This is a genomic window from Pseudoduganella lurida (genome assembly GCF_007830455.1).
GTDB classification, from domain to species: Bacteria; Pseudomonadota; Gammaproteobacteria; order Burkholderiales; family Burkholderiaceae_D; genus Rugamonas; species Rugamonas lurida.
Map to the genome: position 1 here is coordinate 1 of NZ_VLLB01000007.1, position 56,890 is coordinate 56,890.

The 56,890-nt window shown below is 65.0% G+C and carries 53 protein-coding genes (1 of these 53 cut by a window edge); 39 read left to right on the forward strand and 14 right to left on the reverse strand.

Going from position 1 to position 56,890, the window contains the following annotated elements; translation table 11 throughout:
* Nucleotides 1-135: 135 nt before the first annotated feature.
* On the reverse strand, nt 136-591 hold the full coding sequence (locus tag IP91_RS18555; RefSeq protein ID WP_130186877.1) for an Lrp/AsnC ligand binding domain-containing protein: 456 nt from the start codon (nt 589-591) through the stop codon (nt 136-138).
* Between the two features lie 246 nt (nt 592-837).
* Here IP91_RS18555 and putA point away from each other — a divergent pair, with 246 nt between their 5' ends.
* Nucleotides 838-4,470: a trifunctional transcriptional regulator/proline dehydrogenase/L-glutamate gamma-semialdehyde dehydrogenase gene (gene putA / locus IP91_RS18560; protein WP_145650591.1), complete on the forward strand. Its 3,633-nt coding sequence runs from the start codon at nt 838-840 to the stop codon at nt 4,468-4,470.
* Between the two features lie 135 nt (nt 4,471-4,605).
* Here putA and IP91_RS18565 read toward each other — a convergent pair whose 3' ends face one another.
* Nucleotides 4,606-5,349, reverse strand: a complete 744-nt coding sequence (locus IP91_RS18565) for a 5'-methylthioadenosine/adenosylhomocysteine nucleosidase (RefSeq protein WP_145650592.1) — start codon at nt 5,347-5,349, stop codon at nt 4,606-4,608.
* A 955-nt stretch (nt 5,350-6,304) separates the two neighbouring features.
* On the opposite strand from IP91_RS18565, the gene IP91_RS18570 reads away from it, so the two are divergent.
* The 22 genes from IP91_RS18570 to IP91_RS18675 all read left to right on the forward strand — a co-directional run bounded on the left by IP91_RS18570 (nt 6,305) and on the right by IP91_RS18675 (nt 28,537).
* Nucleotides 6,305-7,336, forward strand: a complete 1,032-nt coding sequence (locus IP91_RS18570; protein ID WP_145650593.1) for an NAD(P)H-dependent flavin oxidoreductase — start codon at nt 6,305-6,307, stop codon at nt 7,334-7,336.
* A gap of 261 nt (nt 7,337-7,597) precedes the next feature.
* A complete protein-coding gene (locus IP91_RS18575) occupies nt 7,598-8,371 on the forward strand; it encodes an ABC transporter ATP-binding protein (RefSeq protein WP_145650594.1) in 774 nt (257 codons plus the stop codon).
* Nucleotides 8,368-9,120 (forward strand): ABC transporter ATP-binding protein, encoded by a 753-nt coding sequence (locus tag IP91_RS18580; protein ID WP_145650595.1) that lies wholly within the window; start codon nt 8,368-8,370, stop codon nt 9,118-9,120. Before IP91_RS18575 ends, IP91_RS18580 begins: the two co-directional genes overlap by 4 nt.
* Before the next feature lie 99 nt (nt 9,121-9,219).
* Nucleotides 9,220-10,428: an ABC transporter substrate-binding protein gene (locus IP91_RS18585; RefSeq protein WP_145650596.1), complete on the forward strand. Its 1,209-nt coding sequence runs from the start codon at nt 9,220-9,222 to the stop codon at nt 10,426-10,428.
* Between the two features lie 33 nt (nt 10,429-10,461).
* The gene (locus tag IP91_RS18590) at nt 10,462-11,346 is read left to right on the forward strand and encodes a branched-chain amino acid ABC transporter permease (RefSeq protein WP_145650597.1); all 885 of its coding nucleotides are present in this window, start codon (nt 10,462-10,464) and stop codon (nt 11,344-11,346) included.
* A gap of 11 nt (nt 11,347-11,357) precedes the next feature.
* The gene (locus tag IP91_RS18595) at nt 11,358-12,332 is read left to right on the forward strand and encodes a branched-chain amino acid ABC transporter permease (protein ID WP_145650598.1); all 975 of its coding nucleotides are present in this window, start codon (nt 11,358-11,360) and stop codon (nt 12,330-12,332) included.
* Between the two features lie 108 nt (nt 12,333-12,440).
* Nucleotides 12,441-14,519, forward strand: coding sequence for a 3-hydroxybutyrate oligomer hydrolase family protein (locus IP91_RS18600; RefSeq protein WP_145650599.1), 2,079 nt, complete (start codon nt 12,441-12,443; stop codon nt 14,517-14,519).
* 205 nt (nt 14,520-14,724) lie between these two features.
* Nucleotides 14,725-15,489: a sulfite exporter TauE/SafE family protein gene (locus tag IP91_RS18605; protein WP_145650600.1), complete on the forward strand. Its 765-nt coding sequence runs from the start codon at nt 14,725-14,727 to the stop codon at nt 15,487-15,489.
* Nucleotides 15,490-15,687: 198 nt separating this feature from the next.
* The gene (gene mnmG, locus IP91_RS18610) at nt 15,688-17,616 is read left to right on the forward strand and encodes a tRNA uridine-5-carboxymethylaminomethyl(34) synthesis enzyme MnmG (protein WP_145650601.1); all 1,929 of its coding nucleotides are present in this window, start codon (nt 15,688-15,690) and stop codon (nt 17,614-17,616) included.
* The gene (gene rsmG, locus IP91_RS18615; protein WP_145650602.1) at nt 17,616-18,269 is read left to right on the forward strand and encodes a 16S rRNA (guanine(527)-N(7))-methyltransferase RsmG; all 654 of its coding nucleotides are present in this window, start codon (nt 17,616-17,618) and stop codon (nt 18,267-18,269) included. The genes mnmG and rsmG overlap by 1 nt, the downstream gene beginning before the upstream one ends.
* Before the next feature lie 100 nt (nt 18,270-18,369).
* Nucleotides 18,370-19,140 carry a ParA family protein gene (locus IP91_RS18620; protein WP_145650603.1) on the forward strand — a complete coding sequence of 257 codons (771 nt, stop codon included), beginning with the start codon at nt 18,370-18,372 and terminating at the stop codon, nt 19,138-19,140.
* 107 nt (nt 19,141-19,247) lie between these two features.
* A complete protein-coding gene (locus IP91_RS18625) occupies nt 19,248-20,138 on the forward strand; it encodes a ParB/RepB/Spo0J family partition protein (RefSeq protein WP_145650604.1) in 891 nt (296 codons plus the stop codon).
* 313 nt (nt 20,139-20,451) lie between these two features.
* Complete coding sequence (locus IP91_RS18630) at nt 20,452-20,820, forward strand: ATP synthase subunit I (protein ID WP_145650605.1); 369 nt, start codon at nt 20,452-20,454, stop codon at nt 20,818-20,820.
* Nucleotides 20,821-20,883: 63 nt separating this feature from the next.
* Nucleotides 20,884-21,684, forward strand: coding sequence for a F0F1 ATP synthase subunit A (atpB, locus tag IP91_RS18635; RefSeq protein WP_145650606.1), 801 nt, complete (start codon nt 20,884-20,886; stop codon nt 21,682-21,684).
* Between the two features lie 65 nt (nt 21,685-21,749).
* The gene (atpE, locus tag IP91_RS18640; protein ID WP_145650607.1) at nt 21,750-22,028 is read left to right on the forward strand and encodes a F0F1 ATP synthase subunit C; all 279 of its coding nucleotides are present in this window, start codon (nt 21,750-21,752) and stop codon (nt 22,026-22,028) included.
* Nucleotides 22,029-22,065: 37 nt separating this feature from the next.
* Nucleotides 22,066-22,536 carry a F0F1 ATP synthase subunit B gene (locus IP91_RS18645; protein WP_145650608.1) on the forward strand — a complete coding sequence of 157 codons (471 nt, stop codon included), beginning with the start codon at nt 22,066-22,068 and terminating at the stop codon, nt 22,534-22,536.
* 2 nt (nt 22,537-22,538) lie between these two features.
* Entirely contained in the window at nt 22,539-23,072 is a 534-nt protein-coding gene (locus IP91_RS18650; protein WP_145650609.1) for a F0F1 ATP synthase subunit delta, read from the forward strand.
* 75 nt (nt 23,073-23,147) lie between these two features.
* Nucleotides 23,148-24,689, forward strand: a complete 1,542-nt coding sequence (atpA, locus tag IP91_RS18655) for a F0F1 ATP synthase subunit alpha (RefSeq protein ID WP_145650610.1) — start codon at nt 23,148-23,150, stop codon at nt 24,687-24,689.
* Nucleotides 24,690-24,747: 58 nt separating this feature from the next.
* Nucleotides 24,748-25,623 carry a F0F1 ATP synthase subunit gamma gene (gene atpG, locus IP91_RS18660; protein ID WP_145650611.1) on the forward strand — a complete coding sequence of 292 codons (876 nt, stop codon included), beginning with the start codon at nt 24,748-24,750 and terminating at the stop codon, nt 25,621-25,623.
* 29 nt (nt 25,624-25,652) lie between these two features.
* Nucleotides 25,653-27,053, forward strand: coding sequence for a F0F1 ATP synthase subunit beta (atpD, locus tag IP91_RS18665; RefSeq protein ID WP_145650612.1), 1,401 nt, complete (start codon nt 25,653-25,655; stop codon nt 27,051-27,053).
* Between the two features lie 58 nt (nt 27,054-27,111).
* Nucleotides 27,112-27,540 carry a F0F1 ATP synthase subunit epsilon gene (locus tag IP91_RS18670; RefSeq protein WP_145650613.1) on the forward strand — a complete coding sequence of 143 codons (429 nt, stop codon included), beginning with the start codon at nt 27,112-27,114 and terminating at the stop codon, nt 27,538-27,540.
* A 58-nt stretch (nt 27,541-27,598) separates the two neighbouring features.
* Nucleotides 27,599-28,537 carry a hypothetical protein gene (locus IP91_RS18675; protein WP_145650614.1) on the forward strand — a complete coding sequence of 313 codons (939 nt, stop codon included), beginning with the start codon at nt 27,599-27,601 and terminating at the stop codon, nt 28,535-28,537.
* 117 nt (nt 28,538-28,654) lie between these two features.
* Here the strand turns inward: IP91_RS18675 and IP91_RS18680 are convergent, their stop codons facing one another.
* Nucleotides 28,655-29,212 (reverse strand): hypothetical protein, encoded by a 558-nt coding sequence (locus IP91_RS18680; RefSeq protein ID WP_229474653.1) that lies wholly within the window; start codon nt 29,210-29,212, stop codon nt 28,655-28,657.
* Nucleotides 29,213-29,444: 232 nt separating this feature from the next.
* On the opposite strand from IP91_RS18680, the gene IP91_RS18685 reads away from it, so the two are divergent.
* Entirely contained in the window at nt 29,445-29,834 is a 390-nt protein-coding gene (locus IP91_RS18685; RefSeq protein WP_145650615.1) for a VOC family protein, read from the forward strand.
* Between the two features lie 250 nt (nt 29,835-30,084).
* Here the strand turns inward: IP91_RS18685 and speD are convergent, their stop codons facing one another.
* The 5 genes from speD to IP91_RS18705 are packed head-to-tail and all read right to left on the reverse strand — an operon-like array spanning nt 30,085 to nt 33,596.
* Nucleotides 30,085-30,495, reverse strand: coding sequence for an adenosylmethionine decarboxylase (speD, locus tag IP91_RS18690; RefSeq protein WP_371860634.1), 411 nt, complete (start codon nt 30,493-30,495; stop codon nt 30,085-30,087).
* Nucleotides 30,492-30,656 (reverse strand): hypothetical protein, encoded by a 165-nt coding sequence (locus IP91_RS26270; RefSeq protein ID WP_199754653.1) that lies wholly within the window; start codon nt 30,654-30,656, stop codon nt 30,492-30,494. Before IP91_RS26270 ends, speD begins: the two co-directional genes overlap by 4 nt.
* Nucleotides 30,653-32,116, reverse strand: a complete 1,464-nt coding sequence (locus IP91_RS18695) for a DUF4178 domain-containing protein (protein WP_145650616.1) — start codon at nt 32,114-32,116, stop codon at nt 30,653-30,655. The genes IP91_RS26270 and IP91_RS18695 overlap by 4 nt, the downstream gene beginning before the upstream one ends.
* Nucleotides 32,117-32,163: 47 nt before the next feature.
* A complete protein-coding gene (locus tag IP91_RS18700) occupies nt 32,164-33,195 on the reverse strand; it encodes an SPFH domain-containing protein (RefSeq protein ID WP_145650617.1) in 1,032 nt (343 codons plus the stop codon).
* A 14-nt stretch (nt 33,196-33,209) separates the two neighbouring features.
* Entirely contained in the window at nt 33,210-33,596 is a 387-nt protein-coding gene (locus IP91_RS18705) for a DUF350 domain-containing protein (RefSeq protein WP_145650618.1), read from the reverse strand.
* A 52-nt stretch (nt 33,597-33,648) separates the two neighbouring features.
* On the opposite strand from IP91_RS18705, the gene IP91_RS18710 reads away from it, so the two are divergent.
* The 3 genes from IP91_RS18710 (at nt 33,649) to IP91_RS18720 (ending at nt 37,355) form a co-directional block, all read left to right on the forward strand.
* Entirely contained in the window at nt 33,649-35,160 is a 1,512-nt protein-coding gene (locus IP91_RS18710; protein ID WP_145650619.1) for a polyamine aminopropyltransferase, read from the forward strand.
* Nucleotides 35,161-35,190: 30 nt separating this feature from the next.
* Complete coding sequence (locus IP91_RS18715) at nt 35,191-36,825, forward strand: FAD-dependent oxidoreductase (protein WP_145650620.1); 1,635 nt, start codon at nt 35,191-35,193, stop codon at nt 36,823-36,825.
* A gap of 197 nt (nt 36,826-37,022) precedes the next feature.
* On the forward strand, nt 37,023-37,355 hold the full coding sequence (locus tag IP91_RS18720) for a helix-turn-helix domain-containing protein (protein ID WP_145650621.1): 333 nt from the start codon (nt 37,023-37,025) through the stop codon (nt 37,353-37,355).
* 150 nt (nt 37,356-37,505) lie between these two features.
* Here IP91_RS18720 and IP91_RS18725 read toward each other — a convergent pair whose 3' ends face one another.
* Entirely contained in the window at nt 37,506-37,847 is a 342-nt protein-coding gene (locus IP91_RS18725; RefSeq protein WP_199754655.1) for an ArsR/SmtB family transcription factor, read from the reverse strand.
* Nucleotides 37,844-38,323, reverse strand: coding sequence for an SRPBCC domain-containing protein (locus IP91_RS18730; protein ID WP_145650622.1), 480 nt, complete (start codon nt 38,321-38,323; stop codon nt 37,844-37,846). Before IP91_RS18730 ends, IP91_RS18725 begins: the two co-directional genes overlap by 4 nt.
* Nucleotides 38,324-38,504: 181 nt before the next feature.
* On the opposite strand from IP91_RS18730, the gene dgoD reads away from it, so the two are divergent.
* From dgoD to gabD, 9 genes are all read left to right on the forward strand, one after another.
* Nucleotides 38,505-39,653 (forward strand): galactonate dehydratase, encoded by a 1,149-nt coding sequence (dgoD, locus tag IP91_RS18735; RefSeq protein ID WP_145650623.1) that lies wholly within the window; start codon nt 38,505-38,507, stop codon nt 39,651-39,653.
* Nucleotides 39,653-40,609 carry a 2-dehydro-3-deoxygalactonokinase gene (locus IP91_RS18740; protein ID WP_199754657.1) on the forward strand — a complete coding sequence of 319 codons (957 nt, stop codon included), beginning with the start codon at nt 39,653-39,655 and terminating at the stop codon, nt 40,607-40,609. The genes dgoD and IP91_RS18740 overlap by 1 nt, the downstream gene beginning before the upstream one ends.
* Nucleotides 40,602-41,222 carry a 2-dehydro-3-deoxy-6-phosphogalactonate aldolase gene (locus tag IP91_RS18745; protein ID WP_145650624.1) on the forward strand — a complete coding sequence of 207 codons (621 nt, stop codon included), beginning with the start codon at nt 40,602-40,604 and terminating at the stop codon, nt 41,220-41,222. Before IP91_RS18740 ends, IP91_RS18745 begins: the two co-directional genes overlap by 8 nt.
* 73 nt (nt 41,223-41,295) lie before the next feature.
* The gene (locus IP91_RS18750; RefSeq protein WP_145650625.1) at nt 41,296-43,746 is read left to right on the forward strand and encodes a beta-galactosidase; all 2,451 of its coding nucleotides are present in this window, start codon (nt 41,296-41,298) and stop codon (nt 43,744-43,746) included.
* 33 nt (nt 43,747-43,779) lie between these two features.
* Nucleotides 43,780-46,455, forward strand: coding sequence for a TonB-dependent receptor (locus tag IP91_RS18755; protein ID WP_145650626.1), 2,676 nt, complete (start codon nt 43,780-43,782; stop codon nt 46,453-46,455).
* 74 nt (nt 46,456-46,529) lie between these two features.
* Entirely contained in the window at nt 46,530-47,297 is a 768-nt protein-coding gene (locus IP91_RS18760) for an SDR family oxidoreductase (protein WP_145650627.1), read from the forward strand.
* A gap of 17 nt (nt 47,298-47,314) precedes the next feature.
* Nucleotides 47,315-48,271 carry a LysR substrate-binding domain-containing protein gene (locus tag IP91_RS18765; RefSeq protein WP_145650628.1) on the forward strand — a complete coding sequence of 319 codons (957 nt, stop codon included), beginning with the start codon at nt 47,315-47,317 and terminating at the stop codon, nt 48,269-48,271.
* Nucleotides 48,268-49,074: a PPK2 family polyphosphate kinase gene (locus tag IP91_RS18770; protein ID WP_145650629.1), complete on the forward strand. Its 807-nt coding sequence runs from the start codon at nt 48,268-48,270 to the stop codon at nt 49,072-49,074. Before IP91_RS18765 ends, IP91_RS18770 begins: the two co-directional genes overlap by 4 nt.
* Before the next feature lie 381 nt (nt 49,075-49,455).
* Complete coding sequence (gene gabD / locus IP91_RS18775; protein WP_145650630.1) at nt 49,456-50,916, forward strand: NADP-dependent succinate-semialdehyde dehydrogenase; 1,461 nt, start codon at nt 49,456-49,458, stop codon at nt 50,914-50,916.
* A 4-nt stretch (nt 50,917-50,920) separates the two neighbouring features.
* Here gabD and IP91_RS18780 read toward each other — a convergent pair whose 3' ends face one another.
* Nucleotides 50,921-52,003 carry an extracellular catalytic domain type 2 short-chain-length polyhydroxyalkanoate depolymerase gene (locus tag IP91_RS18780; protein ID WP_229474655.1) on the reverse strand — a complete coding sequence of 361 codons (1,083 nt, stop codon included), beginning with the start codon at nt 52,001-52,003 and terminating at the stop codon, nt 50,921-50,923.
* A gap of 210 nt (nt 52,004-52,213) precedes the next feature.
* Between IP91_RS18780 and IP91_RS18785 the strand changes: the two genes are divergently transcribed.
* A complete protein-coding gene (locus IP91_RS18785) occupies nt 52,214-52,831 on the forward strand; it encodes a glutathione peroxidase (RefSeq protein ID WP_145650631.1) in 618 nt (205 codons plus the stop codon).
* Between the two features lie 90 nt (nt 52,832-52,921).
* Here IP91_RS18785 and IP91_RS18790 read toward each other — a convergent pair whose 3' ends face one another.
* On the reverse strand, nt 52,922-53,314 hold the full coding sequence (locus tag IP91_RS18790) for a rhodanese-like domain-containing protein (protein WP_145651189.1): 393 nt from the start codon (nt 53,312-53,314) through the stop codon (nt 52,922-52,924).
* A 92-nt stretch (nt 53,315-53,406) separates the two neighbouring features.
* Here IP91_RS18790 and ftrA point away from each other — a divergent pair, with 92 nt between their 5' ends.
* Nucleotides 53,407-54,375 carry a transcriptional regulator FtrA gene (gene ftrA, locus IP91_RS18795; RefSeq protein ID WP_145650632.1) on the forward strand — a complete coding sequence of 323 codons (969 nt, stop codon included), beginning with the start codon at nt 53,407-53,409 and terminating at the stop codon, nt 54,373-54,375.
* A gap of 56 nt (nt 54,376-54,431) precedes the next feature.
* The gene (locus IP91_RS18800) at nt 54,432-54,791 is read left to right on the forward strand and encodes a DUF1428 domain-containing protein (protein ID WP_145650633.1); all 360 of its coding nucleotides are present in this window, start codon (nt 54,432-54,434) and stop codon (nt 54,789-54,791) included.
* Nucleotides 54,792-54,799: 8 nt separating this feature from the next.
* Here IP91_RS18800 and IP91_RS18805 read toward each other — a convergent pair whose 3' ends face one another.
* Nucleotides 54,800-56,617, reverse strand: a complete 1,818-nt coding sequence (locus tag IP91_RS18805) for a chorismate-binding protein (protein WP_145650634.1) — start codon at nt 56,615-56,617, stop codon at nt 54,800-54,802.
* 16 nt (nt 56,618-56,633) lie between these two features.
* A protein-coding gene (gene slmA, locus IP91_RS18810; RefSeq protein WP_145650635.1) for a nucleoid occlusion factor SlmA crosses the window boundary here: on the reverse strand, nt 56,634-56,890 show its 3' portion. Its footprint extends 319 nt past the window's final position; the window shows 257 of its 576 coding nt (coding positions 320-576); its start codon lies beyond the right edge, outside the window; the stop codon is at nt 56,634-56,636.

The window sequence follows — 56,890 nt, forward strand, 5'->3', positions numbered from 1 at the left end:
TGTCGCTATAGGCTGACCCTCGGGCTCTTCAGGCCCCCAGACCCATCAAGCTGACATGCTCGCAAACACAATTTACGCCATCTTCAAGATATAAGACCCCGACATGGACACGGGCTCGGCCGTTCGCACTGACTGCTACTTGATCGGCAGCTTGCTGGTGTTCTTCACCTCTTCCATCACCGCATAGGTGTGCGTTTCGCGCACGCCTTTCTGCAGCAGCGTCTTGCCGAGGAATTCCCGGTAGGCGGCCATGTCCTTCACACGCGCCTTGACGAGGTAGTCGAAGCCGCCCGCCACCATATGGCATTCGAGCACCTCGGGGATCAGTTGTACGCTATGCTTGAACGCATCGAAGACTTCCGGGGTCGTGCGGTCCAGCACCACCTCGATGAAGACCAGCAGCGAGACATCCAGCAGCTGCGGATTGAGCTGGGCCGTGTAGCCCAGGATGTAGCCGGAATCGTGCAGCTTGCGCACCCGCTCGAGGCAGGCGGCGGGCGACAGGTTCACGCGGGCGGCCAGCTCCACGTTGCTGATGCGGCCATCGCTTTGCAGCTCCATCAGGATCTTCTTGCTGATCTTGTCCAGCATCATCACTCCCAGATCGATTTATTTTGCGCCGCCTCCAAGGGGAGGCGTCGATAATTAATTTTATTTGGTCAAATTCTCTCACCAAAAATGTTGTATTGCTAGCCCTATGGATTACCAGAATTAATCCAGAAGAAAGACGCATACAATCGAATCATTGGCAACAGCCATATTGCACGCTCCGCAGCCCGTCGCTGCCGGGCGTGTTTTGTTAGGTGTTGCGCCACAACCTTGATTAAAGATCATCCCATGAATGCCCCCGTTCCCTTCAGCACCCTGCAGGCGGAAATCCTGCGCGATCCGACCCCGTTGCGCGCCGCCATCACCGCGGCCTATCGACGTGACGAACAGGAGGCCGTCCAGTGGCTGCTGTCCCAGGTGCGCGAACGTGGTGCCGAGACCACGCAGGCCGCCCAGGACCTGGCGCGCCGCCTGGTGACGGCCGTGCGCGAAAAGCGTACCCGGGCCTCCGGCGTGGATGCGCTGATGCACCAGTTCTCGCTGTCGTCGGAAGAAGGCGTGGCATTGATGTGCCTGGCCGAAGCGCTGCTGCGCATTCCCGACAAGGCCACGGCCGACCGCCTGATCGCCGACAAGATCAGCAAGGGCGACTGGAAGCGCCACCTGGGCGAATCGCCGTCGCTGTTCGTCAATGCGGCCACGTGGGGGCTGCTCGTCACCGGCAAGCTGGTCACGACCTCCAGCGAGGAAAAGCTGGGTTCCGCACTGGGCCGGCTGATCGCCAAAGGCGGCGAGCCGCTGATCCGCAAGGGCGTGGACGTGGCGATGCGCATGCTGGGCAACCAGTTCGTGACGGGCCAGACGATCGACGAAGCCATCCGCAACGGCCGCGAGAACGAGGCGCGCGGCTACCGCTATTCGTACGACATGCTGGGCGAGGCAGCGCTGACGGCGCACGACGCGGCCAGCTACTACGCCTCGTATGAACAGGCGATCCACGCCATCGGCAAGGCCTCGAACGGCCGCGGCATCCGCAGCGGTCCGGGCATTTCCGTGAAGCTGTCGGCGCTGCACCCGCGCTACAGCCGTGCCCAGCGCGAGCGCGTGATGAACGAGCTGCTGCCACGCGTGCGGGCCCTCGTGCTGCTGGCCAAGCAGTACGACATCGGCCTGAACATCGATGCGGAAGAGGCCGACCGCCTGGAGCTGTCGCTGGACCTGATGGAAGCGCTGGCGCACGATCCGGCACTGGCCGGGTTTGCCGGCATCGGCTTCGTCGTGCAGGCCTACCAGAAGCGCTGCCCGTTCGTCATCGACTACCTGGCCGACCTGGCGCGCCGTACCGGCCGCCAGTTCATGGTGCGCCTGGTGAAGGGCGCCTACTGGGATGCCGAGATCAAGCGCGCCCAGGTGGACGGCATGCCCGGCTATCCCGTCTACACGCGCAAGGTGTACACGGACGTGTCCTATCTGGCCTGCGCGCAGCGCCTGCTGGCCGCGACGGACGTGATCTACCCGCAGTTCGCCACGCACAACGCGCAGACACTGGCCACCATCTACACGTGGGCCCAGCGCGACGGCATCGACGACTACGAATTCCAGTGCCTGCACGGCATGGGCGAAACGCTGTACGACCAGGTGGTCGGCGCGCAGAACCTGGGCAAGGCCTGCCGCATCTACGCGCCGGTGGGCACCCATGAAACGCTGCTGGCCTACCTGGTGCGGCGGCTGCTGGAAAACGGCGCGAATTCCTCGTTCGTCAGCCAGATCGTCGACGAGAGCATTCCCGTCGACACGCTGGTGACCAATCCGCTCGATACGGCGCGCCGGCAGTGCGGCCTGCCGCATCCGGCCATCGCGCTGCCGCTGAACATGTTCGGCACCGCGCGCCGCAATTCGGCCGGCATCGACCTGTCGAACGAGGACGTGCTGCGCGAGGTTTCCGCGGCACTGGCACAGCCGCGCACCTGGACCGCAGCACCGCTGCTGGCCGCCGCCGCCGAATCTGGCCAGTCCGCGCAGCCGGTCGTCAATCCGGCGCAGCAGGCCGATACCGTTGGCCACGTCACGGAGGCGACGGCGGCCGATGTGGCCGGGGCGCTGGCCAGCGCCAGCACGTTTGCCGCGGACTGGGCAGCGGTCGCGCCGGCCGAGCGGGCCGCGGCCCTGGTGCGTGCGGCGGATCTGTACGAAGCGAACATGATGGAACTGCTGGCGCTGGCGATCCGCGAGGCCGGCAAGTCGCTGCCGAACGCGATTGCCGAGGTGCGCGAAGCGGTCGATTTTCTGCGCTACTACGCCGAGCAGATCCGCAGCGGGGCGGGTGAAGCGCTGGGTCCCGTCACCTGCATCAGCCCGTGGAACTTCCCGCTGGCGATCTTCACGGGACAGGTGGCAGCCGCGCTGGCGGCCGGCAACGTGGTGCTGGCGAAACCGGCCGAACAGACCCCGCTGATCGCGCACCGCGCCGTCGAATTGCTGCATCAGGCGGGCATTCCGCGCGCCGCGCTGCAGTACCTGCCGGGCCGGGGCGACGTCGTCGGTGCCGGCCTGTGCAATGACGCGCGTGTCAAGGGCGTGATCTTCACGGGCTCGACCGAAGTGGCACAGCTGATCAACCGCACGCTGGCGCGCCGCGCCGTGGCCGAGGGTCACGACATTCCCCTGATCGCCGAAACGGGCGGGCAGAACGCGATGATCGTCGATTCCTCGTCGCTGCCGGAGCAGGTGGTGCAGGATGCCATCGCCTCGGCCTTCGATAGCGCCGGCCAGCGCTGTTCCGCGCTGCGCGTGCTGTTCCTGCAGGAAGACATCGCCGACAAGACCATCGCGATGCTCAAGGGCGCGATGGGCGAGCTGAAGATCGGCAATCCGGACCGGCTGGTGACCGACATCGGTCCCGTCATCGACACGGAAGCACAGCAGAATCTGCTGTCGCACATCGAGCAGACCAAGCGCACCTGCGTGGCGCACTTCTCGCTGGGCCTGCCCGCCGAAGCGGTGGGCACCTTCGTGCCGCCGACGGTGCTGGAGATCCGCTCGCTGGCCGAGCTGACGAAGGAAGTGTTCGGTCCCGTGATGCACGTGATCCGCTACCGCCGTTCCCAGCTGCCGGACGTGATCGACCAGATCAACGCCAGCGGCTTCGGCCTGACGCTGGGCATCCACTCGCGCATCGACGAGACGATCGACTACATCGTCGCCCGTGCCCATGTCGGCAACATCTACGTGAACCGCAATATCGTCGGCGCGGTGGTGGGCGTGCAACCGTTCGGCGGGGAAGGCAAATCCGGCACGGGGCCGAAGGCGGGCGGTCCGCTGTACCTGCACCGCCTGCAGCGCTCGGCGCCGGCGGTGGCCACCCATCCTCGGCTGGCGACCCCGGCGGTGGATGCGCTGGTCGTCTGGGCCAAAGGAAAAGGTTTTGCGAACGCTGCCACGCTCGCCCAGCAATATGCCCACACGACACCGCTGGGCACGGAAATCGTGCTGCCGGGCCCGACGGGTGAACGCAACACGCTGCGCCATGCGCCACGCGGCACGGTCGCCTGCTTTGCCAACAGCCAGGAAGTGCTCCTGAACCAGCTCGCTGCCGTGCTGGCAACCGGCAACCGCGCCATCGTCGTGGCCCATTCGAGCGCTCTGGTTCCGGCCGACCTGCCCGCCGCCGTGCGCGACCGCATGCAGGTCGTCGGCGACCTGGCAGCGCTGAAGGACGGCTTCCAGATCGCACTGGTGGAACCGGCACTGGCCGCCCAGCTGCGCGTACCGCTTGCCGAACGCGATGGTGCCATCGTCTCCCTGGTCGAAACGACGGCCGATGCCGCCATTCCCCTGTGGCGCCTGATCGCCGAGCGCGCCCTGTGCGTCAACACGACCGCCGCCGGCGGCAATGCCAGCCTGATGACGCTGGGCGCGTAAAGCCATTCGAGCCCGACTCCGGGCTCTCCCTACCTCCGAAGGCCTCCAGCAGCGCTTTAAACGCCCCTGGAGGCCTTTTTACGGCCCAGCCCGTGTCCACCATGGGGTCTGACCCCGACACGGACACGGGCCCGTCTATAGCGTCCAGCTCCGGCAGAAGTTTTCAATGATGCCGAACGCGTAGCGCGAGGCCACCGTGCGCACGAATTCCACGAAGTCGACGGCAGCCGATTCATCCGCATTGTCCGAAATCGTGCGGATCACGGCGAAGGGTATGCCGAGCTCGAAACACACCTGGGCCACGGCGGCGCCTTCCATCTCCACCGCCAGCAGGCCCGGCAAGGCACTTTTCAGGGCCGCCAGGCGCTTTCCATCGTGAACGAAGAGGTCGCCACTGCCGATGAGGCCGCGATGCAGCCTGGGGCCGCTCGTGGCTTCGAGGAACTTTCCGGCTGCCGCGGCGAGGCGATCGCTCAAGGCCAGGTCGCTGGGCAGGTGCGACAGGCCCGTCAGCGGCACCTCGAAGCGCGGAAACAGGGGTGACGCATCCATGTCGTGCTGGACGAGCGAATCGGCAATCACGACATCGCCCACCTGCACGTCCGGATCGGCACTGCCGGCAACGCCGGTAAAGACGATGTGGGTAACTCCGAACTTTTCCACAAGCGTAGCGGCCGTCATGCCGGCAGCCACCTTGCCGATCCGGGACAGCACGGCGACCGACTCGATTCCCCACAGGCTGCCTGCGGTGTATTCCCGCATGCCGTGTACCAGCCTGGACGGGTTTTCCATTGCATCGATCAGACCGCTTTGTTCTTCTGCGAGAGCGGACATGATGCCAAGGCGAATGTCTGCCTGCGGTTTTGCGGTGTTTTGCATGGTTACGGTGTTGTTGGTTTACAAGGATAAGAATAAATATAAAACCTGGTAGTAGATAGTAAACCGGCCGTTTACTGTGGATAACCCTGTTAACATCCACAAAATCAGCTGTTTACGCCTCCTTGAATCAGCTGGAAAAGCATTGTATCCAGCCCGGACGACTTCTGGACAAAAACTGCGGCCGTGAACCTTCACGTGGTTTACGCACATCCGCACCTGTGGATATGCAGCGGCTTATCCACATCCCTTTCTGAAAACCACTCCTTTGCTTGCCAAAGCAGCAAGCAGAAGCATTCGCACGCCGAAAACGCCCCTGGCTGATCCAGCTCAGCACGTACGAAGCGGCAGGGAACGCTTCCGGACTGTCCGGATCGAATCCTTGCTGCGTGTGCAATGACGTCGGACAAGCGGCAATCTTCTGGAAAAGCGTCTGCAGGCTTTCGATGCATCGACCGTTTGGAGCCGAAAGACCATTTTTTTAAAACTGCGAGTTCAAGAACTGGCAACTTTCCACGAGCGCTCGGGCAGGGGAGGTTCGCGAGGAGGACGACAACGCTTGCGGATCACATCGTCAGGCAGAGGTGTTCACGGAAAGACCGCTTTGCAACGACGTTGCCTAGTTCTGCAAACGAATTTCTTGCTGACGCTTTTTTCGATAGTTCGTGAAGATGGCGTCCCGAAGTGCGAGCGCGAAAGTGCCATCGGTTTACAAGAATAAGTCTGTATACAAGCTAGTAGTGGTTGTTAACAGTTCCGGTTTTCTGTGGATAACTGCCTCAACTGCAATAGAATCAGCCGTTTACGTTCCGTACAACCACGCGCGTAAACCTTGTATGGCCGCGGAACGGTTTTTGGACAAAAATGGCGTTCTGCACAGCCGAACGGTTTACGCACAAACGATGCCTGTGGATATCCATAAGGTTATGCACAGCCTGATTCTTGTCTAGGAGATACCATGGAGTTGCGGTCCCTGTTCGTTCATCCCATCATCCAGGGCCCGATGGCCGGTGGGTGTACCACCCCGGCGCTGGTCGCTGCCGTGTCCAACGCGGGCGCCCTGGGCTCGTTCGCCATGTCGCTGCTGGGGCCGGAAAAAATCCGCCAGCAGGTCGCGGAAACCAGGCGATTGACCGATAAACCCTTCATCCTGAACCTGTTCATCCAGGACGATCCCCGGCCCAGCCGCGAGGAAGTGGCCACGGCGGTCGAACTGCTGAAACCGGTCTGGTCGTCGCTGGGCTGGTCCGAGCTGGCGCTGCCCTTCCGCTGGTGCGAAGACTTCGCGGCGCAGTTCGAGGTGCTACTGGACGTCAAACCCGCGGCGGCCAGCTTCACGTTCGGGATTCTTTCGGCCGACCAGGTCGGGCAATTGCATGCTGCCGGCATCCTGGTGATCGGGACTGTCACCACTGTCGAGGAAGCCCTGGCCTGGCAACGGATCGGTGCCGATGCGGTGATCGCTTCCGGCATCGAGTCCGGCGGCCATCGCGGCACTTTCATCGGCGACCAGCGCGATGCCACGCTGGGGACGATCGACCTGTTGAAGGCAGTCGTGGCCGAAGTGTCGATTCCCGTCATCTCGGCCGGCAATGTCATGACGGGCGCCGACATCCGTGAGCGGCTGGCGCTGGGCGCCATTGCCGTCCAGATGGGTACCGCATTCCTCGTCACCGAGGAATCAGGCATCCATCCCGCCTACAAGCATCGGCTGCTCATCGCCGGCAATGCGCCCACACGGCTCACGCGTGCCTTTTCCGGACGCTATGCGCGCGGTCTGGTGAACCGCTTCATGAACCAGATGGAAGGCGTGGAAGAACTGGTGCCGCCCTATCCCGTGCAGAATGCGCTTACCGGGCCGATCCGTTTCGAAGCGGCGAAACGGGGCGATACCGAGTTGATGTCCCTGTGGTGCGGTACCGGCGTCGGGCGCACCCGGCGCATGTCGGCAGCGCGGCTCGTTGCCACTTTGGTCGACGAACTCGGTTAAAAATAATAGGTAACTGCACAATGCAATTTAGGCGATATTCATCGATTTAAAAAGCAGAAGAAGTCACTAGCAAAAAATAAGCGACAGATAACGCATATTCGGTTACCAGCAGCTAGTTATAAAGATGTGGTAGTTATACGGTATTGAGCGGGAAAATCGTTCTCGGTAAGATCGACCGAATTTGCAGCGGCCGAGGCAGCGGTGCTTTCGAGGCAGCCCATTGCGGCAGGTAGACATTCTTATAAAGACCTGGGAGACGCGATGTCCAACTTCATCCTGGAAACAAGGGAGTTGACCAAGGAGTTCAAGGGGTTCACGGCGGTCAACAAGGTGAACCTGAACGTCCGGCAGGGGCATATTCATGCCCTGATCGGCCCGAACGGCGCGGGCAAGACGACCTGTTTCAACCTGCTCACGAAGTTCCTCGCGCCGACCGCCGGCGCGATCGTTTTCAACGGCAAGGACATTACCGACGCCCATCCGGCCCGCATCGCCCGGATGGGCGTGATCCGCTCGTTCCAGATCTCGGCGGTGTTCCCCCATCTCACCGTGCTGCAGAACGTGCGCATCGGCCTGCAGCGCCAGCTGGGCACCACCTTTCACTTCTGGCGCAGCGAACGCACGCTCGACCAGTTGAACGGGCGTGCCATGGCCCTGCTGGCCGAGGTCGACCTGGAAAGTTTTGCCGACACGATCACGGCGGACATGCCCTACGGCCGCAAGCGGGCACTGGAAATCGCCACCACGCTGGCGATGGAGCCTGAACTGATGCTGCTGGACGAGCCCACGCAAGGCATGGGCCATGAAGACGTGCACCGCGTCACCGAGCTGATCAAGAAGGTGTCGGCCGGCCGCACGATCCTGATGGTCGAACACAATATGAGCGTCGTCTCCGGCATCTGCGACCGGATCTCCGTGCTGCAGCGGGGCGCGATGCTGGCCGAAGGCAGCTATGCCGAGGTCTCCACCAATCCACAGGTGATGGAGGCTTACATGGGCAGCGAGGCGGCCGAGCTGGCGGGAGCGCACGGATGAACGCACCGGCAAGGAATGCTGCGGTGGTTGCCAGTTCACCCGCCCCGGCGGCACTGGAAATTGCCGGCCTGCAGGCCTGGTACGGCGAATCGCATGTGCTGCATGACGTGAACCTGGCCGTGCACGCGGGCGAAGTCGTCACGCTGCTGGGCCGCAACGGCGCCGGCCGCACCACCACGCTGCGCGCCATCATGGGCCTGACGGGGGCGCGCAAGGGCTCGATCCGCATCAACGGCAAGGAAGCGATCGGCCTGCCGACGCACCGCGTGGCGCACCTCGGTGTCGGCTACTGTCCCGAGGAGCGCGGCATTTTTTCATCGTTGTCCACGGAGGAAAACCTGCTGCTGCCGCCCGTGCTGGCAACGGGCCACGCCGGCATGTCCGTCGACGAGATCTACGACATGTTCCCCAACCTGAAGGAACGCCGCCACAGCCAGGGCACGCGCCTGTCCGGCGGCGAGCAGCAGATGCTGGCCGTGGCGCGCATCCTGCGCACCGGTGCGCGCCTGCTGCTGCTGGACGAAATCTCTGAAGGCCTGGCGCCAGTGATCGTGCAGGGCCTGGCGCGCATGATCCGCACATTGAAGGCGAAGGGCTACACGATCGTGATGGTGGAACAGAATTTCCGCTTCGCCGCGCCGCTGGCGGACCGGTTCTACGTGATGGAGCATGGCCAGATCGCGCTGGCGTTCGATGCGGTGGAACTGGGCGCGCGCATGCCGGTGCTGACCGAGCTGCTGGGGGTGTGACAGGGTTAAAACGTGAAGGGAAGGGAAGGGTAGTGCAGGCTATCGCCGCGGCGGTGGGTGCTGCTGCGGCATCATAAAAACCTAGTCGAAGGAGACGCTATGAAACGCCAAGCCATCGCTGTAGCCGCCGCGGCCCTCTGCGCCGCAGGCCTGCCGGGTACTGCCGCCGCACAGGTATCGGGCGACACCATCAAGATCGGGTTCATCACCGACATGTCCGGCCTGTACACGGACATCGACGGTGCCGGCGGGGCCGAGGCGATCAAGATGGCCATCGCCGATGCCGGCCCCGTCATCGCCGGCAAGAAGGTGGAATTCGTCTCCGCCGACCACCAGAACAAGGCCGACATCGCCGCCTCGAAGGCGCGCGAATGGTTCGACCAGGGCGGCGTGGACCTGCTGATCGGCGGCACCAACTCCGGCGCCAACCTGGCGATGGCCAAGGTCGCCGCCGAGAAGAAAAAGATTTTCATCTCGATCGGCGCCGGCTCCTCGCGGCTGACCAATGAGGAATGCACGCCGTACACCGTGCACTATGCGTACGACACGGTCGCGCTGGCGCGCGGCACCGGCGGCGCGATCGTCAAGCAGGGCGGCAAGGACTGGTACTTCATGACGGCCGATTATGCGTTCGGCCAGTCGCTGGAAACCGATACGGCGGCCGTGGTGAAGACGGGCGGCGGCAGGGTGCTGGGGGCGGTGAAGCATCCGCTGTCGGCATCGGACTTCTCGTCGTTCCTGCTGCAGGCGCAGGCCTCGAAGGCGCAGATCCTCGGGCTGGCCAATGCTGGTGGCGACGCCATCAATTCCATCAAGGCAGCCAACGAATTCGGCATCAGCAAGAAGATGAAGCTGGCCGGCCTGCTCATCTTCATCAACGACATCCATTCGCTGGGCCTGAACGTCACGCAGGGCATGTATCTGACGGACGGCTGGTACTGGGATGCGAATGCCGATACTCGCGCCTGGTCGAAGCGCTATTTCGCGAAGATGACGAAAGAGCCGTCGATGCTGCAGGCCGCCGACTATTCGGCCGCGGCCAACTACCTGAAGGCCGTCAAGGCGGTGGGCACGGACGACTCGGACAAGGTGATGGCCTACCTGAAGAAAACCCCGATCAACGACATGTTCACGAAGAACGGCGTGATCCGACCGGACGGCCGCATGGTGCACGATATGTACCTGATGGAAGTGAAGAAGCCGGCCGAATCGAAGTACCCGTGGGACTACTACAAGCTGGTGGCCACCATCCCGGGCGAGCAGGCCTACATGACGAAGGCCGAAACGAAGTGCTCGCTGTGGAAGTAGGGCGCTGACCACCATCACGGAGACCGGCCGCCCATGGAAATTTTCGGCGTTCCCCTGCCCGCATTGATGAGCCAGCTGCTGCTGGGTCTCGTCAACGGTTCCTTCTACGCGATGCTGTCGCTCGGCCTGGCGATCATCTTCGGCCTGCTGAACGTGATCAATTTCTCGCATGGCGCGATGTACATGATGGGCGCGTTCCTGGCGTGGATGGGCATGAGCTACCTCGGCATGAGCTACTGGACGATGCTGCTGGCCGCGCCGCTGGTGGTCGGCGCGCTCGGCATCGTCATCGAGAAGACGCTGCTGCGCTGGCTCTACCAGCTGGACCACCTGTATGGCCTGCTGCTCACGTTCGGCATCACCCTGCTGGTGGAAGGCGTGTTCCGCTCCTTCTACGGCGTCTCGGGCCAGACCTTCGATACGCCCGCACAGCTGCAGGGCGCCACGAACCTGGGCTTCATGATCCTGCCGAACTACCGGGGCTGGGTCGTGGTCGCCTCGCTGGTGGTGTGCTTTGCCACCTGGTTCGTCATCGAGAAAACCCGTCTCGGTGCCTACCTGCGCGCGGGCACGGAGAACCCGAAGCTGGTGGAGGCGTTCGGCATCAACGTGCCGCTGATGGTCACGCTCACCTATGGCTTCGGCGTGGCGCTGGCCGGCTTTGCCGGCGTGCTGGCGGCGCCCATCATCCAGGTGATGCCGCTGATGGGCTCGAACCTGATCATCGTCGTGTTTGCCGTGGTGGTAATCGGTGGCATGGGCTCGATCCTGGGCGCGATCGTCACCGGGCTCGGGCTCGGCGTCATCGAGGGTTTCACGCGCGTGTTCTATCCGGAGTTCTCGTCCACCGTCGTGTTCCTGGTGATGGTGATCGTGCTGCTGCTGCGCCCCGCCGGCCTGTTCGGCAAAGAGAAGTGAAGGGAGACCGCATGGACAAACGGATCGGTTACGGGATCGCACTGGCGGTGGCCCTGGCCGCGCCCTTCGTGGGCTACCCCGTATTCCTGATGAAGCTGCTGTGCTTCGCGCTGTTCGCCAGCGCCTTCAATCTGCTGATCGGATTTACGGGCCTGCTGTCGTTCGGCCACGCGGCCTTCTTCGGCACCGCCGGTTACGTGGCCGGCAATGCATTGAAAACCTGGGGCCTGCCGTCCGAACTGGGCGTGCTGGCCGGCGTGGCGGGCGCTGCCCTGGTGGGCGTCGTGATGGGCGCGCTGGCGATCCGCCGTTCGGGCATCTACTTCTCGATGATCACGCTGGCGCTGGCGCAGATGGTCTACTTCGGCGGCCTGCGCTTCACGGGCCTGACGGGCGGCGAGGACGGCCTGCAGGGCGTGCCGCGGGGACGCCTGCTGGGAACGGTCGACCTGTCCAGCGACCTGGTGCTGTACTTCGTCGTGCTGGCGATTGCCGTGGCCGGTTTCGCGCTGATCGTGCGCACCGTGCACTCGCCGTTCGGCCAGGTGCTCAAGGCCATCAAGGAAAATGAGCCGCGCGCGATCTCACTGGGCTACGACGTGGACCGCTACAAGCTGATGGCCTTCGTGCTGTCCGCCGCGCTGGCCGGACTGGCCGGTGCGCTGAAGACGGTGGTGCTGGGCTTCGAGACGCTGACGGATGTGCACTGGACCATGTCCGGCCTCGTCATCCTGATGACGCTGGTGGGTGGCATGGGCACGCTGGCCGGGCCCTTGCTGGGCGCCATCATCATCATCGCGCTGGAAAACAAGCTGGGCGACTTCGGCACGATGGTGGCGGGCAGTACCGGCATCCTGTGGTTCAACAAGCTTGGGGAAGCGGTGAGCATGGTGACTGGCCTGATCTTCATTGCCTGCGTGCTACTGTTCCGCCGCGGCATCGTGGGCGAGATCGTGGCGGTGCTGGGGCGAAAACGCACCACCTGAACACAGCCAACGCCGGACCTGGTCCGGCGTTTGTTTTTTGCAGCAAGGGTTTTATCCGGCAAGCTTTATCCAGGCGCATGCCGCTACGCATAACGACAAGGAGACACAATGAAGCACACCAAAACGGTCCTGACCGTGCTGGCAGTAACGGCGACCACGCTGGCGCTGGCCGGCTGCGGCAGCCACCACGATGACGACGACGATCCGGCCGACCTGAACCAGAAACCCGCCTACCTGGGCACCGTGACGTCGACGACCTACGACGGCACGAGCGACGATCTGCTCACGGCCGGGCTGGGCGCCACGGGCCTGGCGAGCGCCGCGCCGCCGGCCTACAACGATGCCGCCAATCCCACGCCGCGCGAGTTGCGCCGTAACGCCATCTGGGCCAATTACCGCGCGGTGCTCGATATCGCCGCGGCCAGCGGCTACGGCACGCTGTACGGCCCGAACGTCAACGCGGCGGGGACTGCCACGAGCGGCAACGGCATGGTGCCCGGCACCGAATATGTGGCGTATGCCGACGACGGCACCGGCAAGCAGAACGTGACGTTGCTGGTGCAGGTGCCGGCCGGCTTCGACCCCGTCAATCCCTGCATCGTGACGGGTACGTCGAGCGGCTCGCGGGGCATCTACGGCGCCATCGGCAGCGCCGGCGAATGGGCCCTCAAGAACAATTGCGCAGTGGCCTATGCGGACAAGGGCAGCGGCACCGGCCTGTACACGTTCGAGGACGACAGCGTGATCGGCCAGAACGGCCAGCGTGCAACGCGTCCCGCAGCGGGCAGGAACGCCACGTTCGCACCCGAACTCACCGACGCGCAGCGCACCACCTACGCGCAGCAGTACCCGGGCCGCATCGCGTTCAAGCATGCGCACTCGCAGCAGAATCCGGAGAAGGACTGGGGCAAGGCCACGTTACAGGCTGTCGAGTTCGCCTTCTATGTGCTCAATGAAAAATACGGCGTGCTGGCCGGCGACGGCAAGAGCCATGTCGTACGGCTGACGCCGGCCAACACGCTGACGATCGCGTCGTCCATCTCGAACGGCGCCGGCGCGGCACTGCTTGCGGCCGAGCAGGATACCAAGGGGCTGATCGATGCCGTGGCGGCGACCGAGCCGCAGATCCAGCCGAAGTCGGCGACGGGCTATACGGTGCGGCAGGGTGGGGCCAATGTCGCGGCCCAGGGCCGGGCGCTGCTCGATTACGCCAGCTATGCCGCGCTGTACCAGCCTTGTTTGCTGGCAGCGGGTGCTGCGGGACGCTGCGCATCGCTGGTCCAGAAAGGGCTGCTGACAGGGAGCGACCTGGCGGCGCGGCAGGCCGACGCGCGGGCGCGGTTGCGCGCGTATGGCTGGACAGCGGATGCCGAGCCGCTGCAGGGCCTGCATGCGCTGACCAATATCCTGGTTGCCGTGACCTATGTGAACGCCTACGGCAAGTTTGCCGTGACGGACAATGTCTGCGGCTTCAGCTGGGCTGCCACGGATGCGGCCGGTAATCCCGTACCGCTGACGGCTGCCGTCAAAGCCTCCAGCTTCGCCACGCAGAACGGTATCGTCGGCACGCCCGTGTACGAGAACTCGGTAGGTGGGGCCAAGGTGTACAGCATCGGCGTCTCGCCCACGACCGGCATCGAGGACCAGTCGCTGGACGGCTTCCTGTGCTTGCGCTCGCTGGCCACCGGCGTCGATGCCGTCACGGGGAATGCGCTGACGGGCGACCTGGCGGCGCAGAGCGCCCGCGTGCGCGCCGGGATCGCCGAGGTGCAGGCCACCGGCAACCTGAAGGGCAAGCCGGCGCTGATCGTTGCCGGCCGTGCCGATGCACTCATTCCCGTGAACCACGCGTCGCGTGCCTACCTGGGACTGAACGCTTCGGTGGAGGGCGCCAACAGCAAGCTGCGCTACATCGAGGTGACGAACGCCAACCACTTCGACAGCTTCAGCAGCGCCCTGCCGACCGTCATCGTGCCGCTGCATGTGTACCTGTTCCGCGCGCTGGATGCCGTGTATGCCAACCTGAAAAACAGTGCGACGCCATTGCCACCATCGCAGGTGGTGCGCACGACCACGCGCGCCAGCGCGACCGTACCGATCACGGTGGCGAACGTGCCACCGATTTCGGCCACGCCCGGCACCAACGCCATTACCGTCAGCGGCGGCACCGTCAACGTGCCGAACTGACCTCTTGACCGCTGCCATCGAGGCCGCCATCACGGCGGCCTTTTTTTCGTCCACCGCCAGCATGCTGTCCTGGTGCCTGGCACCGGGACACGAACCCATCCATGTCATGGTGCCAGGCACCGGGACACAGACTCATCAATAACATCGTTCGCCTTCGACTAGCGCATGGCGCTTCCGTACAATGACGGATTCAACGGGGGAAACGATGCTTGATCTGGCGGTGTTGGGGGTGGCGGCTTTTTCGGCCGGCCTGGTGGATGCGGTGGTGGGCGGGGGAGGGCTGATCCAGATCCCCGTGCTGTTTTCGATGTTCGGCAATACGGCACCGGCAACGCTGCTGGGGACGAGCAAACTGGCCGGCATCTTCGGCACGGCGGCCGCGGCGGTGAACTATGCGCGCCGCGTGTCGATTGCCTGGACGACGGCGGCACCGGCCGCGTTTGCCGCGTTCTTCTTCGCGTTCTTCGGTGCCTTCACCGTGACGAAGATTCCCGCCGACTTCATGCGCACGCTGCTGCCCGTCGTGCTGATCGCCGTGGCCATCTACACCTTCAAGCGCAAGGACTTCGGCAGCATCCATGCGCCCCTGCACGGCGGGCTGAAGGAGCGGCTGCTGGCGGTCGCCTGCGGCGCCGGCATCGGCTTCTATGACGGCTTCTTCGGCCCTGGTACCGGCAGCTTCCTGGTGTTCCTGTTCGTGCGTCTGTTCGGCTTCGATTTCCTGGGAGCGTCGGCCGTGGCAAAAGTCGTCAACGTGGCCTGCAACCTGTCGGCGCTGATGTGGTTTGGCTACAGCGGCCATCTACTGTGGCAGCTGGGTCTGATGATGGCCGTCTGCCAGGTGGCCGGTTCGTTGATCGGCACGAAGCTGGCCATGCGCCACGGCAGTGGCTTTGTACGTCGCGTCTTTCTGGTGGTGGTGACCATCCTGATCGTCAAGACTTCGTGGGATGCATATCAACGCTGGTGATTGTTTCACGTGGAACAGCATCGAAGGCCCGGTTTTTACCGGGCTTTTTTTGTTCCACGTGAAACAGGGCGATGCACAACACAGCAGTTGTCGAATGTTCCACGTGGAACAATCCAGGAATATTTCTGCCTAAAAAAGTCGCAGCACGCAAAAAACTTTATAATCTCCTCCTGATCCCTTCGCTTTTCTCTCCTCACCATGTTATTTCCTACTGAATTCGACGTCATCGTCGTCGGCGGCGGCCATGCCGGTACCGAAGCCGCACTTGCCTCGGCCCGCATGGGCCAGAAGACGTTATTGCTGACGCATAACATCGAAACGCTCGGCCAGATGTCCTGCAACCCCTCCATCGGCGGCATCGGCAAAGGCCATCTCGTCAAGGAAGTGGACGCGCTGGGTGGCGCCATGGCGATCGCGACGGACGAAGCCGGCATCCAGTTCCGCATCCTGAACTCGTCGAAAGGCCCGGCCGTGCGTGCCACGCGCGCGCAGGCCGACCGCATCCTGTACAAGGCGGCGATCCGTTCGCGCCTGGAAAACCAGCCGAACCTGTGGCTGTTCCAACAGGCGGTGGACGACCTGATGGTGGAGGGCGACCGCGTGGTGGGCGCCGTCACGCAGATCGGCCTGCAGTTCCGCGCGCGCGCCGTCGTGCTGACGGCCGGTACGTTCCTGGACGGGAAGATCCACGTGGGCCTGCAAAGCCACTCGGCGGGCCGTGCCGGCGATCCGCCCGCCATCTCGCTGTCGAGCCGCCTGAAGGAGCTGAAACTGCCGCAGGGCCGCCTGAAAACGGGCACGCCGCCCCGCATCGACGGCCGCAGCATCGACTTTTCCGTGATGACGGAACAGCCCGGCGACCTGGACCCGGTGCCGGTATTTTCCGTCATGGGCAACACGGCCATGCACCCGCGTCAGCTGCCATGCTGGGTCACGCACACCAACCAGCAGACGCACGACATCATCCGTGGCGGCCTCGACCGCAGCCCCATGTACACGGGCGTCATCGAGGGCGTCGGCCCCCGTTATTGCCCGTCGATCGAGGACAAGATCCACCGCTTCGCCAGCAAGGAATCGCACCAGATCTTCCTGGAACCGGAGGGCCTGACGACGCACGAGTTCTACCCGAATGGCATCTCCACCAGCCTGCCGTTCGACGTGCAGATCGCCCTCGTGCGCTCGATGCGCGGCCTGGAAAACGCCCATATCCTGCGGCCCGGCTACGCCATCGAATACGATTATTTCGACCCGCGGGGCCTGAAGGCATCGCTGGAAACCAAGTCGATTGCCGGCCTGTATTTCGCCGGCCAGATCAACGGCACCACGGGCTACGAGGAAGCGGCTGCGCAGGGCCTGCTGGCGGGCGTCAATGCCGCGCTGCAGACCCAGGGCAAGGATGCCTGGACGCCGGCCCGCTCCGAAGCCTACCTTGGCGTGCTGGTGGACGATCTCGTCACCCAGGGCGTGCAGGAACCGTACCGCATGTTCACCAGCCGTGCCGAGTACCGCCTGTCGCTGCGCGAGGACAATGCGGACATGCGCCTGACGGACATCGGCCGCCAGCTGGGCGTCGTCGGTGACGCGCAATGGGAGGCCTTCGACCGCAAGCGCGAGGCCGTCGCGACCGAGCTGGAACGCCTGAAATCGACATGGGTGAACCCCCGCATCCTGGCAGCCGCCGAGTCGGAACGCGTGATCGGCCAGGCCATCGAGCGCGAATATTCGCTGGCCGACCTGCTGCGCCGCCCCGGCGTCGACTACGAAAAACTGGTCACGCTGACGGGCAGCGAAGGGCAGAACCTGGGCGGCCCGGGCGTGGCCGATCCCGCCGTGCAGGAGCAGGTGGAGATCCAGCTGAAGTATTCCGGCTACATCGAACGCCAGCTGAAGGAGGTGGAACGCCATGAGCACTACGAGAACCTGAAGCTGCCGGAGGGCTTCAACTACCTCGATATCGCCGCGCTGTCCGTCGAAGTGCGGCAGAAACTGGCCAAGCACCAGCCCGAAACGCTGGGCCAGGCCTCGCGCATCTCCGGCGTGACGCCGGCGGCCATTTCGCTGCTGCTGGTACACCTGAAAAAGACCGGTTATGGCGGCTTCGTGACGCTGAAAGACGAGGCGGCCTGATGGCGATTTTCGACCGCGCCGCACTGGCGCATGTGCTGGAAGAGGGCGTCGCCGAGCTGCGCCTGGCCCTCTCGCCGTCGCAGCAGGAGCAGCTGCTGGACTATCTGGCGCTGCTGAACAAGTGGAACAACGTCTATAACCTCACGTCCGTGCGCGATCCGATGCAGATGATGACGCTGCATCTGCTCGACTCGCTGGCCGCCGTGCCCGCCTTCGACGGCGCGCGCAACGTGCTGGACGTGGGCGCCGGCGGCGGGTTGCCGGGCCTGGTGCTGGCCATTGCGCGCCCCGACATGGCTGTGTCGATGATCGACACGGTGCACAAGAAAACGGCGTTCCTGACGCAGGTGAAGGCGGAATTGGGCCTGTCTAACGTCACCGTCTACACGAAAAAAGTCCAGGATCTGCAGGTAAAGCAGCCGTTCGACGTGATCACTTCCCGCGCGTTCGCCGACCTGTCCGATTTCGTGGAATGGTCGCAGCACCTGCTGGCCGAGGGTGGCCGCTTCGTCGCCCTGAAAGGCACGGCGCCGCAGGACGAACGCGAGCGACTGCCGGGCGACTGGAAAGTGCACGATCTGCAGCCTCTGCGGGTGCCGGGCCTGGCGGCCGAGCGCCACCTGGTTTTCGTCGAGCGTGCAGAAACCGTATAAACTATTTATACGATATAAACCAAATAAACCGTTTATACGATATAAATCATTTATACGATATAAACGGTATAAATCAAAACAGGAAACCTGAAGCGGATACATGGCGAAAATATTTTGCGTAGCAAACCAGAAGGGCGGCGTGGGCAAGACCACCACCACGGTCAATCTCTCCGCCGGCCTGGCCAAGCTGAACCAGCGCGTGCTGCTGGTCGACCTGGACCCGCAGGGCAATGCCACGATGGGCGCCGGCATCAACAAGGCCGGGCTGGCCGCTTCCACCTATGAAGTGATGCTGGGCACCTCGGACGTGGCCACGGCGCGCCAGCGGTCCGAAGCAGGGCGCTTCGACGTGCTGCCCTCGAACCGCGAGCTGGCCGGTGCCGAAGTGGAGATGGTGGAACTGGACAACCGGGAGAAGCGCCTGAAGGATGCGCTGGCGGCGGTGGACAAGGACTACGACTTCATCCTGATCGACTGCCCGCCGGCCCTGTCGATGCTCACGCTGAACGGGCTGTGCGCCGCGCATGGCGTGATCATCCCGATGCAGTGCGAGTACTATGCGCTCGAAGGCCTGTCCGACCTGGTGAACACCATCAAGAAGGTGCATGCCAACCTGAATCCGGACCTGAAGATCATCGGTCTCCTGCGCGTGATGTTCGATCCGCGCATGACGCTGTCGCAGCAGGTCTCGGCCCAGCTGGAACAGCACTTCGGCGACAAGGTGTTCAAGACCATCATTCCGCGCAATGTGCGTCTGGCCGAAGCGCCTTCTTATGGGATGCCCGGGGTGACGTTCGACCCGTCTTCCAAGGGCGCCCAGGCATATATCGCGTTCGGCGCCGAGATGGTCAAGCGGATCAAGAAGATGTGAGGGTCTGGGGACAGGCACCTATTTTCGGACAACACGCGTGTTGCCCGAAAATAGGTGCCTGTCCCCGATGTTGCAGTCCCCGATATTGCAGAAGCTAACGAAAAAACATGGCAACCAAAAAAATGAAAGGCCTCGGCCGCGGACTCGATGCGCTGCTGGGCGGCGCGGACGATGCGGGAGCGGCGGAGCAGGGCAAGCCGTCCGAGCTGGCAATCGCCGCGCTGCAGCCGGGCAAGTACCAGCCCCGCACGCGGATGGACGAAGGCAGCCTCACCGAGCTGGCCGCATCCATCAAGACGCAGGGCATCATGCAGCCGATCCTCGTGCGCCCCGTGGAACACGGCAAGGATGGCGCGACCTACGAGATCATCGCCGGCGAACGCCGGTTCCGCGCCGCGCAGCTGGCCGGCCTGGACAAGGTCCCCGTGCTGGTGCGCGAGGTGGATGACACGGCCGCCGCCGCCATGGCGCTGATCGAGAACATCCAGCGCGAGGATCTCAATCCCCTGGAAGAGGCCCAGGGCATCCACCGCCTGATCACGGACTTCGACTTCACGCACGAGCAGGCGGCCAACGCCGTCGGCCGGTCGCGCAGCGCCGTGTCGAACCTGCTGCGCCTGCTGAACCTGGCCGGCGCCGTGCAGACGATGCTGATGGCGGGCGATATCGACATGGGCCACGCCCGTTCCCTGCTGGCGGTCGACGCGGCCACCCAGATCACGCTGGCCAATGTGGTGATCGCCAGGCGCCTGTCGGTGCGGGAAACGGAAAAGCTCGTCAACCGCACGCTGGATGAGCAGACCGCGGCGCCGCAGGCAAAGGTGCGCGAGAAATCCGGCGACATCACGCGCCTGGAAGAAGAGCTGTCCGATTCGCTGGCAACTCCCGTCACCTTCCGCATGGGGGCGAAGGGCAAGGGCCAGCTGATCATCGACTTTGCCGACCTGGACATCCTCGACGGCGTCCTCGCCCGCCTGCGCACCGCAGGAAACAACTAGACCCCGCCCTCTAAAAATCATTCCGATGATTGTCCGACTGTCTATTGCAGGGCAGTTGGACACCCCGATATCGGTTCCGTTGCGTTTTTTCAGGATGACTTCGGGAAGAAAAGGGACTTAAGGCCCGTCTAAGTCAATCATGCAGGGTACGCTCGCACCGACTTGGTGCAAATAGCTTTTTTGCAGAGCTGTCGGTGTTGCAATGTTGGCGCCGCGGCGCTCTGTTGCGGTGCAGCATGTTTGACGTGTGTCTAATAACCACCCTATAATCCCGTGTCTTTGGGTCTTGAAGCTACGTTCAGAAGGTTGGCAAGTGAGTGATTTCGCATCAATTGTCGCCCGGCCGGTCTTCCGCATCGTCGCCCTGCAATTCACGCTTGCCGTCCTGTTTTCCGCTCTCGTTGCGCTTTTCGCCGGGCTGGAAAAAGGCTGGTCCGCCGCCATGGGCGGTGCGATCGCAACGCTCGGCAGCGTCGCATATGCATTGCTGGTGACGAAACATAGCCAGGACGCCAAGGTGATCTTCCGGCGGCATTTCCGCGCCGAGATGGTGAAGTTGTTCATCACGGCAGCGCTGTTCGTGGGCGCGCTGGTGCTGTTTCCATCGGCCGCCACGGTTTGGCTGATCTTGGGTTTCGCGGCGACGACCCTGGCTTACTGGTTCGCGCTGCTCGCAGTGTAAGCGCCGCACCTTCGATCGTCGAAGGATGTGGACAAAATTTCTAAATTCAATATCAACTTACTTATGACCACTGAACACGCGGGGGGCCACACGGCTCCGGCAAACGCCACAGAGTACATCCAGCACCACCTTACCCACCTGAAGACGCATGACGGCGCGTTCAATCTGGACACGTTCTGGATTTCGGCCGTCCTGGGCCTGGTGTTCCTGGGCGTGTTCTACATGGCCGCCAAGCGCGCCACGCCGGGCGTGCCGGGCAAGCTGCAGAACTTCGTCGAATGGATCATGGAACTGGTCAACGACACCGTCAACAGCGCCTTCCACGCCAAGAGCGCCGTCATCGCGCCGCTGGCCATCACGATCTTCGTGTGGGTGTGGCTGATGAACGCGATGGACTTCCTGCCGGTCGACCTGCTGCCGCGCGCCCTGGAATTCTTCGGCGTGTACAACCTGCGCGTCGTGCCGACCGCCGACGTGAACCACACGTTCGGCATGTCGCTGGCGGTCCTGCTGTGCATCATCGGCTTCTCGATCAAGGCCAAGGGCATCGGCGGCTGGGGCAAGGAACTGTTCACGGCACCGTTCCACGCCCATGGCTTTGCGGCGATCCTGCTGGCACCGGTCAATTTCGTGTTCCAAATGATCGAGCTGGTGGCCAAGCCCATCTCGCTGTCGCTGCGACTGTTCGGCAACATGTATGCCGGCGAACTGATTTTCATCCTGATCGCGCTGCTGCCATGGTGGGCACAGTGGCTGCTGGGTGGTCCATGGGCAATCTTCCACATCCTGATTGTGACGCTGCAGGCCTTCGTGTTCATGGCCCTGACGGTTGTGTACCTTAGCCTCGCGGTTGAGAAGCACTAATTTTCGTAAAACTCGTTTTTTAAATTTGTATCCGTAGTCTTTTTTAAATCTTAGGAGAAATCTCAATGCAAGCTCTGATCGCACAAGTACAAAGCATGACCGTTCTGGCCGTCGCCATCATCATCGGCCTGGCTGCCATCGGCACCGCTCTGGGCTTCGCTATCCTGGGTGGCAAGTTCCTGGAAGCTTCGGCACGTCAGCCTGAACTGATGCCACAACTGCAAACCAAACTGTTCGTTATCGCCGGTCTGCTGGACGCGATCTCGATGATCGGCGTCGGCGTTGCACTGCTGTTCACGTTCAACAACCCGTTCCTGAACGCCGTCATCGCTGCAGCCCAGTAATTCACGCTCCAACCGGGGAATTTTTTAGGAGCAAGGTATGGACATCAATTCGTCTCTCATCGGCCAGCTGATCACCTTCGCGGTGCTCGTCTGGTTCTCGATGAAATTCGTTTTCCCGGCGCTGAATGCAGCGCTGGATGAGCGTGCCAAGCGTATCGCGGATGGTCTGGCCGCGGCCGACCAGGGCCAGGCTTCGATGGCGCTTGCTGAAAAGCGCGCCACGGAAGCCCTGACCACCGCGCGTGACGAAGCTGCGTCGCGCGTCGCGGACGCCGAAAAGCGTGCTCAGCTGATCGCTGAAGAAATCAAGGCCAACGCCAAAGCCGAAGCGGACCGCATCATTGCGCAAGCCAAGGCGGAAGCGGAACAGCAAGTGACCCAGGCGCGCGAACAGCTGCGTGCCCAGGTGGCAGACCTGGCCGTCAAGGGCGCCGAGCAAATCCTGAAGCGCGAAGTCAACGCGTCGGCCCACGCCGACCTGCTGAATCGCCTTGCGACCGAGCTGTAATCATGGCTGAACTCGCAACCGTCGCTCGTCCTTACGCGGAAGCCCTCTTCCGCGTAGCCCAGGCTGGCAACCTCGCGCAGTGGTCCGATCTGGTGTCCGAACTGGCCCAGATCGGTTCGCATGACGAGGTGCTCGCATATGCCCGCAACCCGAAGGTCGCGAATGCCGATGTGCTGGCCGTCGTCACCTCCCTGCTGAAGTCGCCGCACAACGCGGAAGCGAACAATTTCCTGTCGACGCTGATCGACAACGGCCGCATCGCCTTGCTGCCGGAAATCGCCACCCAGTTCCACGACCTGAAGAACGGCGTGGAAGGTGCAGCCGATGCCGAGATCACCAGTGCCTTCGAACTGGACGGTGGTCAGACCGCTGCGCTGGTCGCGACGCTGGAAAAGAAATTCGGCCGCAAGCTGAACCCGCAAGTCACGCTGGATCCTTCGCTGATCGGCGGCGTGCGCGTGGTGGTGGGCGACGAAGTGCTGGACACTTCGGTGCGCGCCCGCCTCGAACAGATGCGCGTTGCGCTGACGTCGTAAGCGGACCCAGCGGCAGATCCTGCGGCAGATACAAATACCCTCGCGCAAGCTGAGAGAAAACAATTAGGAGTTACCATGCAACTCAACCCATCTGAAATCAGCGAGCTGATCAAGAGCCGGATCCAAGGCATTGATGGCGGCGCTGAAGTGCGCAATCAAGGCACCGTTGTCTCGGTTGCCGACGGTATCTGCCGCATCCACGGTCTGTCCGAAGTGATGCAAGGCGAGATGCTGGAGTTCCCGGGCAATACGTTCGGCCTCGCCATGAACCTGGAGCGCGACTCCGTCGGCGCCGTCATCCTGGGTGCCTACGAGCACATCTCCGAAGGCGACACGGTGAAGACCACCGGCCGCATCCTGGAAGTGCCGGTCGGTCCGGAACTGCGCGGCCGTGTGGTCAATGCGCTGGGCCAGCCGATCGACGGCAAGGGTCCGGTCACGACCCAGCTGACCTCGCCGATCGAAAAGATCGCACCGGGCGTGATCGCCCGTGAATCCGTGTCCCAGCCACTGCAGACCGGCATCAAGTCGATCGACGCGATGGTACCGGTCGGCCGTGGCCAGCGCGAGCTGATCATCGGCGACCGCCAGACCGGCAAGTCGGCTGTGGCAGTCGATGCGATCATCAACCAGAAGGGCCAGGGCGTCACGTGTATCTACGTGGCCATCGGCCAGAAGGCCTCGACGATCAAGAACATCGTGCGTTCGCTGGAACAGCATGGCGCGATGGAATACACGATCGTGGTGGCTGCCACGGCATCCGAATCGGCTGCCATGCAGTACATCTCGGCCTACTCGGGCTGCACGATGGGCGAATACTTCCGCGACCGCGGTGAAGATGCGCTGATCGTGTACGACGATCTGTCGAAGCAGGCCGTCGCCTACCGCCAGATCTCGCTGCTGCTGCGCCGTCCACCAGGCCGCGAAGCCTACCCTGGCGACGTGTTCTACCTGCACAGCCGCCTGCTGGAACGCGCAGCCCGCGTGAACGCCGACTACGTGTCTGCCTTCACCAACGGCGCCGTGACCGGCAAGACGGGTTCGCTGACGGCCCTGCCGATCATCGAAACGCAGGCAGGCGACGTGTCGGCCTTCGTGCCAACGAACGTGATCTCGATCACGGACGGCCAGATCTTCCTGGAAACGTCGCTGTTCAACGCCGGTATCCGTCCTGCGATCAACGCCGGTATCTCGGTGTCGCGCGTCGGTGGCGCTGCCCAGACGAAGGTCATCAAGGGCCTGTCCGGCGGTATCCGTACCGACCTGGCGCAGTACCGTGAGCTGGCTGCGTTCGCGCAGTTCGCATCGGACCTGGACGAATCGACCCGCAAGCAGCTGGACCGCGGTGCCCGCGTGACGGAACTGCTCAAGCAGCAGCAATACGCGCCGCTGTCGGTGTCGATGATGGCCGCTTCGCTGTTCGCCGTGAACAAGGGCTACCTGGACGATGTGCCTGTCAAGCAGGTGCTGTCCTTCGAAGCGGGCCTGCACGGCTACCTGAAGACCAAGAACGCTGCCCTGCTGTCGAAGATCGAAGAAAGCAAGCAACTGGACAAGGACGGCGAAGCAACGCTGTCGGCGGCCATCGCTGATTTCAAGAAATCCGGCGCATTTTAAGTGCAGCTCGAGCGGCCCCGTTCACGGGGCTGCTTCTCTGCAGAAGGAGTAAGGACTCATGGCAGTAGGCAAAGAGATACGTGGCAAGATCAAGAGCGTAGAGAATACGAAGAAGATCACGAAGGCGATGGAAATGGTCGCCGCATCGAAAATGCGCAAGGCGCAGGATCGCATGCGCGCCGCCCGTCCCTACGCGGACAAGATTCGTAATATCGCTGCGAACCTGGCTGGCGCCAATCCCGAATACACGCACCCGTTCCTGGCCGATGCCCAGGGCACGCAGGCCAAGGCCATCGGTTTCATCGTCATCACGACCGACAAGGGTCTGTGCGGCGGCATGAACACCAACGTGCTGCGCGCGGTGACGAACAAGTCGCGGGAACTGGAAGCGGCCGGTAATCGGATCGAAGCAGTCGCCATCGGCAACAAGGGTCTCGGTTTCCTGAACCGCGTTGGCGTGCCCGTGGTGGCACAGGCAACGCAGATCGGCGACACCCCGCACCTGGACAAGCTGATCGGCCCCGTGAAAGTCATGCTGGAGAAGTTCCAGGAAGGCAAGCTGGACGCCGTCTACCTGTGCTACACCAAATTCATCAACACGATGAAGCAGGAACCGATGGTGGAACAGCTGCTGCCGCTGACGGCTGAGAAGCGCGCAGCGGACAAGGGCGGCATCAACTGGGATTACATCTACGAACCGGATGCAGCGACCGTCATCGACGAACTGCTGGAACGTTACGTGGAAGCCCTGGTGTACCAGTCCGTGGCGGAAAACCTCGCGTCCGAGCAGTCGGCGCGGATGGTGGCGATGAAGGCCGCCAGCGACAACGCCGGCAGCGTGATCGGCGAACTGAAGCTGGTGTACAACAAGACCCGTCAGGCAGCCATTACCAAAGAACTCTCCGAAATCGTGTCCGGTGCGGCCGCGGTTTAAACGAATTTAACTATATTGAAGGAACGAAAATGGCTGATGGCAAAATCGTTCAGTGTATCGGCGCCGTGGTCGACGTGGAATTCCCGCGTAACGCGATGCCCAAGGTTTTCGACGCGCTGAAAATGGCTGGCTCCGAGCTGACCCTGGAAGTTCAACAGCAGCTGGGTGACGGCGTGGTCCGCACCATTGCTCTGGGTTCGTCCGACGGCCTGCGTCGCGGCATGACCATCCAGAACACGGGCAAGCCGATCATGGTACCGGTCGGTAACGCCACGCTGGGTCGCATCATGGACGTGCTGGGCAACCCGATCGACGAACGCGGCCCGGTGCCGCAGGATGAAGTCGCATCGATCCACCGCACCCCGCCAGCCTACGACGAGCTGTCGCCGTCGCAGGACCTGCTGGAAACCGGCATCAAGGTGATCGACCTGGTGTGCCCGTTCGCCAAGGGCGGTAAAGTCGGCCTGTTCGGCGGCGCCGGCGTGGGCAAGACCGTCAACATGATGGAACTGATCAACAACATCGCCAAGGCACACTCGGGTCTGTCCGTGTTTGCCGGCGTGGGCGAGCGTACCCGCGAAGGGAACGACTTCTACCACGAGATGGCCGATGCGAAGGTCGTCGACCTGGACAACCTGGGCAACTCCAAAGTGGCCATGGTGTACGGCCAGATGAACGAACCGCCGGGCAACCGCCTGCGCGTGGCACTCACCGGCCTGACCATCGCGGAATCGTTCCGTGACCAGGGCAAGGACGTGCTGTTCTTCGTCGACAACATCTACCGCTTCACGCTGGCCGGTACCGAAGTGTCGGCACTGCTGGGCCGCATGCCTTCCGCCGTGGGCTACCAGCCGACGCTGGCCGAGGAAATGGGCCGCCTGCAAGAGCGTATTACGTCGACCAAGACCGGTTCGATCACGTCGATCCAGGCCGTGTACGTCCCTGCGGATGACTTGACCGACCCGTCGCCAGCGACGACCTTCGGTCACCTCGATTCGACCGTCGTGCTGTCCCGTGACATCGCCTCGCTGGGTATCTACCCGGCCGTCGATCCGCTGGATTCGACCTCGCGCCAGCTGGACCCGCTGGTCGTGGGCCAGGACCACTACGACACGGCCCGCGCCGTGCAGGGCACCCTGCAGCGCTACAAGGAACTGCGTGACATCATCGCGATCCTGGGCATGGACGAACTGGCACCGGAAGACAAGCTGCTGGTCGCGCGCGCTCGTAAAATGCAGCGTTTCCTGTCGCAGCCGTTCCACGTCGCCGAAGTCTTCACGGGCGCACCGGGCAAGTACGTTTCGCTGAAGGACACGATCAAGGGCTTCAAGATGATCGCTTCCGGCGAACTGGATCACCTGCCGGAGCAGGCGTTCTACATGGTCGGCACGATCGAGGAAGCGATCGAAAAAGCCAAGAAGCTGGGCTAATTCGATGCGGCGCCCCGCCTCCTCGTGAGGCGGGGCCGTTCAATCCGATAGGATAATTATGGCAAACACTATTCACGTCGATGTGGTCTCCGCGGAAGAGCTGATCTTCTCCGGCGAAGCCACCTTCGTCGCGTTGCCGGGCGAGCAGGGCGAGCTGGGGATCTACCCGAAGCACACGCCGCTGATCACCCGTATCCGTCCGGGCGCGGTGCGCATCCAGGTGCTGGGCAAGTCGGAAGAAGAGTTCGTCTTCGTCGCCGGCGGCCTGCTGGAAGTGCAGCCGAATGCCGTGACGGTCCTGGCCGATACCGCGATCCGCGGTGGCGACCTGGATGAAGCCAAGGCGCAAGCCGCCAAGAAGCTGGCGGAAGAAAGCCTGGCGAACAACCAGACCGGCATCGACTACGCGAAAGCCCAGGCGGAACTGGCAGCGGCCATCGGCCAGCTGGCAGCGATCGCCAAGCTGCGCCAGACCAATCGTCACTGATCTGGCCGCAACCATGAAAAAGCAGCTTCGGCTGCTTTTTTTACATCCGGAGAATGCCATGCGCCGTGTTCTGTCCGTTGTGCTCGCCGCCCTGTCCGCCTGCGGTATCACTTACGCCGCGCCACCGCCGGTGCACGACCTGTCGCTCGCGTTCGATGCGTTCTACACCCGCACCGAAGGCATGCCCGTCGAGGCCCGCGTGGCCGACTTCCGGCGCACGGTCGGGGCGCAGTTCCCGCAGTTCTATGGCGACGCGCGCGGCCATGTCACGCATGCCGAGCAGGACAGGAATATCGCTGCCGCGATTGCCCGCTATCCGGGCATGCGCGAGGCCTACCTGCGCAAGGCGCGCGACTTCGGCAGCACGCTGACCAGCAACGTGGCGAGCTTCGCAGCGCGCTTTCCCGACTACCGGGCGGACCGCGAGATCTGGCTGGTGCATTCGCTCGGCGAGATGGACGGCGGCACGCGTACCCTGGCCGGCAGGGAGTACCTGATCTTCGGCGTGGACGGCATGGTGCGCTACCACGGCGACATCAGCGAGGCGGCCTTCTATCACCACGAGCTGTTCCACACCTATCACGAGCCCGTGCTGGCAGCGTGTACGGAAGAAGTCGTCTGGAAGCGCCTGTGGACCGAAGGGCTGGCCACCTACGTCTCGCAGCAGATGAACCCCGCGGCGACCGAACGGGAAATGCTGCTGGACGTGCCCCGTGGCCTGGTAGCGCGCGCGCAGGCCACGCTGCCGGCGGGGTGGCGGCAGCTGGAACAGCTGCTGGACAGCCGGGAAGACGACACGATCGCCGGGCTGTTCCAGCTCTCCGGCGGCAGCGGCCCGTTGCCGCAGCGGAGCGGCTATTACTACGGCTACCTGGTGGCACAGGAAGCCGCCCGCACGCAGGATGTCGCCAGGCTGGCCAGGCTCGGTTGCGACGATGCCCGTACGCTGGTGGCTGCCACGGTGCACAAGCTCGCCGGACCGGCCAGCAATCCATGAGGGCAGGGCTGCTCGTCACATCGACGGCAAGCACCCCGCCGCCTTCGCATGCGTGGACCAGTCGCTGGCCGGCAACGGCAGCGCAAAGGACGGCCGTAGCGGACTGGTGAAGGCAGCCTAGCGGCAGAGCCCGTAAGCCTTGCGCTCCGGGAACCAGCGGTACGTGAACGTGCGCACCGGGTAGGTGCTGCCCTTGATGATGATGCCGGGCGTGACGAAATCGAAGCGTTCCGGCAGCCCCTGTTTGACGCCCAGCCGCACGCGCCATTGCGTGGCATCCGACGTGGCGACCGGGATCAGCATGCCCGGCACTTCCTTGATCACTTCCACGATTTCCGCCCTGGCGTTCATGCCGCGCTGGTAGAAGGTCAGCAGCTGGCCCTTGGCGATCACGGCGCCCTTCGGCTGCGTGAAGTCGAACGCGCGGGTCGTGAACTGCACCTTGCCGCCCCGTGGGATCTGGTAGATGACACCGAATTCGGCACCGCCCCGACCCGTCGTTACCGGCGCGGTGGCCGTGACGCTCACGCCTTCCGGCAGGTCGAACCGGGAAGCATCGACCCACGCGCTGCAGGCGGGGCTGGTGGCCATGTACAGCTGTTCGGGCTGGTAGGAGTCGCAGCCGGCCACGGCCAGCATTGCGGGAAGCAGGAGGAAGGGCGCGGATCGGCGCATGGTGAATCCGGTTGAAAAGTCAGGCGCCAGTGTAACCGAGGCGCACCGTCTTGAATATGAGATCGGCCGGATTCCGGGGCATTCGGGCGCCAATTGAAAACGTCGTCACGCCCATAACGAAATGCACCTTTGTGAATTACTGCGAATTATTCGGACACTATCCGCTTGAAATACTCGCGCGCGCCGAATGTTGATCAACAGTGCTAGTCTGGTTTCTCACCTGGGAGCACCTATGATCCATCACCTCGGCATTGTGGTCGCCGATTTCATGCGGAGCAAGGCACTATTCGATGCCTGCCTCGCGCCGCTGGGAATTCGCCGCACCGAAACGGATATGGACTGGGCCATTTATGGGGGAGAAAACGGCCAGCCATTCTTATGGCTGGGATCGGAGATTCCCACTTACTGGCGCACGAGTAATATGGTCGGCAATGCGCCGATTCATATCGCATTCATGGCACCGAACCGCCATGCGGTCGATGCCTTCTATTATGCCGCCCTGGAATTCGGGGCGGAGGACCATGGCGCTCCCGGCTTGCGCCAGACCTGCGGCCACAGCTACAGCGCCTACATCATCGACCTGGACGGGAACAATATCGAGGCGACCATCCAGGAAAAATAAGGGTGGCACTTGTATTGGCCTGTCATTACAGGCTTTCTATGCCAATTTTCGGCGTATTCGTGCCAGGTTCTGGCGCGAGCGGCAGGGCGGGCGGCGGTTGCGTATCCGCACGTGGCGCGTGGAGCACGAGGTGACCATGGGAGTGGCCGCCCATGTGCAGACAGCCAGAGATTCTGGCCCGTCATTAGCTGCGCGAGATAATGTGAGCGGTCGGGAATAGGGGCAAGCAGGCGAATGCCGTGCGGCCGCTTTATGGCACTGCCTGCACGATGCCCCGCTTGATGGATTTCAGCCGGCATTGCACCGGCTTGAATCCCGCTTCGATAACACGGAGCGCTTCGAGCGGCCTGGCATTTCCGCACATGAAAATATCGATGGCGGCAAAACCCTGCTCCGGCCAGGTATGGATGGAAATATGCGATTCGGCCAGCATGACGACGCCGGTAATTCCCGCGTCCGGTCCGAAGGAATGGAAGTGGCTGTGCAATATCCGCGCATTGGCGGCGTTCGCTGCCTTGCGCAGCAATAATTCGATTGCGGCGCATTCCATCAGGCGACTGGCGGCAATGCCGGTCAGATCCGCCAGCAGGTGCATGCCTTCCGCCGCGTGCACGCCCGGATGCATGTCCGCACTGGCATTCGCGTTGCAGTTCCAGTTCATTTATGGCCTCCGCCGCCACTGCTCCAGCTGCCGCCACCGGTACTGGACGACCATGAGGAGCCGCCCGACGAATATCCGCGCGGGCCGCCCCGCATGTTCGACCAGCTGAGCACGGTAGAGAGCAGCACGACGGCCAGGCCGTAGATCCAGAATTTCTTCATTCCTTGTCCGACTGGTCGAGGAACAGGGCGGGCAGATACAGCGCGAGTCCCGCCAGCACCGTGAACGCAAATGTGCGGGTGAAATTGAACATCAGGGGAATGGCATTGAGTACCACCGTCGTGATGATCAGCCCCTTGGCGATGCCGCGGTACCTGCCGCCGGCACCCAGCTTGCCGTAGACGCCCCGCGACGAGCCGGTGGTGCCGAACTGTTTCGGGAACCACGCCTTCATCTGGTCGAAGGCGACCGGCGTCGAGCGCGACCAGGTCAGTTCGTCGGCCGTCATTTCCGCGGCCAGCGACGATTGCGAATGCTCGAATTCCATCACGCGCGCCTGGTCGCCTTTCTGCACCCGCCAGTTGAAGGCGCCCGCCGCATACGTGACGCGCGCGGTGTAGTCATGGCGCTTGCGGAAGGCCACGCTGCCGAGGCGGGCCTTGTCATCCTGCCACTGCGGCCATTCGTCCAGCACCTCCGAGCGCTGCCAGCCTTCATCCGTCTCCACCAGCCAGGTAAAGCCGCGTCCCGGCGCGAACAGCAGGTATTCGGTCCAGCTTTCGCCGTCCTCGTCGGCGCGGCGCAGCACGCCGATCACCGTCAGCGGCTGGTTGCCCAGCGTGCCGGCGGTACCCAGCGGCAGCTTGGTCGGCACCACGGCCAGCCCTTCGCCGGCGCGCAGCACCTTGATCTGCGGGCTGGCGGCATCGAGCTGGGTCTGGCAGCCCACGCACACCAGATTGGCCGTCATGCCGGGCAGGTAGTCGAGCGAGGCGCCGCAGGACGGGCAGTCGAGCTTCGTCAGCCTGCCCCGGTAGCGGCCGGCGCTGCGCAGGATGGCATCATCTTCGCGCAGCAGCTGCATGCCCAGCGCCTCGAGCGTGACGGCGCTGCCCGTGTAGACCAGCGGCTTGTCGCCGTCCGAATAATCGAGCGTGACGAAGCGGTTGTTGGTGCGCAGGTCCGCCACTTTCGCCTGCCAGCCTGCGCCGACACGGAAGGGCAGCTCGCCCTGGCCGCCGGTGCAGCGCGCCGTGCGTACATCGGCCGCCGTGTAGCGTTCGCCCGCGACCGTGTACTGGTTGCCGGGGCGGAGCGCGTCGAACGCCGGCAGGGTGTCGCTGCTGTCCTGCACCGTCGTGATGGTGTACTGGCCGGACGCATCGCCCAGCCAGCCGTTGGCGCCATCGTCGAACAGCAGGTACCACTCGTTCCACAGGCCGGCGTCATACGCCAGCTGGATGCGGCCGATCACCGTGAACGGACGGTTGGCGAGCTGGCCCGCCGCGCCCAGCTGGATCGGCGAATAGTCCTCCAGTACCTCGGCGATCTTGCCGAGGTTGCGCACGGCCGCTTCGTCCTTCAGCACGCCGGTGAGGCAGAACTCGCACACGGCCATCACGGCCGCATGCGAGCGGAAGCGCACCTCGGCGCCGCAGCCGGGACAGGAAACCGTGATCAACGGTGCGCTTTCATCGACCCTTTGCTTTCATCGATCCTTTGCCTTCATCATCCGATCAGCTTCTTCAGCAGCTCCGCCTTGGTGCTGTCGTAGTCGGCCGCGGAGATCAGGCCCTTGTCCAGCAGGCCCTTGAGTTTTGCCAGGCGGGCCTCGATCGAATCGTCCGCCACCGGGGCCGGTGACGCCTGCGGTGCGGTCGGTGCCAGGGATGCGCCCACGGCCTGGCCCATCGCCTGGCCGATCGTCACGCCGGCACCCAGGCCCGCGCCGATGCCGGCGATGCCGCCTTCGTTCTGCGCCGCCAGCGGGATCGCGGTGGCCGTCTGGAAGCGGGTGAAGCCGGCCATCTTGTCGTTCGACAGGCCGCCCTTCATGCCGGCCGAAATGCGCTCGTCCAGCGCCGCCTGCAGTTCCTCCGGCAGGCTCACGGAAGCGACGTTGAATTCGTCGAGCCCCAGGCCGTAGCGGCCGAACGCATCGGCGAGATCGCCCTTGATCTCCTGCGCCATCAGCGCCTGGTTGGCGGCCATGTCGAGGAAGGCGGTGTTCGAGCTGCCCAGCGAGCTGGCCATCGTCGCCAGCATGATGCCGCGCAGCTGGTCCTCGACCTGGTCACGGGTATAGGCCTCGCGCGTGCCGCTGATCTCCGTGAAGAACTTGCGGGCGTCCAGCACGCGGTATGAATACATGCCGAAGGCGCGCACGCGGATCATGTCGAAATCCTTGTCGCGGATCGTGATCGGCTGCGGCGTGCCCCACTTGCGGCCGGTCTGCACGCGGGTGCTGAAGAAGTACACATCCGACTTGAACGGCGAGTCGAACAGCTTGTCCCAGTTCTTCAGGTTGGTCAGCACGGGAAGCGTTTGCGTGGTGAGCTTGTGCGTGCCGGGGCCGAACACGTCGGCGATCTGGCCTTCGTTGACGAACACCGCCACCTGCGATTCGCGCACCACCAGCACGCCGCCGTTCTGGATCTCGAAATCCTGCATCGGGAAGCGCCACGCCAGCACGCCTTCCTCGTCCTCGTTCCACTGCAGGACGTCGATGAACTGCTTCCTGATAAAGCTGCCGATACTCATGCGGGCCTCCGTACTTACGAAATGCAGGCGGCGTTGATGCCGCCGATGGACAGGGAGATCGTGCCGAGCAGCGCGCCGAAGGCGCTGTTGCCGGATTCGATCTGGTCTTTCGCCATGTTCAGGGCGCGCGTGGCGACGGCATAGGCGAGGGCCTGCACGACCATCGCACCAAACGCCCACGCGAAGAATTCCTGGTAGTTCGCCGTGTGCAGCAGGCCCGATGCGATGGTGAGCGAGAAGCCCAGCAGCGCGCCGCCCAGCGACAGTGCCGCCGCATGATTGCCCTGGCGGATCAGCAGCACTTCGTCATACGGCGTCATCCACGTGTAGGCCTTGAAGAACACGGCCAGCAGCGCGGCGGCGATGGCCAGGTGGATCAGGTAGTTGGCGACTGCGAACATGGCTTATAGTGTCGTTGCTATCGATGAAAGATGATAATCCAGCCACGGGCCAATGACCAAAAAGATTCTGATCCTGTCCGTGTTCGTGGTGGCGTCGTGCGGGCTCGCGTATGAACTGATCGCCGGCGCCCTGTCCAGCTACCTGCTGGGCGACTCGGTGCTGCAGTTCTCCACCATCATCGGCTGCTACCTGTTCGCCATGGGCGTCGGCGCGCACCTGTCCAAGTACGTGAAGGACGAACACGTGCTGGCCCGCTTCGTGGACGTGGAACTGGCCGTGGGCCTGGTCGGCGGCGTGTCCGCCGCGCTGCTGTTCCTCACCTTCTCGTGGATGGCCGCGCCGTTCCGCCTGCTGCTGTACGTGCTGGTGTTCCTGATCGGCGCGATGGTGGGCATGGAGGTGCCGCTCGTGATGCGCGCGCTGAATGCACGCCAGACGGGCTTCGCCGAAATCGTCAGCCGCGTGCTCACCTTCGACTACCTGGGCGCGCTGGCCGTCTCGCTGCTGTTCCCGCTGGTGCTGGCACCCTACCTGGGGCTGGTGCGCACCGGCTTCCTGTTCGGCATGCTGAACATCGGCGTGGCGCTGTGGACCATCCACGTGTTCCGCGCGGAGCTGGGCAACCTCGCGGGCCGCACCCTGCGTGCCTGCGGCGTGCTGGCGGTGCTGGCCTTCGGCTTCGCCAGCGCGGACCGCATGACGCACTTCGGCGAACACGGCCTGTTCGGCGACGAGATCGTGTATGCCACCAGCACGCCATACCAGCGCCTGGTGATCACGCGCTGGAAGGACGACACGCGCCTGTACATCAACGGCAACCTGCAGTTCTCGTCGCGCGACGAATACCGTTATCACGAGGCGCTGGTGCATCCCGTGATGGAAAAACTGCCGTGGGCGCGCCGCGTGCTGGTACTGGGCGGCGGCGACGGGCTGGCGCTGCGCGAGATCCTGCGCTATCCGAACGTCCGGCAGGTGACGCTGGTCGATCTCGATCCGGCGATGACGAATGCGTTCAGGGCGCGCGCCGAGCTGGTGGCGCTGAACCACGGATCCTTGTCCGATCCGCGTGTGAAAATCCTGAACGCGGATGCCGCGCAGTGGCTGGAACACACGGCCGAGATGTTCGATGCGGTGATCGTCGACTTCCCCGATCCGTCCAGCTTCGCGCTCGGCAAACTGTACTCGGTGCCGTTTTACGGGATGGTACGGCATCACATGGCGGCGCATGGCCTGATGGTGGTGCAGTCCACCTCCCCCTTCTTCGCGCCGCATGCCTTCTGGACGGTCGATGCCACGCTGCGCGAAGTCGGCCTGCGCACCTCGCCGTACCACGCCTACGTGCCGTCGTTCGGCGAATGGGGCTTCATCATCGCTTCGCCGCAGGCGGCTTACCAGCCACCCACGTCATACCGCATGCCGATGCGCTTCCTCGATGCGGCCACCACCGCCGAGATGTTCCGCTTCCCGGCCGACATGCAGCCCCTGACGATGGCGCCCAACCGCCTCGACACGCAATCGCTGGTCCACGCGTTCGAGCAGGACTGGCGCAGGACGATCCGCTGAGCGCCACCGGGCTTCACTGAGGAATACACCATGCAACGCCGCTCCTTCCTGCGCTGGACCGCCGCCCTGGGTGGCGCGGGTGCCGCCGCCGCTGCCGGCATTGCCGCCTATGGTCGCTGGCGCGAAATCACGCCCGTGCTGCACTCCCCGGGTCGCGACGAAGGCCACTATCTGCGGGACCTTCATTTGCGTGATCATCCTGCTTTGCCCGCGCCCACGAAAGTCATCGAAACGGACGTGGCGATCCTCGGCTCCGGCATCGCCGGGCTGACGGCCGCGTGGAAGCTGCGCCGCGAAGGCCTGCAGGACGTGCTGATGGTGGAAGGACCCGAACGCTTCGGCAATGCGGCCGGCGGCAGCCATGGTGCGCTGGTATTCCCCACCGGCGCCCACTACCTGCCGGTGCCGCCGCTGGAGTGCCTGCATGTGCGGCACATGCTGTACGACCTGGGCATCATCACGCGCGACCCCTACGGCCAGAAGCCCGCGTACGACGAACGCCTGCTGCTGCATGCGCCGCACGAACGCCTGCTGTACGGCGGCCGCTGGCAGGAAGGCATCGTGCCGCGCGAGGGCGTGCCGGCCGCCGAACTGGCCGAACACAAGCGCTTTTTTGCCGAGATCGACAAGCTGCGCCTGCAGCGCGGTGCCGACAACCGCAAGGTGTTCACGCTGCCCTCCGTGAATGCCTCGACCGATCCGGCGTGGCGGGCGCTCGATGCGCAGACCTTCGCTGCATGGCTCAAGGCGAACGGCTATCGCTCGCCCACGCTGCTGTGGTACCTCGATTACTGCTGCCGCGACGACTACGGCACCGGCAGCGACCGCGTGTCGGCCTGGGCCGGCCTGCATTATTTTTGCGCCCGGGGTGGCGAAGCGGCCAATGCCGCGGCGGGCGCCTGGCTCACCTGGCCCGGCGGCCTGCAGCCGCTGGCCGCGCAACTGGCCGAGCGGGGTGGGGCGCAGCGGATCGCCGGCACCGTTGCCAAGGTGCGGCAGGTGGCAGGACGCGTCGAGGCGCTGTGCTTCACGCTGGAAGGCGGCAAGCCCGTGACGTATCTGGTGCGGGCCCGCAAGGCCATCTGCGCGATGCCGCTGCTGGTGGCGGGCCGCATCGTCGAGAACATCGCGCAGTACGGCTTCGATCCGTCGCGGCACCTGCCGGCATACGCGCCATGGCTCGTCACGAATTTTTTACTGAACGGATTCCCCGAGGAGCTGCCGGAGGCGCCGCTGTCGTGGGACAACGTGGTGCACGGCACGCAGGGACTTGGCTACGTGGTCTCCACGCACCAGGACATCCGCGTCACGCCGCCGCCGCAGACGGTGTTCACGAGCTACCTGGCGCTGGCCGACCGCTCGCCGGCGGAAGCGCGCAAGTGGATGCAGTCCGCGTCCCCGGAAGCGCTGCTGGCGCTGGCCATGACCGACCTGCGCGCCGCGTACGGCAATGCGTTCGAGGACAGCGTCATACGTGCCGATATCACCTTGCGCGGGCATGCGATGGCCGCGCCGGTGCCCGGCTTCCTGTCCAACGCCGGCGTGCAGAACCTGCGCAACGTGGATGGCCCGATCCTGTTCGCCCATGCGGACCTGAGCGGCTTCTCCGTGTTCGAGGAGGCGTCGTGGTGGGGCTGGCAGGCGGCGCTGCGGGCGCTGGAATGACTTGCGCTCGCTGACATGCCAGCAGGCGATTCGAATCGCGATCGACGCATCACTGGTCTCATAGACTATCGCTTAAGCCGTATAAACAGCAATCTATGGCTAAAAGAATGAAAGGATAAGTCATAGATTTCGCTTTATGCGCCATAAAAATTCATCTATGCTTGGGGGTAAACCATAGAGTTCGCCCCGCCGTCGTCATGCCCAAGAAGCTATTGCCCCCCATCGCAACGCCCACACTCGTGCAGGAACGCCTGACGAGCTGGGGTAGATGCATCCTGAACGAACGCCTGCGCCAGCGCATCAAGGTCGCCGACCTGTGTGCCAGGGTCGGCGTTTCCGAGGCTACGCTGCGTCGGCTGGAGCGCGGTGACCCCGGTGCGGCCGTGGGCACCTATCTGACGGCGCTTCTCGTGCTGGGCGTCTTCGATGACGCCGTGCCGGCGTTGCCGCAATCACTCATGCTGGCGTCCGGCCAGCGGCGGGTGAAGTCCACCCGGCAGGAGCGCGAGCATGATGCGGATTACTTCTAGGCCCCTGTATATCTACCTGCAGCGCCCCGATACCGGCGAGTGGATCACCGCGGGACGCTAAGTGGATGGCATGTTCCGCTATGCGCCAAGTTATGCGGACGCCGGCCTGGCATGGTCGATTGACACAATCAATCTGCCCTTCCGGGCCCGTCACTGAGCCCCATCGCCCTCATGCAGCATCGCATCCAGCGCATCGAAGCGGCTGTCCCATAGTTGACGGTTCAGGGCCACCCAGTCCGCCAGCACATCCAGCCCGCGGCGGTCCATTTCGCAGATGCGCACCCGGCCCACCTTGCGGGTCTGCAGCAGGCCGCACGCTTGCAGGATGCGCACGTGCTGCGAGATGGCCGTCAATGTGACGCCCAGCGCCTGTGCCAGCGCGCTGACCGACTGCGGCCCCTGCAGCACGATGCGGTGGATGGCGCGCCGGGTGGCGTCGCCGAGGGCGGCGAGCACGTCATCGGCCTCGGTCATCGGCATGGCCGGTGTCATTCGGGCTCCTCCAGCGCCGCCTGCAGCTGGTCGAGCAGCTGCTGCCAGCCGGCGCGGCGCAGTTCGGGACCATCGGCGCCGTCGAAGAACGCGGCCTGGTGGGTGAACAGCAGCCGTGTCGTGCCGCCGGCCGTGGCGGTGAACTCGAAGGTGTGCACCGAAGCCGAAATCCTCTGGCCGCCGATGGCCATCGTGGCGGCAGCGACGATCCGCCGGTCCGGTACCAGGTCGAGGAACACGCCATCCGATGCCAGGCTGACGCCGGCGAACGGCGAGCCGGCCTTGAAGCGGTAGCGCGCCTCCTCGCGCCCGCCCACCTCGAACTGCATCGTGAACTGCTCGACCTCGTGATGCTCGCCCTCGGCGAACCAGCGCTGCTTGCGGCGCGGGTCGGCAAACGCGGCGTACACGCGCTCCGGCGCGGCAGGGAATGCGCGCTCGATGGTGAAGGTGTCGAACTGGGCTGGACCCGTCATGATCGTCTCCTTGCTGAAGTTGGGACTTCAGTATTTGCCGCCAGCTCGCGAAAGTCAAGTGACAACTTCAGTTTTAGCAACGCCGAGCTATGCTTAATCGGTATAGCCCTGGCGCGATAAGCCATATTTCCCGGAGGGGCGACGGCGGTACACTGGCGCCCTCCCTCTCTCCCTGGCCGCCATGAAAATCACCAAGCTCACGCTGTACCGTGTTCCGCCGCGCTGGATGTTCCTGAAGATCGAGACCGATGAAGGCGTGACCGGCTGGGGCGAACCCGTGATCGAAGGGCGCGCGCGCACCGTCGAGGCGGCGGTCAACGAGCTGACGGACTACCTGGTCGGCCAGGATCCATGCCGCATCAACGACCTGTGGCAGGTGATGTACCGGGGCGGCTTCTACCGCGGCGGGCCGATCATGATGAGCGCGATCGCCGGCGTGGACCAGGCGCTGTGGGACATCAAGGGCAAGCTGCTGGGCGTGCCCGTCTACGAGCTGCTGGGCGGCCGCGTGCGGGACAGGATGAAGATGTACAGCTGGGTGGGCGGCGACCGGCCGGCTGAAGTCATCGAAGGCATCCACACGCTGCGCGAGATCGGCATCGATACCTTCAAGCTCAATGGCACGGAGGAGCTGGGCATCGTCGACACGGCGGCCAAGGTGGATGCCGCCGTCGGCCGCATCGCACAGATCCGCGATGCGTTCGGCAAGACGATCGAATTCGGCATCGACTTCCATGGCCGCGTGGCCGCGCCGATGGCGAAGGTGTTGTTGCGCGAGCTGGAGCCGTTCCGGCCCCTGTTCGTGGAAGAGCCGGTGCTGCCGGAGCAGGCCGAGTACTACCCGCGCCTGGCCGAAGCCACGGCGATTCCGCTGGCGGCCGGCGAACGCATGTTCTCGCGCTTCGAGTTCAAGCACGTGTTCCGGCGTGGCGGCATCGCCATCGTGCAGCCCGACCTGTCCCACGCCGGTGGCATCACGGAGTGCGTGAAGATCGCCTCGATGGCCGAAGCGTACGACGTGGCGTTCGCGCCGCACTGTCCGCTCGGTCCCGTGGCGCTGGCGGCCTGCCTGCAGGTGGACTTCGTGGCGCACAACGCCGTGCTGCAGGAGCAGAGCATGGGCATCCACTACAACAAGGGCGCGGAGCTGTTCGATTACGTGCTCAATCCCGAAGACTTCGTCATCACCGATGGCTATTTCCCGCCGCTGCCCAAGCCGGGCCTGGGCGTGATCGTCGACGAGGAGCGCGTGATCGCGGCGAGCCGGAATGCGCCGGACTGGCGCAATCCCGTGTGGCGCCATCCCGACGGCAGCGTGGCGGAGTGGTGATGGCAATGGTGAACGGCGCGGCACTGATCGGCGTCGACTGGGGCAGCACCAGCCTGCGCGCCTGGCTGATCGCGGCGGATGGCACCGTGCTGGCGGAACGCACGGCGGAGCAGGGCGCGTCCACCTTGTCCGGCCACGCTGCGTTCACGGCCGCCTTCGATGAAGTCACCGGCGCATGGCACGCTGCGCATCCGAGGCTGCCCGTGATCGCCTGCGGCATGGTCGGCAGCACGCACGGCTGGCGGGACGTGCCGTATGCGCCTTGTCCCGCCGGTGCCGCCGCGCTGGCCGCCGGCCTGCAGCGGCCGCAGGACGGTCCGCACATCGTGCCCGGCGTGCTGTTCGACGGGGCCGGCCTGCCGCCGGACGTGATGCGCGGCGAGGAAACGCAGATCGTCGGCGCGCTGCACCTGCACGAGACGCTGCGGGCAGCGAGCTGCATCGTCTTGCCCGGCACGCACTCGAAATGGACGCAGGTGCGCGATGAACAAATCGTGCGCTTCGCCACCCACATGACGGGCGAGCTGTACGCCGTGCTGCGCCAGCATTCGGTGCTGGGGCGGCTGATGCCGAAGGACGCCGGGCCGGATCCGGACGCCTTCGTGCAGGGCGTGGATGCCGCGCGCGATCATGGCGACCTGGGCCTGCCGCACCAGCTGTTCGCGGCGCGCAGCCTGGGCGTCACGCACAAGCTGCCGCATGCCGCGCTGGCCGATTACCTCTCCGGCCTCCTGATCGGCCACGAGCTGCACGCCGGCCTGCAATGGCGCGCCGCGGCCGGATTGAATGCGAAGCCGCTGGCGCTGGTCGGCGCCACGAAGCTGTGCGCCCGCTACCAGCTGGCTCTGCAGCGTTTCGGCATTCCCACCGACCTGGTACTGGACAACACGGCCCCCGCCGGCCTGCTGGCGCTGGCCCGCCAGGCCGGCCTGCTGCAAAAGGAAGACCATGACTGACCTGTTCGACACCGCCTTCAATCACCTGCCGCTGGTAGCCATCCTGCGCGGCCTGCAGCCAACCGAGGCCGAAGGCATCGGCGCCGCGCTGTACGATGCGGGCTTCCGCATCATCGAGGTGCCGCTGAATTCACCGCAGCCATTCGACTCCATCGAAAAGCTGGCGCGCAGCCTGCCGGCCGATGCCATCATCGGCGCCGGCACGGTGCTCGATACTGAAGCCGTGGCGCAGGTGCGCGATGCCGGCGGCAGGATCATCGTGATGCCCCATGCGGACCTGGACGTGATCCGCGCGGCGAAAGCGGCCGGCATGGTCTGCGTGCCCGGCGTGGCCACGCCCACCGAAGCCTTCGCCGCCCGCCAGGCCGGTGCCGATGCCCTGAAACTGTTCCCCGCGGAGCTGGTCACGCCGGCCATCGTGCGGGCCCTGCGGGCCGTGCTGCCGAAAGAACTGCGGCTGCTGCCCGTCGGCGGCATCACGCCGGACAATATGGCGGAGTACCGCGCCGCGGGCGTGGCCGGCTTCGGCCTCGGTTCCGCGCTGTACAAGCCGGGCATGGATGCGGCCACGGTGGGCGCCAATGCGCGCCGCTTCGCCGCGGCCTGGGGCTGAATCGGCCAGCCGGCAATGGAACCACAAGCAGCACGAACAAGCCGCACGAACAAGCCGCACTACAGGAGACCCCATGAAGCACCATCACACCAGCGCACTGGCGCTGGCGCTGGCCTGCGCCGCCTTCGGCAGCCACGCACAGCAGACCATCACGGTCGACGCGGCCGCACCGGCCGGCGATCCCGCCACCGGCTACCTGAAACTGGGCACCGCGAAGTCGTCCACCGGCCAGATTCTGGGCGTGAACAACCGTTACCTGACCCTGGACGGCAAGCCGTGGATGCCCGTGATGGGCGAGTTCCACTACACGCGCAGCCCGGCCGACACGTGGGAAGCGGAACTGGCGAAGATGAAGGCGGCCGGCATCACGGCCGTGGCCAGCTACGTGATCTGGAACCACCACGAAGCGCAGAACGGCGTATTCGACTGGAAGGGCAACCGCGACCTGAAACGCTTCCTGCAGCTGTGCCGGAAAGTCGGCCTGAAAGCCGTCGTGCGCATCGGCCCGTGGGCGCATGCGGAGGTGCGCTACGGCGGCATCCCGGACTGGGTGGTGAACGGCATGCGCACGCGCGGCAACGATCCCCAGTACCTGCGCTACGTCACGCGCCTGTACCGGCAGATCGGCCTGCAGCTGAAGGGCGAGTTGTGGAAGGATGGCGGCCCGGTGATCGGCATCCAGCTGGAAAACGAATACAACCTGGTGGGGCCGGGGCAGGGCGCGGAACATATCTCGATGCTGAAAAAACTGGCGATCGATGCCGGCATGGATGCGCCGCTATACACCGTCACCGGCTGGGACGGGGCGCAGTACCCGTCCGGCGAAGTCACGCCCGTCTTTGGCGGCTACCCCGATGAACCGTGGGCGGCGTCCAGCACCGAACTGCCGCCGAAGGAGACTTACGCGTTCCGCTTCGACAGCCGCGTCAGCGGTGATCTCGGCGCGCAGACCAAGTCGCATGGCCGCGGCACGGCCGAATCGGACATCGACAGGACGCCGTTCCTGGGTGCCGAATACGGTGCCGGCCTGCCGTTCATGTACCGCCGCCGCCCCGTGGTGTCGCCGGACGATATCGCCTCGATGCTGCCAGTGCAGCTGGGCTCCGGCGTGAACCTGATGGGCTACTACATGTTCCACGGCGGTCGCAATCCGCAGGGCGGCACCACGCTGGAGGAAAGCACGCTGTCCGGCGGCTACAACGACACGCCGGCGATCAGCTACGACTTCCAGGCGCCGCTCGGGCCGGACGGCCAGCAGCGCGCCGTGCTGACCTACCTGCGCCCGTTCCACCACTTCATCAACGACTTCGGCAGCCGCCTGGCGCCGATGACGGTGCGCAAACCCGATACCACGCCGAGCGGCCCGACGGACCTGAAGACGCCCCGCGTGGCCGTGCGCAGTGCGGGCGACAGCGCCTTCGTCTTCGTGAACAACCACGTGCGCCAGTATGCGCTGCCCACGCAGTCGCTGCGCTTCAACGTGAAGCTGGCCGGCGGCGCGGTGGCCTTCCCGCGCCGTGCGGTGGACGTGCCGAACGGCGCCTATTTCATCTGGCCCGTGAACTTCGACCTGGACGGCACGCGCCTGCGCTACGCCACGGCGCAGCCGGTGGCCCGCCTGGATGGCGGTGCGGACGGCATCACCTATGTGTTCGCGGCCAGCGGCAGGATTCCCGTCGAGCTGGCGCTGGAAGACACCGGTGCCGCCATCGAGACGCGCGCCCACAAGAGCATCGAAGGCGGCGCGACGATCGTCGACGGCATCGAGCCGGGCACCCTGCGCGCACTGACGATCCGCCGCGCCGGCGGCCGTCCCGTGCACGTGCTGGTGCTCGATGCCGAGCAGGCGCGCCAGCTGGCCATCGGCGACTTTGGCGAAAAGGGCGGCCAGCGCCGCCTGGTGCTGACCAACCAGCAGGCCTGGTTCGACGGCGGCAAGCTGCAACTGCGTTCGGTGGGCGCCAACAACCTGCGTTTCGCGGTGTACCCGGCACTGAAACAGACGCCCAAGGCGACGACCGTCCTGCGCGCGGCCGGCAACGACGGCATCTTCCAGGCCTTCGAAGCCACGCTGCCGGCGAAGCACCTGCAGGCGGGCTTCACGCCGCTGCGCGAAGCGACCGACGCGCCACCGATCCAGAAGGGCGGCTTCGCAAAAGCGGCGCTGCAGCCGATTCCGGAAGCGTGGCGCACCGCCGCGGCCTGGAAGATCACGCTGCCGGCGGATGCCCTCAAGGATGTCGACGACGCGCTGCTGCGCATCGACTTTACCGGCGACATGGCCCGCCTGTTCGACGGCACGCGCCTGGCGGACGACTGGTATTACAGCGGCTACGGCTGGGAAGTGGGCCTGAAGGGGCTGGCCCAGCGTAACGAACTGTCACTCGCGGTGCTGCCATTGCGCGCCGATGCGCCGGTCTACCTGCCGAAGGAAGGCCGGCCGGCGTTCTCTGGGAAACAACAGTTGGTTCATTTGAACAAGTTATATCTGACGCCAGTGTATAAAATCACGGTTTCGCCGTAATTTTTGTTCAAATTGTTCAACGTTGGAGACAGTATGAGTTTCAATCAGTACCCCGGCCGCCGCCACGCCATCGCGATCGCCTGCGCCCTGTGCGCACTGCCCGCCCTGGCCCAGACCACCGGCGCGGCCGACAACGCAGCGACTGCAGCAGACACCACCCCGGTCGCCGCGGAACAGCAGGTCGTCGTCACCGGCATGCGTGCCAGCCTGCAGAAAGCCCAGGACCTGAAGCGCAATGCCGACCAGGTCGTCGATTCCATCGTGGCCGACGATATCGGCAAGCTGCCCGATTCCAACGTGGCCGAAGCGCTGCAGCGCATCACCGGCGTGCAGATCTCGCGTTCGCGCGGCGAAGGCGACCGCGTGCAGATCCGCGGCCTGTCGCAGACCCAGACGCTGGTCAACGGCCGTTCCATCTTCACGGCCGGCAAGGAACGCGGTCTGTCGTTCCAGGACGTGCCGTCCGAGCTGCTGGCCGGCGCCGACGTTTACAAAACCCCGACCGCCGAACAGGTGGAAGGCGGCATCGGCGGCCTGATCGACCTGCGCATGCGCCGGCCGTTCGATTTCGCCGGCTTCAAGGTGGCCGGTACCGTGAAGGCCACGGACGCCGACTACGCCGACAAGCGCAATGGCGAAGGCTCCCTGCTGGTCAGCAACCGCTGGAAATCCGGCGGCCAGGACTTCGGCGCGCTGCTCAGCGTTGCGCACCAGAAGCGCAACTACCGTTCGGACACGCAGGAACTGGGCGCACCGGCCCAGCTGGCGGACGGCTCCGGCGCCTATGCGCCGATCGGCGCCTGGTACTCGTATGAGCTGGGCGAGCGCGAACGCACCGGCGTGAACGCTTCGCTGCAATGGCGTCCGTCCCGCGAACTGGAGCTGTACGCGGATGCCGCCTACACGAAGCTGGAAACCACCACCGACACCTACGGCTACTACGCGTCGCCGTACTGGCCGAACTGGACTGCCGCAACCAACGCCGGCGCCCTGTGGCCGCGCGGCGCCGTCACCACGCAGAACGGCAATGTCACGAAAGGCACCTTCTACGGCGCCGACACGACGACCTCCGGCTACATCGGCGACAACGACACGAAGACGCGCCAGCTGGCCATCGGCGGCCGCTGGAAGTCCGGCGACTGGACCGTCAAGTCGGAACTGGGCTACACGAAGAGCGATTTCGCCCGCGTGTACCAGGAAGTGCGCCTGGGCGCCTCGACCAGCAGCCCGGCCTTCACGTATGACCTGACGACGGACATCCCGTCCGCCTACCCGGAGCTCTCGAACCCGAACGACCTGCTGACGCCATCGCAGTACTGGGCCAGCAAGGCGCTGTACTTCCGCCAGAAGAACGACGGTAAAGAGACCGTGTGGCGCGGCGACGTGGAACGCAGCCTCGATTCCACGTTCATCCCCCGCATCAAGGCCGGCGTGCGCTACTCCGACCGCAAGGCAACCAGCTCGGAAGTGAACACGATCAACGACATCTGGAGCGCTGCCGGCACCGGCGCCGTGGGCGGTGCCGTGGCCGGCCTGGCCAGCCAGATCGGTCCGATCCCGTACAACAACCTGCTGGAACGCGAAGGCTACGGCCAGTATCCGAAGCAGTGGCTGTCGATCGCCAACCTGGACTGGCTGCGCAATCCGCAGGCCGTGCATGACACGCTGGGCCTGACCCTGCCGGGCTTCGATGCGGCGCAGACGTTCGATTTCTCCGAGAAGACCAGCGCCATCTACGGCATGGCCGACTTCGAGTCCGAACTGATGGGCAAGTCGATCACCGGTAACTTCGGCGTGCGCTACGTGCGTACCAAGACCACGCGCGGCTGGCAGCAGTCGCAGAACGGCACCTACGTCCCGCAGCACAACGACACGACGGACGACGACTTCCTGCCGAGCGTGAACATCAAGATGGACGTGACGGACAAGCTGGTGGCCCGCCTGTCGGCCTCGAAAGTGGTGACGCGGCCGAACTTCGACCAGCTGACCCCGAGCCTGTCGCTGAACGCCAACGACCGCACCGGCTACCTGGGCAACCCGGACCTGCAGCCGCTGTCGGCACGCCAGCTGGACGGCACGCTGGAGTACTACCTGAGCAAGAGCGACTACGTGTTCGGCGCGGCGTTCTACAAGAAGGTGGACGGCTTCATCCAGACCACCACGGGCGACATCCAGTACAGCGGCACCACGTACAGCGTGCGCACGCCGCAGAACGGCCAGGATGGCACCATCAAGGGCCTGGAACTGGGCTACCAGGGCTTCTTCACGAACCTGCCGGGCATGCTGTCGGGCCTGGGCCTGCAAGCCAACTTCACCTACGTCGACAGCAAGGCGCCGGGTCCGATCCAGGGCCAGGAAACCACGCTGGAAGGCCTGTCGAAGCAGAGCTACAACATCGTCGGCATGTACGACTGGCAGGACTTCGGCATGCGCCTGGCGTACAACTACCGCGGCAAGTACCTGTCCGGCACGCAGAACTACTACGTGAACAACGGCGCCACGATGGCGCAGACGGCCACGTACATGGAAGGCTACGGCATGGTCGATGGCTACATGAGCTATGCGCTGAACAAGAACCTGAAGGTGGCGTTCGAAGTGAACAACCTGACGCGCAAGTCCCGCCGCAGCTACTACGGCGTGACCGGCACGCCGTTCGGCCGCTACGTGGATGACCGCCGCTTCGGCATCAGCCTGCAGGCCAATATGTAATTGCGGTATCGGCGTGGCGCCTTCGGGTGCCACGCTTTTTTTTTATCGGTACGTTCCACATCGAAGGAGGCCCCATGGCGCAGCGTTTGCAGGACAAGGTCGTCATCGTGACGGGCTCCACGCAGGGCATCGGCCGCGCCATCGCGCGGCTGTTCGTGGCGGAAGGCGCCAGCGTGGTGCTGAACAGCCATGTCGACGACGCGTTCGCGGCACAGGTACGGGCCGAGCTGCCCGCCGGGCTGTACGTGACGGCCGATATCTCGCGGCGCGACGAGGTCGAGGCCATGGTGGCGCAGACGATCGCGCGCTTCGGCCGCGTCGATGTCGTCGTCAACAACGCCGGCATGAACGTCTTCACCGATCCGCTGCAGATGACGCAGGAGGAGTGGCAGCGCTGCTTTTCCGTCGACCTGGAAGGGGCCTGGAATGTCAGCCGCGCAGCGCTGCCATCGATGCTGGCGCAGGGTGCCGGCAGCATCGTCAACATCGCTTCCATCCACGGCCACAGGATCATTCCGGGCTGCTTCCCTTATCCGGTCGCGAAGCATGCGCTGATCGGGCTCACGCGCTCGCTGGGCATCGAGTACGCGGCGCGCGGCATCCGCGTCAATTCCATTTCGCCGGGCCTGATCATGACGGAGAACGCGCGCGCCTGGCTCGACTCGTTCCCCGATCCGCAGGCCGAATACGAACGGCAGGCGGCGCTGCTGCCCGTCAAGCGCATCGGCGAGCCGGAGGAGGTGGCCTACACGGCGCTGTTCCTGGCCAGCGACGAAGCGCGCTTCATCAACGCCACGGACATCCTGATTGACGGTGGCAGGTCGCATCTCTACCATGACTGAAGCTTGAAGCTTCCACTATGACCGACCTGCCCTCCGACCGCTTCGTCCGCTCCCACCTCAAGATGCGCCAGCTCGTGCTGCTGGTGGAGCTGGGCCGGCACGGGTCGATCCTGCATGCGGCGGCGGCCGCGCACCTCACGCAGCCGGCCGCCTCGAAACTCCTCGCCGAACTGGAACATGCGCTGAACGTGCCGCTGTTCGAGCGGCTGCCGCGCGGCGTGCTGCCCACCTGGTATGGCGAAGTGCTGATCCGACGGGCCGGCGCCGCGCTGGCCGAGATGGATGCCGCGCACCAGGAGGTGATGGAGCTGCTCTCCGGCCTGTCCGGCAAGGTGGCCGTCGGCGCCGTGCTCACGCCGTCGACCGGGCTGCTGCCGGATGCGGTCAAGCTCCTCAAGGCGCGCCATCCGCGCGTGCGCGTCGCCATCTCCGTCGATACCAGCAAGCTGCTGGTGGAGCGGCTGCGCGCCGGCGAACTCGATATCGTCATCGGCCGCGTGCTCGATGCGCAGGCGGCCGCGGAACTGCACTTCGAACCCGTCACCGACGAACCGCACAGCGTGATTGCCGCCGCTGGCCACCCGCTGGCCGGGCGCACGGACCTGCGGCTGGCCGACCTGGTGCGCGAACCGTGGATCCTGCCGCCGGCCGGCTCGATCCTGCGCGACCGGCTCGCGGCGCAATTCCTCAATGCCGGCCTGGAGCCGCCCGCGGAGACGGTCGAGACGCTGGCGCTGCCCGTCATCGTCAATCTGCTGGCCGGCAGCCGCATGGTCGTCGCGCTGCCCCAGGAGCTGGTGCAGCCTTATCTCGACATGGGGCTCGTCACGGTACTGCCGTACGACCTGGGACTGACGATGGACCTGTATGGTATCGTCACCCGCCGGCAGCACCGGCTGTCGCCGGGCGCCGAAGCGATGCTGGCCACGCTGCGCGAAGTGACGGCGCAGCGCTACCCCCGAGGAGAACGATGAAGGCCACCAAGATGTTCCGCGCCGCGGAAAAACCCGTGCTGGAAGATGAAGACGCCGGTGCCACGCCGCTGTGCAGCGGTGATGCCAAGGCCGACAAGAAGGTCGGCAAGGCGCTCCACAAGGAAATCGCCACGCTGCAGGAGATGCTGTACGCGGAGCGCAACCGCAAGGTGCTGGTCGTGCTGCAGGGCGTCGACTGCTCCGGCAAGGACGGCACCGTGCACCGCCTGTTCAGCAAGATCAATCCGATGGGCCTGCGGCCGGTGCGCTTCGACGTGCCGACTTCCGCCGACCTGGCGCGCGACTTCCTGTGGCGCGTGCACCTGCAGGTGCCGCGCACGGGCGAGATCGCCGTCTTCAACCGCAGCCACTACGAGGACGTGCTGCATCCGGTTGTCTACGGCACGCTCGATGCGGGCGCGATGGCGCACCGCTACGCGCAGATCCGCGACTTCGAACGCATGCTGGCCGAATCGGGCACGGTGCTGCTGAAGGTCTTCCTGCACATCTCGAAGGACGAACAGCGCCGCCGCCTGCAGGACCGCATCGACGATCCCGAGAAGCACTGGAAGTTCGACCCGTCCGACCTGAAGCACAGGGAACAATGGGACGCCTTCCACGCCGCCTACGAAACGGCCATCATGGAAACCGATGCGCCGCACGCGCCGTGGTACATCGTCCCCGCCGACTCGAAGCCCCACCGCGACATCGCCGTCGCCACGCTGCTCGCCGAAACCCTCCGCGGCATGCACCTCGCCTTCCCGCCGGGCGACCCGAAGCTGGCCAAGCTGAAGGTCAAATAACCCGATTTACTGCCGAGCTCGTGTCCCGCTTTGGGGTCAGGCGTAGTGACACGAACTGAGCATTAGGGGCTCGCACGCTGGTTCTCCAGAGCGGGCCCATGCCGAAAAGCGCCCTACTGACGAGCTCGTGTCACTACGCCTGACCCCATTGTGTGACACGAGCTGAGCAATGTCGTGGTGCCTGGAAGGAATGCGGCTCTGCATGGTCGCATCGTTGCACGGGCGCGGAGCTGCGCTCCACGAAACCCCCGCTCCACCCCCATGGTGTGACACGAGCTCAGCAATGTCCTGGTGCCTGGCACCAGGACACGGGCTCTGCCATTTGGCGTGTCTGCAAGGTCTGCCGTGCTATGGCATAGTTGTTGTCTTGCTTACATGGAGATGACCATGCAACTGAAGGATCAAAGTCTGTTGCGCCAACAGGCGTATATCGATGGGCAATGGGTGGATGCCGATGGTGCCGCCACCATTGCCGTCACCAATCCCGCCACCGGCGAGCAGCTGGGCACCGTGCCGAACATGGGTGCCGACGAGACGCGCCGCGCCATCGAGGCGGCCAGCAAGGCCTGGTCGGCGTGGAAGAAGCTGACCGCCCAGGCCCGCGCGGCCATCCTGCGCAAGTGGTACGAGCTGATCGTCGAGAACGCCGACGACCTGGCCCTGCTGATGACCACCGAGCAGGGCAAGCCGCTGGCCGAGGCGAAGGGCGAAGTCACGTCCGGCGCCGGCTTCATCGAATGGTTCGCCGAGGAAGCCAAGCGCGTCGCCGGCGACACGCTGCAGTCGCCCTGGCAGGACAAGCGCATCATCGTGACGAAGGAGCCGATCGGCGTGTGCGCCGCGATCACGCCGTGGAACTTCCCGATCGCGATGATCACCCGCAAGGCCGGTCCCGCGCTGGCGGCCGGTTGCCCGATGGTGCTGAAGCCCGCCGAAGCCACGCCGTTCTGCGCGCTGGCGCTGGCCGTGCTGGCCGAACGGGCCGGCGTGCCGCCGGGCGTGTTCTCCGTCGTCACCGGTGCGCCGAAGGAAATCGGTGCCGAGATGTGCGCCAACCCGGTCGTGCGCAAGCTGTCGTTCACGGGTTCCACGGCCGTGGGCGCGCTGCTGATGCAGCAGTGCGCACCCACCATCAAGAAGCTGTCGCTGGAACTGGGCGGCAATGCGCCGTTCATCGTGTTCGACGATGCCGACCTGGATGCCGCCGTGGAAGGCGCGATCGCCTCGAAATACCGTAATGCCGGCCAGACCTGCGTGTGCGCGAATCGCCTGTACGTGCAGGATGGCGTGTACGACGCGTTCGCCGAGAAGTTCACGGCCGCCGTCAACAAACTGAAGGTCGGCAACGGCGTGGAGCAGGGCGTCACGCAGGGCCCGCTGATCGACGAGAAGGCGGTGCGCAAGGTCGAGCAGCACGTGGCCGATGCGCTGGCCAAGGGCGGCCGCCTGCTGACGGGCGGTCATCGCCATGCGCTGGGCCACAGCTTCTTCGAGCCCACCGTGATCGCCGATGCCACGAGCGACATGGTGGTCGCCGATGAAGAGACCTTCGGCCCGCTGGCGCCGCTGTTCCGTTTCAAGACGGACGACGAAGCCGTGGCCCTGGCCAACGCCAGCGAGTTCGGCCTCGCTTCCTACTTCTACTCGCGCGACATCGGCCGCGTGTGGCGCATCGCCGAGGGGCTCGAATCCGGCATGGTGGGCGTCAACACGGGCCTGATCTCGACGGAAGTGGCGCCGTTCGGCGGCGTCAAGCAGTCCGGCCTGGGCCGCGAAGGCTCGAAGTACGGCATCGAGGACTACCTGGTCGTGAAATACATCTGCCTCGGCCTGGGCCAGTAAGCGCTCAGAAATCGCGCACGGCGGCCCGTTCCGGCGCCGTGCCGGTCCCCGTCAGGCGTTCCGTCATCCTCTTGATGGCCGCCATCTGCCGGCCGCTTTTGACCGCGTAATCCCGGTCGTCATAGCTGAACCAGTCCCAGCACGCGTTGGGATTGGCGAACGTGAGCGGCGCGGCCTGCGGATAGAGCACCACGATGCGGTTCGTGTCGGCCCAGCGGTTGTAGCCGGCATGGCGGATGTGCACGTCGCCGATCAGCGCGGCCGTCTGCTTGCAGCCGTGGAAGGCCACGTGCAGGCGGCAGCCGGCGGCATCGCCCTCGCATCCGGGCGGCACGTACAGCCAGCCCTTGTCCGCCATGCCGTGGCTGGTGGGATTGGCGAGAAACTCCTCCTGGTCGAATTCCACGAAGCGTCCCGCCGGGTCGCCTTCCGATTTCGGCAGCAGCGGCCCGTAGATCCATTGCAGGAGCTCACCTGCGCCATCCACGGCGCAATTGCTGATGTACGGTGAGCCGAGGTTGGCGCACGGATTGCCGAAGCTGTCCGTGGGAATGGTGTGCTCGGCGCGGATGTCGCTGCGGTAGCGGATGTTCTCCGGCGCGGTGTAGTGCCGGTAGTAGCGTTCCAGGTCGTTCATCACGGGCATCGGCACCACGCTGTCGGCGCGGCCCGAGAACAGCCAGATGCGCTGCCGGGCCAGGTTGGCCGGGGCATCGATCTCGCCATCGCTGGCGTAGCGGTCGGTGGTGTCGATCAGGTCCGGGATATTGGTGCCACCGGGCGTGACGGCGCACCAGGGCGTGCCGGTGGTGCAGCTGCAGATCATGGTGGCGATGGTGACATTGCCGCGCGAGCAGTTGTACGGCCCGCCCGCGATGATGCCGGCGCCGACGACGCTGGCGGAATAGGCGACATCGAACTGCACCGCCATGAAGCCGCCCGAGGACAGGCCGGAGACGGACAGCTGGTCCGCCTTCAGCGCCGGCAGCGGCGTGGTCTGTGCCTGCGCGGTCCCCATGGCCAGCGCGAACAGAAGCGTGAGGAAGGTGCCAAGGAGGCGGCCGGGGCATGTCGTGGCGTGCTTCATGTGAACTCCCATGCGATGGTGGCGGATCACGGTGTTGAAAAAGCCGGCGCGGGAAGAGCGCGAAATCCAGGGAAAAAGTCTAGATCGGGAAGGATCGCGAAGTTCAGGAAAAGTTTCTCAAAAACGTAGGCAAAGTTTAGACAAGGTAAGCGGTACGGCGGCACGGGAGTGACTTACAATGACTCTTCGTTCACGACATCCGGGTTCATCATGACTTCCCCCTTCAGGTTCGCGGCCCTGTCCGCATTCGGTATCGCCTCCGGCCTGCTGGCCAGCACGGCCGCGTTCGCGCAGCAGACGCCGGCCAAGGTGTCGGCGCCGGTTACCACCACGGCCGGCGCGAAGAGCTGCCCCGCCGTGCTGCACCAGACGTTCAAGCGCCTGCAGGACGAAACGCCGCAGGATCTGTGCCAGTACGCCGGCAAGGTCGTCCTCGTCGTCAACACGGCCAGCTATTGCGGCTACACGAAGCAGTACGAAGGCCTGGAAGCGCTGTACAGCAAGTACGCACCCCAGGGCCTGGTGGTGCTGGGCTTCCCGTCGAACGATTTCGGCAACCAGGAACCCGGCTCGGCGAAGGAAATTGCCGAGTTCTGCTACAACACCTACGGCGTGAAGTTCCCCATGTTCGCCAAGACGCCGGTGACGGGTGCGGCAGCCAACCCGCTGTACGCCAGCCTGATCAAGTCGACCGGCAAGGCGCCCGGCTGGAACTTCCATAAATACCTGATCGGCCGCGATGGCAAGGTGATCGACAACTTCCCGAGCAAGGTCACGCCGCAGGACAAGAACCTGGTCGGCGCGATCGAGAAGGCGCTGGCGTCGTAATCCTGTCTTGCCACCTGGTCGGACCCGCCGGGTCCGCCCCCGGCCCATGCTTTCGGGTTTTGCATCGAACCGCCGGCACCCGGCCGGGCGCTACGCCGTCACCAGCCCGAACCCTTCGTCGAGCCAGCCCGTCACGCCGCCGGCCATGATCTTCACGGGCCGCCCCAGCCGCGCCAGCCGGATGGCGGCCCGCGCCGCGCCGTTGCAGTGCGGCCCGGCGCAGTACGTGACGAATACCGTCCCGGCCGGGTAGTGCGCCAGCTTCGAGCCGATGATCTTGCGGTGCGCCAGGTCCACCGCCCCCGGCACGTGGCCCCGTTCGTACTGCGCCGTGCCGCGCACATCGAGCAGCACGAAATCCTGCGCCGGCGTGCCCAGCACGCTGTGCACATCCCAGCAGTCCGTCTCGAATTCCAGCAAGCCCCCGAAATGGGCCAGCGCCGCTTCGGCCGGCGCGGCCGGTACTTCCGTCACGATCGACATCGTCATCCTCCAGTGGTTGGGAAGCTTCATTGTCGGCAACCGCGGACTGGCGCGGCAGTGGCGCGCTTGCCAACCTGCGTTAAGATCGCGCCATGGACAAACCTCATCTGGTGGTGGCGCTGGCCTACGACGGCCTGTGCACCTTCGAATTCGGCTGCACCGTCGAACTGTTCGCGCTCGACCGGCCCGAGCTGGGCGTGCCGTGGTACGACTTCGCCGTCTGCGCGGTGGAGAAGGGTCCGATCCGTGCCGCCGGCGGCATCACCGTGCAGGCCCGCTACGCGCCCGGCCTGCTGAAGCAGGCGGACACGATCGTGATCCCCGGCTGGCGGGGCGCCGATGCCGAACCGCCGCCCGCGCTGCTCAAGGCCCTGCGCGCCGCCCATGCGCGGGGTGCGCGCCTGTGCTCGATCTGTTCCGGCGTGTTCGTGCTGGCCGCGGCCGGCGTACTCGATGGCCAGCGTGCCACCACGCACTGGCGTTATGCCGAGCGCCTGGCGCAGCGCTATCCGTCGATCGGGGTGGAAGCCGATGCGCTGTACATCGACAATGGCCAGGTGATCACGTCGGCCGGTTCGGCGGCGGGCCTGGACATGCTGCTGCACCTGGTGCGGCGCGATTACGGCGCGAAGGTGGGCAACCTGGTGGCGCAGCGGCTGGTGCTGCCGGCGCACCGGGACGGCGGACAGGCGCAGTTCCTGCCGCGGCCCATGCCGGCCGATGAAGCGGGCCGCGTGTCGCGGCTGATGGACTGGCTGCGGCGTCATGCCGCGCAGCCGCACACGATCGCATCGATGGCCGAGCGGGCGGCGATGAGCCCGCGCACGCTGCAGCGCCAGTTCCGCGCGACGGCGGGGATGGGACCGGGCGAATGGCTGATCCGCGAGCGCGTGGCGCTGGCAAAGGAGCTGCTGGAATCGCCGCTGCCGCTGGCGCAGGTGGCCGAGCGGGCCGGCTTCGGCTCCGGCGAGGCGCTGCGCCACCATTTCCGCCGCCTGCTCGCCACCACGCCGGGCGCTTACCGGAAAGCATTCCTTGTTATCGGCGCGGGTGACGGCTAATCTGTGTGGGCCGGTGACTGCCGGTCAATCCGTGTTTCCACCCTGAGGAGGAAGAGATGCCTTACGTCGATGGTTTCGTCACCCCGGTCAAGAAGGACAAGATCGAAGCATACCGCGCCCACGCCGAACTGGCCGGCGGCATCTGGCGCGAGCACGGCGCGCTGGAATTCCACGAATGTATCGCGGACGATGTGCAGCCCGGCAAAGTCACGTCTTTTCCACAGGCCGTGCAGCTGCAGGAAGACGAGGTGGTGTTCTTCTCGTGGATCGTCTACAACTCGCGTGCCGAGCGCGATGCCATCAACGACAAGGTGATGAACGATCCGCGCCTGGCGGACATGATGGACCCGGCCAACTTTCCCTTCGACGGCAAGCGCATGTTCTGGGGCGGCTTCGAATCGTTCGTCAGCCTGTAATCAAGCTCTCATGAGGCCAGCGTCGCACGCAGCGCGCCACGCAGCGCGTTGCAGACGACGATCTCCTCGGCCCGCGCCAGCATGGCGCGCGTGATCACCGCCTCCCGCGCCGCCCACGCATCGAGCACCACGCCCCGCATCACGCCGGGCAGCAGGCCGCTGGCCAGCGGCGGCGTGAGCCAGCTGCCGTCAAGGCGCACGAACACGCTGCTGCGTCCGCCCTCCGTCAGCTCGCCGCGCTCGTTGAAGAACAGCTGGTCGAACGCGCCCTGTGCCTCGGCCGCGCGCCAGGCCGCGTCATAGCGGGTCCGCAGCGTGGTCTTGTGGCGCAGGAACAGGTCGGAAGACGTGGTGGGCTCCGGCGCCAGCAGCACGCGCACGGGCTGCTGGACCGGCTGCAGTTCGCCGCTCTGCACGGCAAACGCGCCGGCCCCGTTCAGCGCGAGGCGCAGCCGGTGCGGCACGCCGGCCGGCAGTGCGCCGCAGGCCATCGCCAGGTAGGCGCGCGCGGCCGCCTCGTCCCAGCGGAAGCCGAAGTAACGGGCCGAGCGCGCCAGCCGCGCCAGGTGCGGCTCCAGGTGCCGCACCCCCTGTTCGCGGGTGGCGTACATCGTCTCGAACAGTTCGAAGTCGTTCGACAGTCCCGTGAGGAAGCGCGCCTTCAGCCGGCATTCCGCATATTCGTCCGCAGGCACGCTGTCGTACACGATGCCGGCGCCGACACCCAGCTCGCCACGGCGTACGCCATGTTCCGGTGGCTGCAGCACGAGGGTGCGGATCGGCACGTTCAGGCAGAAGTCGGGAACCGACTGCCCGGGGGCCAGCGGATCGAACCAGCCGATGGCACCCGTGTACAGGGCGCGCGGCGCGCTCTCCAGTTCGGCGATGATCTCCATCGCGCGCCGCTTCGGCGCGCCGGTGATCGAGCCGCACGGGTACAGCGCCGCGAAGATGCCGGCCAGCGTCGCATCGGCGCGCAGTTGCGCCTGCACGGTGGACGTCATCTGCAGCACGCTGCTGTAGCGCTGCACGTCGAACAGCGCCGGCACGTGTACCGAGCCGGTCACCGCCACGCGGCCCACGTCGTTGCGCAGCAGGTCGACGATCATCAGGTTTTCCGCGCGGTTCTTCGGATCGGCGGCCAGGGCGCGGGCGCGGCGCGCATTCTCTGCGTCGACGTCGGCGTGCTGGCCGGGCAGGGCGGCCGGCGCCGTGCCCTTCATCGGCCGCGCCGTCAGCGTGCCGGCCGCATGGCGCACGAACAGCTCCGGCGACAGTGACAGTACTGCGCCGCCATCCTCCGTCAGCACCAGTGCGCCGTAGGGCACGGGCTGGCGGGCGCGCAGCCGCTGGTACAGGGCGTACGGCGAACCGAAGGCGTCGAAGCGCAGCCGGTAGGTGTAGTTGACCTGGTAGGTGTCGCCGGCGGCGATGTAGTCGCGGATGCGGTCGATCGCGGCCGTGAACGCCGGCTCGTCCACATTGTCCTGCACGCCGGCGATGCCGGCCACCGCGTCGCCGGCCCGTTCCGCCAGCCATGCCGCCACGTCGGTACCGGTGAGCTGCGCGCAGTCCCGGAACAGCATCACCTCTGCCAGTGGCCGGTCCGCTGCGGGGGAAGGAATGCCGACGATGTGGTGGCCCAGCTCATACGCGCACAGCGCCACGCCGTACAGGCCCTGTGCCAGCGCCGCGTGCAGCTCGTCCAGCATTGCCGGCCATGCCGCGTAGTCCGTGCAGCGCAGCGTGCGCACGTGGCTTGTGAGCAGCCGCGAATGGCCATCGGCACCGGCGTCGTCCAGCAGGGCGAAAGGGGTGGCGTGCATCGTTTCGGTCAAATCGTCATCCCAGCAGCAGCGCGATCTGCACGCCGGTTTCCCGGCCGGGAACGAGCTTGAAGCCGCTCTTGGCGTAGCGGTGCCAGCGGCCCAGCACGAAGGCCACCAGCAGGTTGGCGCGCGCGGTCACGTCGTCCTCGTGCGCCTGGCCCTCGCTGGCGGCCAAGCGCAGCGCGCCTTTCAGCGCCAGTTCCACGCGGTCGTAGAACTGGTTCATGCGCTGCTGCAGGCGCTCGTCCTCGCCCACCAGCGCTTCGCCCG

Coding starts and splice junctions, on each gene's coding strand:
- IP91_RS18800 (WP_145650633.1), top strand. CDS start 54,432: ATGCCTTACGTCGATGGTTTCGTCACCCCGGTCAAGAAGGACAAGATC.
- IP91_RS18705 (WP_145650618.1), bottom strand. CDS start 33,596: ATGTTCGCAGTCGCCAACTACCTGATCCACCTGGCCATCGCCGCCGCG.
- atpG (WP_145650611.1), top strand. CDS start 24,748: ATGGCAGTAGGCAAAGAGATACGTGGCAAGATCAAGAGCGTAGAGAAT.
- IP91_RS18565 (WP_145650592.1), bottom strand. CDS start 5,349: ATGCAAAACACCGCAAAACCGCAGGCAGACATTCGCCTTGGCATCATG.
- IP91_RS18675 (WP_145650614.1), top strand. CDS start 27,599: ATGCGCCGTGTTCTGTCCGTTGTGCTCGCCGCCCTGTCCGCCTGCGGT.
- IP91_RS18770 (WP_145650629.1), top strand. CDS start 48,268: ATGAAGGCCACCAAGATGTTCCGCGCCGCGGAAAAACCCGTGCTGGAA.
- dgoD (WP_145650623.1), top strand. CDS start 38,505: ATGAAAATCACCAAGCTCACGCTGTACCGTGTTCCGCCGCGCTGGATG.
- speD (WP_371860634.1), bottom strand. CDS start 30,495: ATGAACTGGAACTGCAACGCGAATGCCAGTGCGGACATGCATCCGGGC.
- rsmG (WP_145650602.1), top strand. CDS start 17,616: ATGGCGATTTTCGACCGCGCCGCACTGGCGCATGTGCTGGAAGAGGGC.
- IP91_RS18555 (WP_130186877.1), bottom strand. CDS start 591: ATGCTGGACAAGATCAGCAAGAAGATCCTGATGGAGCTGCAAAGCGAT.
- IP91_RS18710 (WP_145650619.1), top strand. CDS start 33,649: ATGACCAAAAAGATTCTGATCCTGTCCGTGTTCGTGGTGGCGTCGTGC.
- IP91_RS18745 (WP_145650624.1), top strand. CDS start 40,602: ATGACTGACCTGTTCGACACCGCCTTCAATCACCTGCCGCTGGTAGCC.
- IP91_RS26270 (WP_199754653.1), bottom strand. CDS start 30,656: ATGAAGAAATTCTGGATCTACGGCCTGGCCGTCGTGCTGCTCTCTACC.
- IP91_RS18765 (WP_145650628.1), top strand. CDS start 47,315: ATGACCGACCTGCCCTCCGACCGCTTCGTCCGCTCCCACCTCAAGATG.
- IP91_RS18595 (WP_145650598.1), top strand. CDS start 11,358: ATGGACAAACGGATCGGTTACGGGATCGCACTGGCGGTGGCCCTGGCC.
- mnmG (WP_145650601.1), top strand. CDS start 15,688: ATGTTATTTCCTACTGAATTCGACGTCATCGTCGTCGGCGGCGGCCAT.
- IP91_RS18700 (WP_145650617.1), bottom strand. CDS start 33,195: ATGAGTATCGGCAGCTTTATCAGGAAGCAGTTCATCGACGTCCTGCAG.
- atpE (WP_145650607.1), top strand. CDS start 21,750: ATGCAAGCTCTGATCGCACAAGTACAAAGCATGACCGTTCTGGCCGTC.
- IP91_RS18730 (WP_145650622.1), bottom strand. CDS start 38,323: ATGACGGGTCCAGCCCAGTTCGACACCTTCACCATCGAGCGCGCATTC.
- IP91_RS18720 (WP_145650621.1), top strand. CDS start 37,023: ATGCCCAAGAAGCTATTGCCCCCCATCGCAACGCCCACACTCGTGCAG.
- IP91_RS18590 (WP_145650597.1), top strand. CDS start 10,462: ATGGAAATTTTCGGCGTTCCCCTGCCCGCATTGATGAGCCAGCTGCTG.
- IP91_RS18570 (WP_145650593.1), top strand. CDS start 6,305: ATGGAGTTGCGGTCCCTGTTCGTTCATCCCATCATCCAGGGCCCGATG.
- gabD (WP_145650630.1), top strand. CDS start 49,456: ATGACCATGCAACTGAAGGATCAAAGTCTGTTGCGCCAACAGGCGTAT.
- IP91_RS18685 (WP_145650615.1), top strand. CDS start 29,445: ATGATCCATCACCTCGGCATTGTGGTCGCCGATTTCATGCGGAGCAAG.
- ftrA (WP_145650632.1), top strand. CDS start 53,407: ATGGACAAACCTCATCTGGTGGTGGCGCTGGCCTACGACGGCCTGTGC.
- IP91_RS18605 (WP_145650600.1), top strand. CDS start 14,725: ATGCTTGATCTGGCGGTGTTGGGGGTGGCGGCTTTTTCGGCCGGCCTG.
- IP91_RS18645 (WP_145650608.1), top strand. CDS start 22,066: ATGGACATCAATTCGTCTCTCATCGGCCAGCTGATCACCTTCGCGGTG.
- IP91_RS18725 (WP_199754655.1), bottom strand. CDS start 37,847: ATGACACCGGCCATGCCGATGACCGAGGCCGATGACGTGCTCGCCGCC.
- IP91_RS18580 (WP_145650595.1), top strand. CDS start 8,368: ATGAACGCACCGGCAAGGAATGCTGCGGTGGTTGCCAGTTCACCCGCC.
- IP91_RS18755 (WP_145650626.1), top strand. CDS start 43,780: ATGAGTTTCAATCAGTACCCCGGCCGCCGCCACGCCATCGCGATCGCC.
- IP91_RS18790 (WP_145651189.1), bottom strand. CDS start 53,314: ATGTCGATCGTGACGGAAGTACCGGCCGCGCCGGCCGAAGCGGCGCTG.
- IP91_RS18620 (WP_145650603.1), top strand. CDS start 18,370: ATGGCGAAAATATTTTGCGTAGCAAACCAGAAGGGCGGCGTGGGCAAG.
- IP91_RS18805 (WP_145650634.1), bottom strand. CDS start 56,617: ATGCACGCCACCCCTTTCGCCCTGCTGGACGACGCCGGTGCCGATGGC.
- IP91_RS18750 (WP_145650625.1), top strand. CDS start 41,296: ATGAAGCACCATCACACCAGCGCACTGGCGCTGGCGCTGGCCTGCGCC.
- IP91_RS18715 (WP_145650620.1), top strand. CDS start 35,191: ATGCAACGCCGCTCCTTCCTGCGCTGGACCGCCGCCCTGGGTGGCGCG.
- atpD (WP_145650612.1), top strand. CDS start 25,653: ATGGCTGATGGCAAAATCGTTCAGTGTATCGGCGCCGTGGTCGACGTG.
- putA (WP_145650591.1), top strand. CDS start 838: ATGAATGCCCCCGTTCCCTTCAGCACCCTGCAGGCGGAAATCCTGCGC.
- IP91_RS18575 (WP_145650594.1), top strand. CDS start 7,598: ATGTCCAACTTCATCCTGGAAACAAGGGAGTTGACCAAGGAGTTCAAG.
- IP91_RS18785 (WP_145650631.1), top strand. CDS start 52,214: ATGACTTCCCCCTTCAGGTTCGCGGCCCTGTCCGCATTCGGTATCGCC.
- IP91_RS18780 (WP_229474655.1), bottom strand. CDS start 52,003: ATGAAGCACGCCACGACATGCCCCGGCCGCCTCCTTGGCACCTTCCTC.
- atpA (WP_145650610.1), top strand. CDS start 23,148: ATGCAACTCAACCCATCTGAAATCAGCGAGCTGATCAAGAGCCGGATC.
- IP91_RS18625 (WP_145650604.1), top strand. CDS start 19,248: ATGGCAACCAAAAAAATGAAAGGCCTCGGCCGCGGACTCGATGCGCTG.
- atpB (WP_145650606.1), top strand. CDS start 20,884: ATGACCACTGAACACGCGGGGGGCCACACGGCTCCGGCAAACGCCACA.
- IP91_RS18650 (WP_145650609.1), top strand. CDS start 22,539: ATGGCTGAACTCGCAACCGTCGCTCGTCCTTACGCGGAAGCCCTCTTC.
- IP91_RS18680 (WP_229474653.1), bottom strand. CDS start 29,212: ATGCGCCGATCCGCGCCCTTCCTCCTGCTTCCCGCAATGCTGGCCGTG.
- IP91_RS18585 (WP_145650596.1), top strand. CDS start 9,220: ATGAAACGCCAAGCCATCGCTGTAGCCGCCGCGGCCCTCTGCGCCGCA.
- IP91_RS18670 (WP_145650613.1), top strand. CDS start 27,112: ATGGCAAACACTATTCACGTCGATGTGGTCTCCGCGGAAGAGCTGATC.
- IP91_RS18740 (WP_199754657.1), top strand. CDS start 39,653: ATGGCAATGGTGAACGGCGCGGCACTGATCGGCGTCGACTGGGGCAGC.
- IP91_RS18600 (WP_145650599.1), top strand. CDS start 12,441: ATGAAGCACACCAAAACGGTCCTGACCGTGCTGGCAGTAACGGCGACC.
- IP91_RS18760 (WP_145650627.1), top strand. CDS start 46,530: ATGGCGCAGCGTTTGCAGGACAAGGTCGTCATCGTGACGGGCTCCACG.